Genomic DNA, 57,671 nt, shown 5'->3' on the forward strand with positions numbered 1-57,671 from the left:
TAGACTTAAAAAACTCGCGCGGTTCATGTACTTTGAACTTGTACGTGTTTACCTCGCTACGTTTGTAAATGACATCTCTTTAATGAACTTCTCGGTAGTACCTCACGGTTACCTTTATATGTTGCAATGATTTACTTTCTAATTCCTTAAGTCTTAATGTTCTTCAGGTCTCTTCCAGTATTTCAATGTTTCAATCTTGTTGTTATTGCTCCAGCAACATCCGTTGTAAAGCTTCCCGTTTTTGTTGGGACTGCAAAGGTAGAAATCTTTTTCGTTTTGTCAAGCTTTTTATTTTTTATTTTTAGAAGTTTTTTATCCCTTCCTAAAATGCTCAAACACAATCCTACTTTACAGCCTTTCAATCCTCAGCACTCATCTTTTTCACTGTTTCCCTTCCTCCGAAGCGGGATGCAAATGTAGGAAAATTTAACTATAAGCCAAACAATGTCCCACTATTAATTGTACGCTTCACCTAACTACATGATTTACAACAAGAAATAATCCCGGTTAATTCAGACAGCGAAAGAATAAGTAACAGCACACCTCCATTTAGCCAGGGAAAACCAGGAACTAAGCTATACAAATCGCAGCTTAAACACACCGCATACCCTGCAAATCATAACCCAAACGATTCAAAACACAAATTAATCCCTCCTAAATATATCCTGATATACTCAAAACACATCATAAACGATTCCCCTTCACTTTAAACTACCCGTCAAACCATCAATTTCCTCTCAGATACCTTCCTGCTACCCTATCCAGAAAACACAAACAATAACAAACAGGCCTTTCCTGTGTAAAACAGATTAAGGAATCTGAAGTAAAAAGGCAAAACGGCCCCAGGGATATCAAATAATGAGGTAAAACAAAATAGCTACAATACCTTAATCAACTATAATCAGCGAAAGACATCCAGGCAGGCAGACCCCGGATAACACACAATCAGCCCCAAACAGTGTCACAGACAATGTTCAACGAATGTACAACCAATGTTAAACCTATACACTCCCTATCCTTGATACGGATTTCAACCCCGTATCAACCCCGATTCAACCATAGCTTTAATATAGTATAAGGATTCCTGCAACATTGCCTGAAATAGCCGTTAACCACTAGTCAACACACTTTCTCCATTTCAACGCTATTCATACTTATATACTATATAGAAAAGTGACACCTCAACCCCTCAATTTCCTTCTCAAAACCCTTCCTTACCGCATTCTCTATTCAATCTTCACAATATTTAGATTTTATTCTTAAATTTGCAGCTGTTAAACGCCGTTTGCAGCGGTATCAATTTTTTATGGAAAAATTCAATACAATACTATACTATTGCTATAGCCCTATAGCAAATGCAGAACAATTTGCAGCTGATCACCTTAAATTTTGTAAATCATTAGGTCTTGTTGGACGGATCATCGTTGCAGATGAAGGTTTAAACGGAACAGTTTCAGGTACTGAAAGTGCTTGTAAAGCTTATATGACAGCAGTTCATGCAGATGAACGTTTCGCAAAAACAGAATTTAAGATCGATGAGGTTCCTGAACCATCCTTCATTAAAATGCATTGCCGCTATAAATCAGAGATTGTACATTCTGGTTTAAGAGATACAAGTATTATCGATCCTAATGAGCAAACAGGAAAACACCTTGAACCCGCAGCATTTAAAGAAATGCTGGATCAGGAAGACGTAATTATCCTGGATGTACGTTCCAATTATGAACACAGTCTTGGCAGATTCAAAAACGCTATTACCCTTGACATAGACAACTTCAGGGAATTCCCGGAAAAAATCAATGAACTGGCGCAATACAAAGACAAAAAAGTCCTTACTTATTGTACCGGGGGGATTAAATGTGAAAAAGCCTCTGCCCTATTGCTTCATCATGGCTTTAATGATGTTTACCAATTACATGGTGGTATTATTAAATATGGTAAAGAAGCTGGTGGTGAAGATTTCGAAGGTAAATGTTACGTATTTGATAACCGTATAGCTGTAGATGTAAACTCAGTAAACCCAACTATCGTATCTAAATGCTATAACTGTGGTACAACTACTGCAAAAATGATCAACTGCGCCAATCCGGAATGTAATGAACACATTACTCAATGTGATGAATGTGGTACAAAACTAGAAGGATGCTGCTCTGCTGCTTGTGTAACTAATCCACGCCGTCGTCCATATGATGGAACTGGTTACTATGTAAAAGTTCCACAGCAAGTAAATGTCTCTGTAAAATAACTATTACGGCTTCAGTGGCAATCATTGAAGCCTATCTATATTCGCTGTTTTTAATGCATTTGGTCAGGATTTTTAAATCTTAACCGACCGTATTAAAAACAGTTTATTTTTAACCCTAATTATTTTATTAGATTTGATTATAGGAGTCCGCTTAAAATTTAAGCAGGTCTATAAAAAACTAACCAAAATTTTTACAGGTATAAAATTGTCAAATCACGCAGAAAATAATCAGGATGAACTCCTTCAGCAACTTATTGCCGGAGATGAAAGTGGTTTTGCTGGTTTATACGACTTGTATAACCGCGCTATATATAATTTTATAATCAGGTTTGTACACTCTGTGCCCCTTGCAGAAGACCTTACGCAAGAAGTCTTTATTAAAATCTGGGAAAACAGACTCTACCTCAAAAGTGTAAAATCCTTTAAAGCTTATTTGTTTACCGTAGCACGTAATCACACCTTAAACAGTCTTAAAGTAGTTTTCCGTTCTGAAGCGGCAATTGGAGAAGTTATCAAAAGTTTTATTGATACCAGAAGCGAAACCGAAGAAGATATCTTACACAAAGAATATCTTGAATTCTTAAAGAAAACGATGGATGCCCTTCCCGAAAGGACAAGGCAGATTTTCAAACTTTGCCGCGAACAGGAGAAAACTTATGACGAAGTCGCTAAATCTCTGAACATTTCGCGCAATGCAGTAAAAAATCACATGGTCCAATCCATGAAATTACTAAGTTCTTCTATCAAAAAAGAATTTGGAATCTCTTTAACCCTGTTTATGATCATTTTAAATGGCATTCGATAGTAAAAGCATTTAGCAAACCATAAAAACCATATTTTTTTTTCAATATCAGCTACCCTGTCCTGTCTTTTTATTGTCTTACTATTAAGAAGCCGGCAATTATGAACGAAGACTACCTCAGGAAACTAGTTAAAAGATATCTTGATAAAAAATCTACAGACGAGGAGCTGGAGGTTTTCGTATACCTGATGAAACAGGGTAAACTGGATCAATATATTCAGGAAGTAATGGATACAGATATCAAGGCAGCTACCGACATCAATATTCCTCAGCCCGCTATCAATCACCCTAAAAAAGGACCTATCAGTTTATATCTGAAAATTGCCGCCAGTATATTACTAGTTTCAGGCTTAATCAGCTTCCTCTATTTTTATAAAAACGATAAACAGCAATTCACAGCGATTAACACGATCAGCATAAATAACCATACCGGCATTATTTATAAAGAAGTTTTACCAGACGGAACCCAGGTCTGGCTAAATCCAAATGCCAGTTTAAGCTACCCTTCAAAATTTGGGAAGTTCCGTGAAGTAACTATGCAGGGCGAAGCATTTTTCAACGTAACTAAAGATCACCAGCACCCATTTATCATTACAAGTGGCAACGTATTAACCAAAGTTTGGGGAACAAGTTTTCGTATCCGCTCTATTCCGGGCGAAAACAGCACTAAAGTATCTGTGTTAACTGGAAAGGTATCTGTAAGTATTCCTGTAAAGGCTTCAACTACCCTAAAGGAACCTGAAGAGGTTATTTTGCTCCCGCAGCAGGAAGCTACTTATCAAAAGACAGTCAATCATTTATTGAAGACACCAGTATCACCGTCTTCCGATTTAAAAATCTGGAACAATGTAAATCTGTCTTTCGAAAATGCAACGATTGAACAGGTTACAAAAATTTTAAGTCAGCATTATAACCTGCAAATACAAGCACAGGGTAAGCAGTTAAATGAATATCGGTTAACTGCAGACTTTACAGATAAAAACCTTGCAGATATACTCTTCCTCATCTGCAGGTCAGTACATACTACTTATGTGAGGAACGATCAGCAAATTATTTTAAAAAACTAAACTCAACCATAAACCTAACCAAAAACCAGAACCACATGCCAAAATAAAAGCCCCATAAATTTTCAGAAAAAGGAACAGAAGTGTTCTCACCACTCCTGTTCATAATAACAATTCCCACATTGATAGAGCGTCTAATCCGCTCTAAAGGGGAATTATTTGTCTCATTTGTTCAAAAGAAACATTCTAATTTATGAATTTAATTTTACAAGACCGTATTGGCTTATTTAAAATTATGAAAGTCACCTTGAGTCAACTAGCCATTGTACTTGCTCTTTCAGGCGCTTCTTATGCCGAAAACAGCAAAGCTCAGGATGTTGTATTAGACCGGTCAATCAATATTTCTGTAAAAAACAGAAGCCTGGAAACCGTGTTAAAAAAAGTAACTTCAATCACTTCAGTAAAGTTCATTTACAGTAAAGACTTCGTCAATACTGACGCTTTAGTCTCAGTTGATGCGAAAAATCAACCGCTAAGAAACTTACTCAATGATTTACTGAATAAATACAACATCCATTATGAGATTATTAACGGGGATATTTTACTGGAAGTACAACCAGCACAATCTCCGGCAAACGGAAAACAAAACGATTCGAATCAGCAGCAACTGATTTCCGGAACAGTAACCAGCAACAACGGAGAATCTTTACCGGGAGTAAGCGTATTTGTCAAAGGAACCAAATCAGGCACCTATACTGACGGTTCAGGGAAATACGTCATCAAAGCCCCTGATGCCAACAGCGTCCTGGTTTTTGAATATCTTGGTTATGTTCACAAAGAAGTACCTGTAGCCGGAAGAACTCTAGTGAATGTGATTTTAACAGAAGATTCACATCAGCTGGGTGAAGTTGTGGTAACCGCCTTAGGGATTAAACGTTCAGCTAAAGAACTTGGTTATGCTACACAGCAGGTCAATTCCAAAGATCTTACCCAAAGCAGGCCAACCAATCTTGCTGCCGGACTATCGGGAAAAGTAGCTGGTTTACAAATTGTACAGACCAATAACCAGATAGATGCCGGTGATCAGATCAGAGTTGTGCTTCGTGGAAACAGATCTTTCCAGGGTAGCAACCAGGCCTTATTGGTATTGGACGGAGTTGTAGTGCCCTTAAGTTACCTGAATTCTATCAACCCAAATGATGTTGATAATGTAAACATCCTTAAAGGAGCAAACGCAGCCGCTTTATATGGTTCTGAAGCTTCGAACGGGGTAATGATTGTAACGACTAAACATGGCGTGAAAGATCAGACACAGATTACTTATACCAATACTACACAATTGAATCAGCTGGCCTATTTCCCTAAAATGCAAACACAGTTTGGGGGTGGTTCAGGTCAGGATGTTTATGGTTTCCCTCAGTACACCCCTATTGAAAATCAAAACTTCGGTGATCGCTTTGACGGAAGCCTGCGTCCTTTGGGCCGTACGCTGCCTGATGGATCTATACAGATGACTCCTTATTCAAATTTATCAGATGAGAAGAAGAAATTCTTTCAAACTGGAATTGATGAGCAGAATGACCTTAGTTACAGTACAGGAAATGATAAAGGGTCTACCTATATCAATATTCAGCGTGTAAATAGCAAAGGTTATGTACCTGGAGACTTTGCTAACCGTACTGCTGCCAGATTTAATGGCACGCGTATTTACAATAAACTAAAAATAGACTATACGCTAAACTATACACAAAAGAATTATGATAAGTCTTATTCACAGATTTATAATAATATTATCAATACACCGGCAAATATTCCGCTTACTCAGTATAAAGATATCAACTCGCTATACGGAAGTTTAGACAATTACTTTAATGACTATGGGCTAAATCCTTATTTCTATTTACAGCAGCAACGTAATAATGAACGCAGGGATGATCTTTTAGGCAACCTGTCTTTATCTTATGATGTAGCTCCATGGCTGAATTTAACAGCCAGAGGTGGTATTACTACTTATACTAAAAATGGGAAGTATATAAAAAAGGCAGTGAGTTATTCTGATTTTGCACATGACAGCGGTAAGGCAATTGCTAACCCTCAGAATTCTCCGGCAACTGAATCTGATTATTCCAGCTTTAACAGCCGTATGGAAGGAAACTTCATGGCTACTTTTAAAAAGAAAGTCTCAGATTTCAACTTTACACTGATTGCCGGTGCGCAAACTATACAGAAATCAATTCGTGATATCAATGTCGGAACTGATTTCCTGGTTATTCCGGATTTCTATAATGTAGGTTACAGAGCTGGCGATGCCAATGTTTCAGAAACCAGCAGAAAAGACAGACAGCTTGCTGCTTTCGGAGATTTGACTGTAGGTTATAAAGACTATTTATTTCTGCATGCTTCGGGCCGTAATGACTGGGATTCAAGACTGGATGCAAAAAACCGTTCTTTCTTTTACCCTTCTGCAGATCTTTCCTTTGTATTTACAGATGCCTTCAAATCACTTAAAGAAAATAAAATACTTTCTTATGGTAAAATCAGAGGGGGGATAGCTAAGGTCTATGCCGTACAGTTTGACCCTTACTCTCTGGAAGCCACATTTGATGTCGGTTCAGGTTTTCCTTATGGAAGTACTGCAGGATACAGCGTTGGTGGTACAGTCTATGCACCTGATTTGAAACCTGAGCAAACAGTTTCTTCTGAGATAGGTTTGGAATTAGGCTTCTTCAATAACAGGATCACCATGGAAACTTCCGCTTACTGGGAAACCACAAAAGATCAGGAGATTTTAAAAGGGATCAATATTTCGGGTGCTACTGGTTTCACCAATGCAGTAATCAATACCGGATCAGGGAAAAACAAAGGTCTGGAATTATCGCTGAAAGGTTCACCATTTGTCAGTCAAAACGGACGTGGCGTGACCTGGAACATCGGTGTTAACTATTCATACAATACCAACAAAGCGGTTGAACTTTACCAGGGATTGCCAAACTTAAGTATTGGTAACAACAACTATATTGTTAAAGATCAGCCATACCCTGTTTTAATGGGTACTGGTTTTGCAAAAGATCCGCAGGGAAGAACGATTGTAAATGCAGGGACTGGTTTTCCGGTTTTAAGTCCGACGAATATCCTTTTCGGACAAACCACACCTAAAAACATTCTGGGTATCAGCTCTAGCTTAAGTTATCACAACTTCACTTTATCGGGCACAGCCGAATACCGCAGCGGAAGCGTAGTTTACAGTGGTGCAGGCAGTACAATGGATTTCTCCGGAATCAGCTATGGTTCTGCTACAAACGGCCGCGAACGTTTTGTTTATCCTAATTCGGTGATAGAAACTTCTCCGGGTGTATATGTTCCGAATACCAATATTACCACCAGAACCGGGGGGATTGATTATTGGGCGGGTTCGACAACACGCTACGATGTATTACAAAATTATGTAACCAGTGCAGCTTTCTGGAAAATCCGTGAGTTATCTATTGGTTATGAAATTCCTGCGAAAGTTCTGGAACATACCAAATTTATTAAAAGGGCAAATTTTGCTTTAGTAGGCAGAAACCTGTTTATGTTCAGACCAAAAAGCAATATGTACAGTGATCCGGAATATAATGCGACCACTGACAATGCACAAGGATCAAACAACCTGAATCAAACTCCGCCAACACGTATTTACGGCTTTACAGCTACCATAACTCTTTAAATTATGCAAAAGCTTAAAAATAAATCAACATTATTTTGTCTTGCAGCCTTATTACTTTTAGGGGCATGCAAAAAAGGTTACCTGGATATTAACACCAATGTGAACAAACCAACAGATGTAATTCCAGGTTTAGTTTTAACCAATGCGCTGAATTCAACAGCAAAAAGCACAACAGGATCAAGCAGTTTCTATCAGTTTGCATCTGCATGGATTGGTTACTGGAATTTTAGCGGTGCTGTAGCTGCATTTGCAGAAGAGCGCAGTTATCAGTTTACCACAAACTATAGTGGTGTTGTGAATATCTGGAATTCTTTATACCATAACCTGGAAGATTACGATTATGTAGAAAAAAAGGGAGTGGCTACTAAAAATCCGTTTTATGTGGCCGTGGCAAAAACCATGAAGGCCTATGACTTTCAGAATTTAGTGGATGTATATGGCAATATTCCTTATAGCCAGGCGCTGAAATCCACTGCAGTGATCAGACCGGGATATGATAAAGCACAGGATATTTATGAAGACCTGGCTAAACAATTAGATACAGCCGCTTCTTTGTTCAAAGCAAATGCAGGAAAAGTTTCTTCAGCTGATGCTGCTTTTGACATCATGTATAAAGGTGATGCCGGCAAATGGGGAAAATTCGCAAATACGCTTAAACTGCGTTTATTATTACGTCAGTCTGAAATTCCCGGAAGAGGTAATTATATCCTTGGGGAAATTGCTAAAATCAATGCCAATGGTTTAGGCTTTATCGGAGCCGGAGAAACTGGTGCTGTTAATCCGGGATATAATAATTCGGCAGGAAAGCAAAATCCATTCTGGGCTACTTTTGGTTATACGCCCCTTGGCAAAACAGCACCAACGGATAATCACCGCTATTTTATTGCCAGTGAATACGCGATTAACTTTTATCAGAATAACAATGATCCAAGACTCGGCAAATTATATACGACCATTAACGACGGGAAAGGTACTACCTATTCGGGCAGTCCATTTGGTCCTACCGCTAATTCTGGTGATAATCCAGAGTTTAGATCTGCTATCGGAACCGGCTTATTAAAAAGTGCAGATATGGCACAGCCTTTACTGACAGATGTTGAAGCATTGTTTCTTCAGGCAGAAGCTGCTCAGCGTAATTATATCAGCGGTGATACCCGTGCTTTATATGAGTCAGCTATCCGCCAATCGTTTACCTATCTGGGTGCCGATAATGTAGCGACCTATCTAAAAGCCGATGTCGCAAACTGGGATATAGCTGCTGATAAACTTAAACTGATCATGACCCAGAAATGGGCAGGTATGAATGGGCTCAACGATATGGAATCGTGGGCTGATTACCGCAGATTGAACATTCCTGCCGACATTCCCATTTCAAATAACCCGGCAGCATCTACCCGTCAGATTCCTGTACGTTTATTGTATCCGCAGAGCGAGTATAATTATAACCCGGATAATGTTCTGGGCCAGGGAACAATCAGCCAGTTTACTTCGAGAATTTTCTGGGATATCAATTAATAGGGTGTTTAATTTTAAGCTAAAGAATATGTACAAAAGATCATTATATAACTTTTTAATCGGGACACTGATCATCAGCAGCTTTTCTGCCTGTCTGAAAGATGATTCTCAGCCCGATTTCACACAAAACAAACCAATTATTGAATTGCCAATAGGTTCTTCGAATTCGAATGGTGCCGGCAATACGATTGATGCTGCATTTATACAGGATGAAGTTCCTTCAGACTATTTTATTTATGTGAATTATGCTGCGCCGGATGCTAATCCACAGGATGTAACGGTAACGCTAACTGTAGATGGTGCCGCTTTGGATAAATACAACCAGGCCAATAATAAAAATTACACGCTATTACCACCAGCAGGTTATACCCTGGCTTCTAATAAAGTTGTCATACCTGCAGGACAACGTAAAGTTCAGCTTCCTGTCAAGATCAATACGATAAATCTGGACCCGACTAAAACTTATGCTTTGCCTGTAACCATTACTGATGGGGGTGGCTTTACGGTTAGCGGTAACTTTGGAACATTGATTTCTGTGATTACGCTGCGAAACAGATGGGATGGGGTCTATACCCTTACCGGGACCATGAATGATACCATGGATGGTACTTTTACAGGTGCTTATCCAAGAACTGTTCAGCTGGTTACACGCGGCACGTATACAGTAGCATTGTATGATCCCGGATATAATTCATTTGCGCATGCGATTCTGAATAGTGGTGCAAACAGTACTTATGAAACTTTTAGCCCTGTATTTACCATTGACCCTGCGACAAATGCGGTTACCAGTACCGTAAATTATTATGGACAACCTTCGCCCAAAGGATATGCAGCCCGAATAGACCAGACAGGAGACAATAAATTCGTGATGTCCGCAACCGGAAAAGTCCCTGTAAGTTTAAAGACGAAATACATTTTGATAAAAGATGGTGCCGACAGAACATTCTTTGATGAAAGCTGGACCTACAAGTCTGCAAGATAATTGTAATAGAGACTGATTTATATTCATTTTTTTTTGAAAAGAGCCGGTTTAAATTTAAACCGGCTCTTTCGTTTATGGATAAATATGTTTTAATGTGGTTGCAAACGCGGGCCGGAAAGGAAAATCACACCCTATGTGTTTGACTTTATAAAGGGAAACTAATTTTTAATGTATAATTTGCAGCTTTTATTTTTATAAGAAGCTGTTTGCATTTAAATAGTTTCCAAATATTGAGCATCCATTTTATAAATGAAAATCCGTTATCTCCTGAATTACCTGTTGTTCCTGTGTTTTATTTTAACAGGTACGCTGCTTAAGGCCTCACAAATAAAGAGTATTGGTGTTCCTTATGTTCAGAATTTTCCAAAATCAGTTTACCTTTCCGGAAATCAAAACTGGGCCATCGCAAAAGATAGACAGGGAATCATGTATTTTGGGAATACACAAGGCCTGTTAACTTATGACGGCAAATACTGGCAGCAATATCAATTGCCTAACCGTCAAATTGTGCGTTCGGTTGCAGCTGGTAACAATGGAATGATTTATACAGGTGCCTTCGGCGAATTTGGGTACTGGTCTACACAAAATAAAAAACTAACCTATACTTCATTAGTTAAACTTATCCCCGGAAAAGGACAACTCACTGATGAGGTATGGAAAATCATTGTAGATGGCAAAAGAATTATCTTTCAGTCATTCACTACGATTTATAGCTACGAAAACAATAAAATCACCAAGATTAAAGGACCAGGCTCATTTCTTTTCCTGCACCATGTTGGCAGCAGATTTTTAGTTGAAGTACTCGATAAAGGGATCTTTGAACTGAAAGGGCACAATCTTATACCTCTGCCGCATACAGATCTGACTGTACCAAAAAATATCATGACGATTCTTCCTTATAAAAACGGAAGTATGTTAATTGGGACCAGCAAAGATGGTCTGTTTATTTATAATGGATCAACTTTTACCCCTTTTAATATCCCGGCAAATGATTTTCTCAAAACATTTCAGCTCAATAATGGCAGCAGGATCAACGATAAGTATTATGCCTTTGGTACGATCCTGAACGGACTGATATTAATTGATCAGGATGGAAATACGGTCCAGCAAATCAATAAGTCAAGGGGTTTGCAAAACAACACCGTTTTAAGTGTATTTACTGATGATGAACAGAACTTATGGGCAGGTCTGGACAATGGGATTGACAGGGTCGAACTGAATTCTCCGCTTTATTTTTATCTGGATAAGGCCGGACAGTTTGGAACAGTGTATTCCAGCCTGATTTATAATAACAATATTTACCTGGGTACAAATCAGGGCCTTTTTTATAGCCCATGGAGTCCGGGAAACAGTAAAAACTTTAATACTTTCGATTTCAGGCTGGTCCCAAATTCACAGGGACAGGTATGGGACCTGAGTGTATTGGATGGTCAGCTGATTATGGGTCATAATGTTGGCAGTTTTAGAGTAACAGGTAATCAGCTTGAAAAGATTTCCAGTTCAAGCGGTGGCTGGACCATTAAAAAATTAAACAGCAATCCCGACTATCTGATTCAGGGAACTTATAACGGCCTGGTTTTATACCGCAAAGATGCGAACGGACAATGGAGATATTTTACAAAAATAGAGAACTTTGATATCCCATCCCGCTATGTAGAACAGGATTCCAGGGGAGATATCTGGGTAAGTCATGCTTATAAAGGTTTATACAAGCTTACTTTAAGCCCCGACTTTAAAAGGGTCATCAAAAAGAATTATTATGATGAGAAGAATGGTCTTCCTGGTAATTATAACATCAACCTGTTTACCCTGGAGAATAAACTAATCTTCTCTTCTGATGCTGGTTTTATGCTTTATGATGATATCAGTAATCGTTTTACACCCTATAAGGAATTAAACAAAGGTTTGGGAAGTTTCGCCAATTCGAATAAGATTATCAGCGCAGGTGTCAAGAAATACTGGTTTATTAATCATGGAAAAACTGCCATGGTCGATTTCAGCGAGCCAGGCAGACTGATTGTAGATTCTAACAGGCTCAGTTTACTGGATGGCAGAATGGTTCAGTATTATGAAAATATCAGTCCGATCAGTAATTCTATGCATTTAGTGAGTGTAGATGACGGTTTTGTGATCTACGATGCCATAGCAGGTAACCATCCCGGAAAGAAAAACGTCTTACCTGCCGTTCTGATCAGAAGAGTAGAGGACGTGACCGATGTTTATAAAACAATCAGCGAAAACGGAAACAGTGGTGGAGAGATTGAAATACCTTTTAACAGAAATAATATCAGGATCTCTTTTGCACTGCCTTATTACAGACAGGCAAAGATCAAGTTCCAGTATTACCTGGAAGGATATGCGAACCAATGGTCTGAATGGAGCCCTTCTTCACAAAAGGATTTCACCAATCTGGCCAAAGGGCATTACAGGTTCCTGGTGCGTGCCAAAATTAATGATGAACTGGTGAGTAAGGTCAGTGTATTTGAATTTACAGTCCTCCCTCCTTTTTATGCGAGCAACTGGGCCTTCGCTTTATATGTCATCCTGATTATTCTGCTGTTTATACTGGCGAAGAAACAATATCAGTTAAGACTTCAGAAAGATCATGAGGAGATTGTGGCAAAAGTACAATTGGAAAAAGAGATTTTCCTGAAGAAAGAAGCGGAAGAAAGAGAAAGACAATTGAACATCATTCAAACAGAGAGACTCCAGGCAGAGCTGAAAAGTAAAAATCGGGAACTGGCAAATTCGGCCATGAGCCTGGTTTATAAAAATGAGCTGCTGCAGAAGTTAAGTCAGGAAATGATCAAGCTGAAAGATGAAAAAGGTAAGGCACTTGCCGATGATCAGTTCAGAAAAATACAGAAGGTTATCGACGAAGGAATGAATGATGAGCGGGACTGGAATTTATTCGAGACTAGCTTCAATGAAGCACATGGAAGCTTCTTCAAAAAGCTTAAAGCAAGCCATCCTGACCTGGTACCAAACGACCTTAAACTCTGTGCTTATCTGCACATGAATATGAGCAGTAAAGAAATGGCCTCACTGTTGAATATCTCCCTGAGAGGTGTCGAAATCAGAAGATACAGGCTGCGCAAGAAACTGAACATACCCCACGATAAGAACCTTGCAGAGTTCTTTATGGAACTTTAGGACTACATCATTACTACACAAAGCCACGAAAACGTTTTAAATACATCAATTCTTCTTTCACAAGCATTCTATCACCTATCCTACCTTAAAGGTTGCTTCAGCAGCCTTTTTACAGCAATAAAGCTTATTGTAATTTTTACACAAAGCTATACTGATGTAATAATGTAGAGGCGTTTTCTTTGTTTATGCCCCAAATCCGACAGAGATTTAACGAACTATTAACACAAAACCAATAATCAGTATGAAACGAATCTTTACAAAATTTTCTGTTTTAACTTTTCTATGTTTGCTTTTTATAAACGCAGCATCTGCCCAAAACATTACTGTTAAGGGTACCATTTCAGATGGTCAGGACAAGACAACAATTCCTGCAGTGAGCGTCGTTGTAAAAGGGACAACCGTAGGAACCCAAACAGATGCTAATGGCAGATATGCCATCAGCGTTCCGGCTAACGGAACTTTAGTTTTCACCTATATAGGATACAATACACAGGAGGTTCCTGTAAACAATCAAACAACACTTAACGTGACTTTAGCTTCCAGCTCTCAGCAATTAGAGCAGGTCGTAGTAGTTGGTTATGGTACACAACGTAAAGTTGATGTAACGGGTTCTGTAGCGAGCCTTAAAGGAACTGAGATTTCTAAGCAAGCTTCGACTAACCCGGTAAGTGCATTACAGGGTAAAGTAGCCGGTGTTTCTATTACCAACTCTGGTACACCAGGTGCATCTCCACAAATTAACATCAGGGGTTTAGGTACGATATTCGGTAACCAGGCTCCTTTATATGTAGTGGATGGTGTATGGTACAGCGATATCAACTTCCTGAATCCAGGTGATATCGAAAACATGAGTATTTTAAAAGATGCGTCAGCGCAGTCTATTTATGGTATCCGTGCAGCGAATGGTGTAGTTTTAATTACTACTAAAAAAGGGAAATTAGGTTCTGCGACCACAATTAACTACGATGCCTATGCTGGATTCCAGACGGTAACGAATAAAGTTAAAATGGCTAATGCTACTGAATATGCGACTTTGACCAATGAGTTATATACTTATAACGGTCAGGCCCCATTATTTAAGGATACAAATTTAGGAACCGGTACAGACTGGTACAAACAGATCTTACAGAATGCTTTCGTGATGAACCACAATATATCTATTGCTGGTGGTACTGAAAAATCTACTTACAATGTTTCCCTGGGTTATTTGAACCAGGACGGTATTGTAAAAACAAATAACTTTAAAAGATATACTGCAAGAGTATCCAATGATATTCAGATCTTCAAAGCCCTGAAAGTAGGATATAACATTACTGGCGTAGGTAGTGAGTCAAGAGATGTTCCTCAAACTATTTTCCACCAGATGTACTCTGCTTCTCCAACGATATCAGTATTTAATCCTGATGGAACTTACGGTGATCCAAAATTACAGAACTTAGGGGATGGAGCTAATTTCAATCCACAGGCTACACTTGATTTCTTTAATCAGAGAACAAAGGATTACAGAGCTACGGGTAATGTGTATGCTGAATTAAAATTTGCAGATCATTTCACTTTCAAAACCAGTATTGGCGGAGAATTTGGTCAGACCGAGAACAAGAAATATACTCCGGTTTATTTTGCAACCACAGCGCAAAAAAATGATATCAGTATTTTAGATCTTAAACGTGTTGAAACCAGAAACTGGATTGTAGAGAACACGTTGACTTATCAGAATACCTTTAATACTGATCATAGTCTGACTGTATTGTTAGGCCAGTCTGCACAAAGCAATAAATCTTATACTTTGAATGCTTCTGCACAAAATGTTCCTTTTAACAGTGATGCAGATTTATATTTAAGCTTAGGTGCTCCTGGTACACAAAGTTTAGCCGATGCAGGAACACTGATTAAATTCGCGTCATATTTTGGAAGGGTAAATTATGCTTTCAAAAATAAATACCTGCTGAATGCGTCTATGCGTGCAGATGGTGCTTCTCAGTTCTATGGTAATGAAACATGGGGTTACTTTCCTTCAATCGGTGCCGGATGGGTAGTTACGAATGAAGATTTCATGAAAGATCAAACTGTATTCAGTAACTTAAAAATCAGAGGAAGCTGGGGTAAAGTAGGTAACGCAAGCGTACCGATTAACCCAAGTCAGTCATTAATCTCACAAACAGGTGATATGGTTGCTTTTTTCAACAACCTTCCATATCCTGGTGCGAGTAAAGATATGCTGGTTCCACCAAGTATTGTCTGGGAAAAAGGAATTGGTAGTAATATAGGTTTTGAAGCAGGTTTTCTGAAAAACAGATTAACTATTGAAGGTGATTATTACACCAGAAAAACTTCGAGAGCAATTTTCGCCATACCAGTTCTTGCTTCTTTAGGAACTAAAAATGATATGATCATAGGTAACCAGGCTGATATACAAAACAGAGGTGCTGAACTTTCAGTAAACTGGAGTGATGTAACAGGTGGCGGCTTAACTTATTCGATTGGCGGTAACATCAGTTATAACCAGAATAAAGTATTATCAGTACTTTCTGGTAAAACTCCTATTTATGCAGGTAGCACAGGTCTGACCAATGGTTTTGTAGCTAACAGAACAATGGAAGGCAGTCCTATCGGAGAATTCTTCGGTTATAAAACTGTAGGTATTTTCCAGAATGCAGCAGATATCGCAAATTCACCAACACAATCAGGTGCTTTACCTGGCGGATTTAAATACGCTGATACGAATGGTGACGGAAAAATCAATTCTCAGGACAGAGTTCCATTAGGAAATCCTAACCCTAAATACACTTATGGTGTAAATACAAGCTTCTCTTACAAAAACTTTGATCTTGCTTTAGATTTTCAGGGTGTAGCTGGTGTTCAGATTTATAACTCTAACCTTGCTTACCGTTTTGGAAATGAGAATTTCACTAAAGATTTCGTAGATAACCGCTGGCATGGGGAAGGTACTTCAAATACCTATCCATCTGTAAACATTGGTTCATCAGCTAACTCTGCACCAAGTTCATTCTATGTGAGCAGCGGTTCTTATTTCAGGGTAAGAAATGCACAATTAGGTTATACTTTACCTAAAAGCATTCTGGCGAAATGGAAAATCCAGAAAATCAGAATCTACGCTAATGCTCAAAACGCGATCAACCTGTTTGGTTACAAAGGATTCAGTCCTGAGGTTGGACCTGTACCAGTTGACAATTCGGAAAAGATTGCTGACAGACGTACAAACTCTTTAAATGCTGGTCTTGATGCTAACGTTTATCCGTTATATGCGACTTACAACTTTGGTGTTAACCTTACTTTTTAATCTGAAACATCATGAAACAAAATAAAAACATATATACAAAGACGGTTTTAGGTCTTGGCCTAATCGTTTCTATTGCCATTATTCCTGCTTGTAAAAAGAGCTTTTTAGATGTCCCTCAACAAGGACAACAAAGCAGTGACGTATTCTGGAAAACAGCAGAAGATGCTGGAAAAGGTGTAAATGCAATCTATGGTAACCTGCGTTCATGGGAGAATACAGCTTTCCCTGCTATTGCAATTGAAAGTATGGGTTCTGATGACGCCGAAAAAGGAAGTACACCTAGTGATGCAAGTTTTTTCAATGACTTCGATCAGTTTAGTGTAGATCCTGCACAGGGAAATATTGGTGGTTTCTGGAGCGGACAATACAGAAATATCAATTATGCAAACCAGGTTCTTGATAATGTCCCTGCAATTGTAATGGATGAGGCTTTAAAAGCGAGATACCTGGCTGAAGCTAAATTTGTAAGAGCTTTCTCTTATTTCAGGTTAGTTCGTGCTTTTGGTAATATCCCTTTACGTCTGCATGTTCCAACTGATCCTAACAAGGATTATAATTTGCCACAGACGCCTGCTGCTCAGGTTTATGCACAAATTGAAAAAGATCTGGCTGAAGCTGAGGCTATTTTGCCACAAACCTATCCAGCTGCAGATTTAGGAAGAGCAACCAAAGGCGCTGCTTTAACTTTACATGCTAAGGTAGCGATGTACCAAAAGAAATGGGGAGATGTATTAAATTATACCAACCAGGTAATGGGCATGGGTTATTCATTGTTACCTAATTTTGAACAGGTATTCAGACTGGCTAATGAAAACGGACCAGAATCTATATTTGAAGTTCAGTGTGTTTTATTATCTGGAAATGCAAGCGCATCGAATTCACAGTATTCACAGGTACAGGGTGTACGTGGTACAAGCGGTGTAGATGGTGGCGGATGGGGGTTCAATGTTCCTACTGCTGATTTAGCTGCTGCTTTCGAGCCTGGTGACCCAAGAAGATCAGGTACTATCCTTTTCAGAGGCACAACTACTCCTGAAGGAGATGTGATCCCTGCAGTTGGTGATAACCCAATGTACAACATGAAATCTTACGTTCCTTTCAAATTATATGTAAGTGGTTTCAATGAAGGTGCGCAACAAAATGTACGTATGCTTCGCTATTCTGATGTTTTATTAATGAATGCAGAAGCAGCGAACGAACTGGGTAATTCTGGTCAGGCTTTATCTTCACTTGAACAAGTGAGAAAAAGAGCACGTCAGGGAAATCCTGATATCCTGCCTGCAGTAACAACTACAGATCAGACCGCTTTACGTGCAGCTATCTACAGAGAAAGACGTGTAGAATTTGCTATGGAATTTGACCGCTACTTTGATGTTATCCGTCAGGGAAGAGCTGCCGCAGTTTTCGGTCCTAAAGGATGGAAAGCAAATAGAAATGAAGTTTGGCCTATCCCACAAACAGAAGTCGATCTGAGTGGTGGGGTACTCACTCAAAACCCAGGTTATTAATTCAAACCACACACAATTCTGAGAGGTTGCCGGGCTTAGCCTGGTAACCTCTTTTAACATCATTCAGACCCTGCAAACTAAATACACCGTTACGAAATGAAATTTAACTCTATACTTAGCCTGCTTATTTTAACTGCTGTTAACTTTTCAGCCCTGGCTCAAAAGAAAGAAGTAGCTTTTCAAGGTATTAAACCAGAATTGAAAATACAGAAAAAACTGACTGACGATCAGCTTCTTGATTTGGTACAGAAACAGACTTTCAGATATTTCTGGGACTTTGGTCACCCGGTAAGCGGAATGGCCCGTGAGCGCAGTAATGTTGCTTTCGAATATGGCAATGAAGTAGTTACAATTGGTGGAACAGGTTTTGGGGTGATGGCAACTATTGTAGCTGCTGAGCGTAAATTTATTACCCGCGAACAGGCTGCTGCAAGAACTAAAAAAATTGTAGACTTTTTATATAAAGCCGATCAGTTTCATGGTGCTTTCCCGCATTGGTTAAATGGGGAAACAGGAAAAGTAATCCGTTTCAGTCCTAAAGATGATGGAGCTGACATTGTAGAGACTTCTTTGCTTTTTCAGGGATTACTAACCGCAAGACAATATTATACAGCTGACAATGCTGTAGAAACCGATATCCGCAATAAAATACTATGGATGTGGGAAGGAGTAGAATGGAACTGGTTCACTCAACAACAAAATGTACTTTACTGGCATTGGAGCCCTAATAATGGCTGGAGCATGAACCACCAGATTAAAGGATGGAATGAATGTTTTATCACTTATGTACTGGCCGCATCCTCGCCTAAATCTGCTATTGATAAAAAAGTTTACGAAGAAGGCTGGGCGAACAGCAATACCTTTTTCAATGGAAAGAAATTTGAAGGGATTACCCTTCCGCTTGGTTTTGATTTTGGCGGCCCATTATTCTTTTCACAATATTCCTTTTTAGGACTGGATCCGCGCGGATTGAAAGATCGTTACGCAGATTATTTTGAACAGAATAAAAACCATACTTTAATTAATCATGCCTATTGCGTTGAAAATCCGAAAAAATTTAAAGGCTACGGTGAAAATAGCTGGGGATTAACTGCCAGTGATAGCTGGCAGGGATATGCTGCACACTCTCCTGCTGAGGATTTAAGTGTGATCAGCCCTACTGCTGCATTATCAGCTTTCCCCTATACCCCTGAATATTCAATGAAAGCCTTAAAACACTTCTACTTTGATTTAGGTGATAAAATATGGAGTGAATATGGCTTTGTTGATGGCTTTAGCGAGGAACATAACTGGTATGCGAAATCGCACCTCGCTATTGATCAGGGGCCTATTATCTGTATGATAGAAAACTACCGCAGCGGGTTACTCTGGAAATTGTTTATGAGCAATCCGGATGTTAAAAACGGTTTAAACAAACTGGGTATTGAAAGCCCTGCGTTAACTAAATAAAATGCCGATGAAAAGGAATATTCTGTTATTATGCTTCTTGATTTCAGGCTGTGCCTTATTTGCGCAGAAAAAACAGTTGACCTATTGTAATCCGCTAAACCTGGATTATGGCTATACCCCTATTCCTGATTTTACTAAGCAGGGAAAACATCGCGCAACAGCAGACCCTGTCATTGTAAACTATAAAGGAGATTATTTTTTGTTCTCTACAAACCAGATGGGTTACTGGTGGAGTGCTGATTTATACAACTGGAATTTTGTATCCCGTTCATTCCTCCGTCCGGAGCATAAGGTCTATGATGATTTATGTGCCCCATCGGTATGGATACAGGGTGATACGATGCTGGTTTTTGGTTCTACCTATTCAAAGAATTTCCCGGTATGGATGAGTACAGATCCCAAAAAGGATTCGTGGAAAGAAGTAGTACATGAATTTGAAATTGGTGGATGGGACCCTGCTCATTTTGTAGATGAGGATGGAAAATTATATATGTACAACGGCAGCAGTAATCAATACCCCTTATATGGTGTGGAGCTGAACCGAAAAACTTTTGCCCCTATCGGAACAAGAAAAGAACTGTTACTGCTTAATGACCAGAGATACGGATGGCAGCGTTTCGGTGAAAACCTGGACAATACTTTTCTTGATCCTTTTATTGAAGGCGCATGGATGACTAAATATCATGGTAAATATTATTTACAGTATGGTGGGCCGGCAACAGAATTTAGTGGTTATGCCGATGGTGTAGCTATTTCAAAGAGTCCGCTTGGCCCGTTTGAGCATCAGTCCTTACCGCTTTCTTATAAACCCGGAGGTTTTGCAAGAGGTGCTGGTCATGGAGCTACTTTTCAGGACAGGTGGAAAAATTACTGGCATGTTTCGACAATGGTCGTTTCTGTGAAGAATAATTTTGAACGCCGGCTGGGTATCTGGCCTGCTGGATTTGATAAAGACGACGTGATGTATATGGACGCCGCCTTTGGTGATTATCCGCATTACCTGCCAACAAAAGCTACTGATCATTTAAAGTCCGGTTTTACAGGCTGGATGCTGCTGAATTATAATAAACCGGTTACTGTTTCTTCTACACTGGGTGGCTATACTGCAAATAATGCAGTAGACGAAAATATCAAAACCTACTGGAGTGCGCAAAGTGCTAAAAAAGGGGAATGGATACAGTCTGATTTAGGGAACTTATCTGAGGTAAATGCAGTACAGATTAATTATGCAGACCAGGATGCTGAATTTTCAGGAAAACAAAAAGGTGTTTATCACCAATATAAACTCTCCTATTCTGCAGATGGTAAAAACTGGAAGATACTGGCCGATAAAAGTGCCAGCCAAACAGATGTCCCTCATGATTATATAGAACTGGATAAACCTGTTTCTGCCCGCTTTATCAGATTGGAAAATATCCATATGCCAACCGGAAAATTTGCCATTAGCGGGTTAAGGGTATTTGGTCATGGTAACGGTCAGCAGCCAGCAGCAGTGAAAGATTTCACTGTGCTGAGAACAGAAAAAGACAAAAGAAATTCCTGGATCAGGTGGGATACTGTAGATGGTGCCTATGGGTATAATATTTATTTAGGCACTGCGCCTGATAAATTATACAATAGCATCATGGTTTACCAGGCCAATGAATATTGGTATAAGGGAATGGATAAAGAAAAGCCTTATTATTTCTGCATAGAAGCCATCAATGAAAATGGAGTCTCTGAAAGATCAAAAGTAATCAGGGTTAATTAAAAGAAAACGCAATACACAAATGAAAACCTGGCAATGCCAGCTCGAATACCATTAAACAAAAATATACACTCATGAAAAAAACGACTTCCTTATTTTTCCTGGCGGCTATTTTCAGTGCAAACACTCTAGTTGCACAACAGAAAAAAGCTGCAAGCGCGACTGACCAGAAGATGAACACCTTCATCAACAATCTAATGTCTAAAATGACAGTGGATGAGAAAATCGGACAATTGAACCTTCCGGCGGTAGGTTTTGATGTAACGGGTCCTATTTTAAGTCAGGGAGTAGATGAAAAGATTGAAAAGGGCCTGGTAGGAGGTGTTTTCAATACATTCACTCCGCAGGCTGTACTTAAATTACAAAAGCTTGCAATGACCAAATCACGTTTAAAGATCCCTTTGTTATTCGGATATGACGTTGTTCATGGTCACAAAACTATATTCCCTATTCCTTTAGGCTTAAGTGCAAGCTGGGATATGGATTTAATTGAAAAAAGTGCACGTATTGCTGCAAGAGAGGCAAGTGCTGACGGTTTAAACTGGACCTTCTCTCCTATGGTGGATATTGCAAGAGATCCAAGATGGGGAAGAATATCTGAAGGTTCTGGTGAAGATCCTTATTTGGGTTCATTAATCGGTGCTGCTATGGTTAGAGGATACCAGACCAACAGCCTTTCTAATAAAGATGCGATTATGGCTTCTGTAAAACATTTTGCTTTATATGGCGCTGCCGAAGGTGGAAGAGATTACAATACCACAGATATGAGTCTGATCAGAATGTATAATGAATATTTACCTCCTTATAAAGCAGCTATTGATGCAGGTGCTGAAACTGTAATGGTATCTTTCAATGATATTAACGGAACACCGGCTACTGCTAATAAATGGTTATTAACAGATTTATTGCGTAAAGACTGGGGTTTCAAAGGTTTTGTAGTTAGTGATTATACTGGTGTAAGTGAACTTATTGCTCATGGTCTGGGTGATCTGCAAACGGTGAGTGCAAAAGCACTGGATGCCGGAACTGACATGGATATGGTAAGTGAAGGTTTCCTTTCTACTTTAAAACAATCATTGAAAGAGAAAAAAATCACTCAGGAAGTGATTGATATCGCTTGCCGCAGAATTCTTGAGTCAAAATACAAACTTGGTTTATTTGAAGACCCATATAAGTATGTGAATGAAGAACGTGCAAAAACAGAAATCCTGTCGGCACAAAACAGACTGGATGCAAAAAACATTGCAGCTGCTTCGATGGTGCTATTGAAAAACAACAATCAATTACTTCCATTAAAGAAAAATGCGAAGATCGCTTTAATTGGTCCGCTGGCGGATAATAAACGTGATATGATTGGTAACTGGAGTGCAGCAGGTGACTGGAAAAAAGCGATCAGCGTAATTGAAGGATTAAAAAATGTCGCTCCTGATATGAACATCACTTATGCTAAAGGTGCTAATTTAGTTGATGATGCAGCTATATTAAAACAAATTAACGCGAATGGTGCTGATATTACAGCTGATGCAAAATCACCAAAACAATTAATTGATGAAGCAGTAGCTGCAGCAAAGAAATCTGATATTGCTGTTGTCGTACTCGGTGAAAGTGCAATTATGGGTGGTGAGGCAACAAGCCGTACCAACCTTGATTTATTGCCTAATCAGAAAGATTTATTAAAAGCTTTGTCAGCTACTGGTAAACCGATTGTCTTAGTGTTAATGAACAGCCGTCCATTAACACTGGAATGGGAAGATGCCAATGTTCCTGCTATTTTAGAAACATGGTTCAGTGGTACTGAAGCAGGAAATGCAATTGCTGATGTATTGGTAGGTAATTATAACCCTTCAGGTAAACTGACTGCTACTTTCCCAAGAAATGTAGGTCAGATCCCTCTTTATTACAATCATAAAAGCACTGGTCGTCCATATGATGGTGTTTCAAACGAGAAATTTAAATCACGTTATATCGATAGCTCGAATGATCCTTTATACCCATTTGGTTTCGGTCTGAGCTATACAAATTTCACTTTCTCACCGGTTAAATTAGATAAATCAACTCTAAAAAGCGGTCAGACTATCAAAGCAACTGTAGAGGTTAAAAATACCGGAAACTTTGACGGACATGAAATAGTTCAATTATACATCCAGGATATTTATGGTTCTGTGACACGCCCGGTTAAAGAGCTAAAAGGTTTTCAAAAAATCTTCCTGAAAAAAGGTGAATCTAAAGAAGTTACATTTACTATCGATGCAGAAATGCTTAAGTTTTATAACACAGATTTAAAATTTGCAGCTGAATCTGGTGACTTTAATGTATTTATTGGTTCAAATTCAAGAGATGTTTCGACAGCTAAATTCGGTTTTACGCTTTAATCAAATCATTTTAAAAAGCCCCTCAGTAATTAACTGATGGGCTTTTTCTGTTTAATCAGGAAAATATTTAAAAAATATTCAGCCCCGTTTTGACCAATTTCAGAAGCTTAATGTCGACCTGTGAAAAATAAATTTCTTTAACTGTTGCATTTAAACTTTCCTTTCTTTAGTTTAGATATAGTGTACGAACTACACATATACCATTGTGTATCAGTTACACCCGCTTATTTTATTCACCTTTAAAATTAAATATATAGAAAAACAGCTTTATAACTAATCATCCCTTCACCTAAACCAAATATAACTTATGCAACGAATTTTACCACTTTTCAAGAGGGTCCTCCTTCTCTTGTGCCTGGGCTTGTCATTTGCTTTCACAGCAATGGCTCAAAGCAAAATTACCGGAAAGGTCATCGCCAGCGATGATAAACTACCCGTTATAGGCGCTTCAATCAAAATCAAAAATGCCCCCGGTGGCACAACCACAGATGCCAATGGTGCATTTGCACTAAATGTAAAACCATCAGATGTATTAATTGTATCCTTTGTTGGCTATGGAACAAAAGAAGTTCCGGTTGGCAGACAAAGCAATGTGACGATTGTCTTGCTCGCTGACAACAACAATCTGACAGAAGTCATTGTAACAGGTTACTCTTCACAGCGTAAAAAGGATTTAACTGGTTCTGTAGCAGTAGTTAATATGGGCCTGTTAAAAGCTCAGCCTGCTGCAAGTGCTGTTGAAGCTTTACAAGGTAAAGCGACCGGTGTACAGATCATCAATGACGGGGCACCAGGTTCAACACCACAGATCAGAATCCGTGGTATCAGTACAATTAACAATAATGAACCACTTTATGTGATTGACGGAGTACCATTTGAAGGTAAGTTATCATGGCTTAACCAGAATGATATCGAAAGTCTTCAGGTACTGAAAGATGCATCTTCTGCTTCCATTTATGGATCAAGAGCGAATAATGGGGTTGTGATCATCACGACTAAAAAAGGGGTAGCCGGAACGCCAAAAATTACGCTTGATTCTTATTATGGTACTCAGGTCCCAAGAAAAAGCACTTTTCCAAAAATGATGAATCCGCAGCAATATGCGCAATATGTATTTGATGGCTATACCAATGCCGGAAAAACTATTGCAGCAGGAACAAACTATGGATCAGGTTCAGTACCTACATTACCAGACTATCTTGTTGCAGGTTCAAAAACAGGTCAGGAAATTACTCCTGCTGATGCAGATCCGTCTAAATACAATTACAGCCGTGACCCTGCTACATTTTATCAGATTACCAGAGCGAATAAACAGGGAACTAACTGGTTTGACGAAATTACAGATGTTGCTCCGGTTCAAAACTATCAGTTAAGTGCCACTGGTGGTGGAGAAAATGCCACTTATACTTTTTCGGGTGGTTATCTGGATCAAAAAGGAACAATCAAATACACAGGCTTTAAACGCTATAACTTCAGATCAAACACTAATATTTCTGCCTTTAATAAAAAGGTACGTTTTGGTGAAAATGCGCAGTATAGTTATTCTGAAGGCTATGGTCTGGGTGTAAATCCAAATACGTCAGGAGATTATCAGGATCAGGGAAGTGCAATCAGCTGGGCATATCGTATACCAACAATTATTCCGGTTTATGATATTAACGGAAATTTTGCAGGAAGCCGCGGCAGCCAGTTAGGTAATGCTGAAAATCCATTAGCTTTCCTTTACCGTGCAAAAGACAACAAAAACAAAAGTAACTTCTTCTTCGGAAATGTATATGCTGAAGGTGATATCTTACCGGGACTTGTTTTGAAGACTAATTTCGGTCTGCGCTATGAGAACTTTAACGGTTTAACGATGCGTTATCCAAACCTTGAATTCTCGGAGGGCAACAACTCTAATAATCTAAATGAGTACATGGGTTATACGACAGAGTGGACCTGGTCAAATACATTGAACTATAGTAAAGTATTCAATGAGAAGCACAGACTAAATGTATTAGTAGGTACAGAGGCTATCAGATCTAAATCGCGCCAGTTAAATGCAGGTAGAAATGATTTCTTCCTTTTAGGAAATCAGGATTATTATTATCTGAACACTGGTTCTTCAAATTTCAGTAACTCTAGTTACGGTGCAATCGGATCACTTTTCTCTTTATTTGGTAAAGTTGATTATTCTTATAATGACCGTTACTTATTGAGTGCTACCCTTCGTCGTGATGGTTCTTCTAACTTTGGACCGGCCAACAAGTATGGTTATTTCCCGGCAGCGAGTGCAGCATGGAGAATTTCTGAAGAGGACTTCCTGAAAAGTGTTAAATGGATCTCTGACTTCAAATTCCGTGTAGGTTATGGAGAAACAGGTAATCAAAGAATACCTTCTAACCAGTATCTTAACAGATTCCAGAGTTCTATTTCTAATGCAGGCTATGCAACAGGCGGAGGAAATAGCTTAACTACTGGTGTTTGGCAAAATGCTTATCAAAACCCGGACATCAAATGGGAATCTGTAAAATCTCTTAACGTAGGTATTGACTTTACCTTATTTGATGGTGCATTTGATGGATCGGCAGACTGGTATAATAAAAAAACCACCGATATGCTTTATAACTTACCACAGCCTTCGAGTGTAGTAGGAATGGGAAGTTCACCTTATGTAAATATTGGTGATATGAGCAATAAGGGTATTGAGTTTAACGTGGCTTATCACTATGGAAAAAAATCAGACAGTCCTTTTAAATTTGATATCGGACTGAATTTCTCTAAAAACGTCAATAAAATTGTGAAGCTTGCTCCAGGTATTTTCAACCAGGTTTATGGCAATTACAGAAGTTTACAAACCAGTGTATTGCAGGAAGGTGCTCCTTTTGGTTCATTCTATGGTTACCAGACAGCTGGAATTTATCAAAGTGCGGCAGATATTGCTAACAATCCATCTTATGTTGGAGCGAGGGTTGGTGGTTTACGTTATGCTGATATCAACGGCGATGGTGTAATTGATGCTAAAGATCGTACGATTATTGGAAATCCGAATCCTGACTTCTCTTACGGTATCAATTTAAATGCTTCTTATAAAAACTGGGATATTGCAACCTTCTTTTATGGGGTTCAGGGCAATGATCTTTTTGAAGCCACTCGTTACTTCACAGATTTCCCATCATTTGACGGTGCAAAAAGTACAAGATTGTTAAATGCATGGAGCCCAACGAACACTTCAAGTCAGATTCCTTCTTCTTATGTAGGTGCATCAGATCTGGAATATGCTTCTTCAAGCTATTATGTACAAAAAGGCAGCTTCTTCAGGATGAAGAATATCCAGATCGGTTATTCAATTCCAACAGCTAAAGCATTCGGACCAAAATCAGGCATCAGCAGATTAAGAGTTTATGTCAGTGCAACCAACCTTTTCACAATTACAAAGTATACTGGTCTTGATCCGGAAGTTAGTCAGACAAGAGATGCTTCTGCTGCTGTTGGAAATGCGGGGGCACCAGCTGATACTTTCTCAGCACTTGGCGTTGACAAGGGAATTTACCCTTCACCGCGTCAGTTCCTTATTGGTATAAATGTTGGATTTTAATTAAAAGATACAAAGATGAAACACTTAAAATATATTTTCTTATCCTTCATGATTTGCAGTACGTTATCCTGCAAGAAGAATTTTCTGACGGTTCAGCCGCAAGGGGAACTTTCGGAATCGCAATTGACTACACAGGATGGTGTTGAAGGTTTACTGGTAGGTGCCTATGGATTACTCAATGGTAATGTAAGCGGCACATGGGGCAATTACGGTGCTGCTCCCAGCCAGTGGTTGTTTGGTGAGGTTGCTTCTGACAATGCCCATAAAGGTAGTAGCAATGGTGATCAGCCAAACATGAACGCTATAGAAAGACATGCTCCAACGAGTACAAATGATAATTTATCAAATTTATGGGACAGATGTTTTGAAGGTATTCAGCGCTGTAACAACACCCTTAAAATTTTAGCTTCACTGCAATCTGGTGGTGGTGGTACTAAATTTGATGATGCACGTGCGAAAGAAATTCAGGGCGAAGCTAAAGTACTTCGTGCCCATTATTATTTCTTTTTAGTTAGGGTGTTTAAAGTTGTTCCTTATGTTACTGAGGCTACCAATGGAGCTATCGTACCAAACGATAAGGATATTTATCCTAACATTATCGAAGATTTGCAGGCAGCAGTAGCAAACCTGAATACTACCAAACCAAAAGGTCAGAAGGCGCGTATGGATAAATATGCTGCACAGGCTTATCTTGGAAAAGTATTATTATATCAGAAAAAATATGCTGAGGCCTATGCACAGTTTAACGCTATTATTACTGCAAAACCAAGTCTTGTAAATTTACCTTATACGGATAACTTCGATATCACTAAAGAAGATGGTCCGGAAGCGATTGTTGCTGTTCAGAATTCTGTAGGAACAGATGGTACAGGTGGCGATAACGGAAACGTGGGAGATATGTTAAACTTCCCTTCTGGAACTGCGCCAATCAACTGCTGTGGTTTCTTCCAGCCAACAATTGACCTGGCTAACTCGTTCAAAGTTGATGCTGCTGGTTTACCATTATTAGATGGAAGTTACCGGAACAATCCATATACTTCTGATTTAGGATTAACGGTAGATCAAAAGAATGCCTATAAAGTGAATACCGCTTTAGCTTTAGATCCAAGGATTGAATCTACTCTAGGCCGAAGAGGTGTTCCTTATCGTGACTGGGGAATCATGCCTGGTGATGCCTGGATTCGTGATGCGAGTAATGGCGGACCATTCCTTCCGATTAAAAACACAATTGAAGTTGCTCAGTTTACCAGCGGATTAGCTCCTGGAAGTCCGAATGTAACCGGATTAAATATTAACCTGATCCGTCTGGCAGATATCTATCTGATGGCTGCTGAATGTGCTGTAGAAACAGGTGATCTTGGAACAGCAATGACACTGGTAAATGCGGTGAGACAACGTGCAGCGAAAATCACTCCACAAACGATCAATGGAGCACCTGCAGCAGCTTATAAAGTAGGTCTTTATACTTCTTTCCCAAGTACTGATTACGCCAGAACTGCTGTTCGTTTTGAGCGTAGGTTAGAGCTGGCACTGGAAGGTCACAGGTTCTTTGACCTTGTACGCTGGGGTATTGCGAAAACAACTCTGGAAAGCTACTTTACCTTTGAGGGGGGGTACTTCGATTACCTTAAGGGTATCAGTCTGAAACCACGTGATGAGTATTGGCCATTGCCACAGGATCAGATTGACAGAAGTCAGGGTAAATTAGTACAAAGCCCTGGTTACTAACATTCAAATGAAATAAATCATCTAAATAAACATTAATTCTCTCTAAAACCCGCTTAATTTCGAGCGGGTTTTTTAATTTAGTCGCATGAAGCATCTCCAATTAATCCTCTGGTTCTCCCTCCTGCTGACCTTACAAACAAAGGCTCAGGACTTCAAAAAATACGACAAGGGAAGTTTTATCGATGGTAAAGACAGCATCTCCTATCGTATTCTGTTTCCTGAAAATTTCGATCCTAAGCAAAAATACCCTGTACTGTTCTTTCTTCACGGTAGTGGGGAAAGAGGAAATGATAACACTAAACAATTAACACATGGCGGAAAGTTATTTCTCAGAAATGACATCCGTAAGCAGTACCCTGCAATTGTAATTTTCCCTCAGTGTCCTGAAGACAGTTTCTGGGCTAATGTAGAGATGTCTTCTGATTCCACTGGAAAAAGAGTCTTTAATTACCAAAAAAGTGGAAAGCCAACAAAAGCCATGAAGGCCCTTTTAGGCATGATAGATAACATTCTTGATAAACCTTACATTAATCATCAGCAGGTTTATATCGGTGGATTATCTATGGGTGGTATGGGGACATTTGAGCTTTTGAGGCGTAAACCAAAAACCTTCGCTGCTGCATTTTCAATCTGCGGCGGTGATAACATTGCAAATGCAGATAAGTACAAAAAGATTCCCCTTTGGATTTTCCACGGTGGAAAAGACGATGTGGTACCACCAGCGGGATCTACGGCAATCGCAAATCAGTTAAAAATTATTGGAAAGGAAGTAAAATTCACGCTTTACCCTGACGCAAACCATAACAGCTGGGATTCGGCTTTCGCTGAGCCGCAGCTTTTGCCATGGTTGTTTAGTCACAAGAAGTAATTTTTAGAAGCAATCCTGAAAGTGATTCCTGAAAGCAATCCAAAAGGCAGTTCTTAAAAATGTATCCATAATATAAAAAAAAGTCGCTGGCAGTTTTCTTCTGACGTTCATAAAGAATAAACAATGTCAGAAAACTGCCAGCGACTTTTTTATTCTCACCGGACTTATTTTCGCGATAAACCCAGGGGTTTCTTTCTTTCTTTCTTTCTTTCTTTCTTTCTTTCTTTCTTTCTTTCCCAACTCCCCTAGTTAGGATGTGAATAAAAAAACCAGAAGTAATTTTCTGACATCGTTCATTTTTCATGAACGCCCGTCAGAAAATTACTTCTGGTTTTTTTATTCTCAGAGAATCCCCCCCGTTATTCTGCCATATTATGATATACTGCCTGTACATCATCATCTTCTTCTAACTTATCGATCAGTTTAAAAACGTCAACTGCTTGTTCTTCAGAAATAGGGGTTGTGGACATTGCAATTCTTTCCAGTTTCGCGCTTTTCATTTCAAAGCCTAAATCTTCCAGTGCTTTCTGCATTTTACCAAAATCTTCAAATGCGGTCTGAACAACTGCGATATCGTTACCTTCTTCATCAGATTCCAGGTACAATTCTTCCAGGCCGGCATCAATCAGTTCAAACTCCAGTTCTTCCATATCTTTCTCACCTGGTACAAATCTGAAAATAGATTTACGGTTAAAAATGAAATCAAGAGAGCCGGTTTTACCTAAAGAGCCACCAGTTTTACTGAAATAGCTACGTACGTTCGCTACAGTTCTGTTCGTATTATCAGTAGCTGTTTCAATTAATATAGCTACACCATGAAGTGCATATCCTTCATAAACATGCTCTTCGTAACCATTTTCATCCTTATTAGATGCCCGTTTAATCGCTGCATCCACTCTGTCTTTCGGCATATTTACCGCTTTAGAGTTTTGGATTGCTGTACGTAAACGTGAATTCGTTTCAGGATTCGGACCACCGTCCTTTACAGCCATTACAATCTCTTTACCTATACGGGTAAACTGTACGGCCATTTTAGCCCAACGCTTAAATTTTCTTTCTTTTCTGAACTCAAATGCTCTTCCCATGGTATAAATTATAGAGGTTTACCCTACTTTTTTTAAATTGTTTAACATATCGATCGTCATTTTTGACAAATCAAATTCAGGCTTCCAGCCCCAGTCATTTCTTGCAACCTGATCCTCAATCGAACGCGGCCAGCTTGAAGCTATTTGCTGACGTGGATCATTAGCAGTATAAGTTAATGTAAAATCCGGAATATGTTTCCTGATTTCTGCAGCCAGAATTTCAGGAGTGAAACTTACACCCGCAAAATTATAGCTTGAACGGATAGAAATACGATCTGCCGGGGCATCCATCAATTCTATTGTTCCACGGATAGCATCATCCATATACATCATTGGCAATTCCGTTTCTGCAGAAAGGAAAGAAGCATAGCTTCCTTTTTTCAATGCATCATGGAAAATATGGATCGCATAATCCGTTGTACCCCCACCAGGTGCAGCCTTCCAGCTGATCAAACCAGGGTAACGGATACTTCTTACGTCAAGACCAAATTTCTGATGATAATACTCACACCATCTTTCACCAGCTAATTTACTGATTCCATAAACAGTATTTGGATCCATCACACAGAATTGTGAAGTCTGATCCTTCGGAGAATTAGGTCCGAATACAGCGATAGAACTAGGCCAGTAAACTTTTGCAGTTTTATATACAATCGCCAGATCAAGAATATTCAGCAGGCCATTCATATTCAGGTCCCAGGCAAGCTTTGGATTCTGCTCCCCTGTAGCTGATAATAATGCTGCCAGTAAATAAACCTGACTTGGTTTATATTTATTAAAAATTGTATTTAAAGTATCCTTCTCTAAAACATTCACGAATTCAAAAGGTCCTGAATTCTTAATGTCATAATCAGGACGTCGGATATCACAGGCAACTACATTGTCTTCACCATAAGTCTTACGCAGTGCAGTCACCAGTTCAGTTCCTATCTGCCCATTAGAGCCTAATACTAGTATTTTTTCAGTCATTGGTCATTTGATTTTGGCAAAGGTAAAAAATTGTGTGAAACCTGTTGAAAAATGTTTTTACACTAGTCATGATTAAAGTAAAGATCAGTGCCTGAACAGTCTCTGGATATATGTTAAAGCGCGCTATTGCTAAATCCTTATTTAGAATGAATATAGGGTGTAACAAAAGGATGATAACTGAGAATTAAATACCAATATTTTGTTCATTCCGCATATTTTTTTTCTATTTTTAGTAGTTGATAGTGTAAAAACAACACCTTAAATAACCAAATATTAAAGTATGGAAAGAAGAGAAGCAGTCAGAAACATTGCCTTTTTAATGGGAGGCGCATTATCTGCTACTACAATTGGAGTATTTCTTGACAGCTGTAACACCCCTTCTGCCAAGAACGGAGCGGGAATATTTTCAGCTGATCAGGACCAGATGATCACAGAAATAGCGGACGTCATCATCCCTTCAACAAAAACACCTGGCGCGAAAGCTGCCGGAGTTGGCCCATGGATTTCCATGATGGTGAAAGAGTGCTATCCTAAAGAAGCACAGGATGTGTTCATCAAGGGCCTGGAAGATCTGGAAGCCAGATCTAAGAAAGAATTCAACAATTCATTCCTTAAAATTTCTGTAAAAGAACGTGAGCAATTACTGGGTAAAGTAAGAGACGAGACTGTTGCTGCACAGAAAGCTGATGGTGAAAAAGCCGCAGCCGCCGAAAAAGCTAAACCAAAAGCACTGACAAATACTGTTAAAGCTGCTAAATATGGTCCGCAAGGTCCCTCATACTTTTTTGCAATAGCGAGAGATTTAACCCTGCTAGGTTATTTCACCTCCGAAATCGGTGCTACACAAGCATTAGAATACATTGATATTCCCGGCCGTTACGATGGCTGTGTCGATTTAAAACCTGGACAAAGAGTTTACGCTTAATCTATTTACAACACACATGAATTTAAACACAAAAGCAACCGCACAAAATACATACGATGCTATAGTAGTCGGATCAGGAATCAGTGGAGGATGGGCAGCAAAAGAACTGACTGAAAAAGGGCTTAAAGTTCTGCTTCTTGAACGTGGCAGAAATATTGAACATATTAAAGACTATACTACTGCAATGAAAAAACCATGGGAGTTTGAACACCGTGGTAAATTAACTGAAGTACAAAAAGAAGCACATCCGGTACAAAAACGTGATTACCCTTATCAGGAGTTTAATGAAAGCTTTTGGGTAAATGATCACGAATGTCCGTATACAGAGGTAAAACGTTTTGACTGGTACCGTGGCTTCCATGTAGGTGGAAAATCACTGATGTGGGGCAGACAAAGTTACCGTTTCAGTGACCTGAACTTTGAAGACAACAAAAAAGACGGCCATGGTACTGACTGGCCTATCAGATATAAAGACTTAAGCCCATGGTATGACCATGTGGAAAAATTTGCAGGAATTAGTGGTCAGGTAGAAAACTGGCCGGCTTTACCTGATGGACATTTCCTGCCACCAATGGAAATGAACTGTGTAGAGAAAGACGTTAAAAAACGTATTGAAGAGAAATGGAATAAATCACGTATCATGACTATTGGCCGTACAGCCAATCTGACTGTTCCCCATGGAGGAAGAGGCAGTTGTCAATATCGTGACAGATGTAGCAGAGGATGTCCTTTTGGTGCATATTTCAGCACACAATCTTCTACCCTTCCAGCTGCTGTAGCTACGGGAAATCTTACTTTACGCCCTTTCTCACTGGTGGATCATATCGTCTATGACAAAGAAACACAAAAAGCAACAGGTGTAGTTATCATTGATTCGGAAACCAAAGAAAATATAGAATACTTTGCAAAAATTGTTTTTGTAAACGGCTCTACTTTAGGTAGTACATTCTTATTATTGAATTCTACTTCTGCTGAACATCCTAATGGTTTAGGTAATGGAAGCGGTGAGCTGGGACACAATTTAATGGATCACCATTTCCGTTGCGGTGCTTCGGGAGATGCAGAAGGTTTTGACGATAAATATACTTACGGCCGCAGAGCTAATGGTATTTATGTTCCGAGATACCAGAACATGAATGGTGACAAACGTAATTACTTACGCGGATTTGGTTATCAGGGTGGTGCAAGCCGTACAGGATGGCATAAAGATGTAGCTGAACTTGCTTTTGGCGGCGACTTTAAAGATCTGATGACTCAGCCAGGCGCATGGAAAATGGGATTAGGCGGTTTCGGTGAAGCTCTTCCTTACCATGAAAACAGAGTTTATATTGATAAAACTAAAAAAGATAAATGGGGAATGCCGGTATTGGCAATCGACTGTGAATTTAAAGGTAACGAAGAGAAAATGCGTATTGACATGATGAATGATGCAGCAGAAATGCTTGAAGCAGCAGGAATCAAAAATGTACAGACTTATGATGCCGGCTCAACACCAGGTATGGCTATCCATGAGCAGGGAACGGCCCGTATGGGAAATGATCCTAAAACTTCGGTATTGAATAAATGGAACCAAATGCACGAAGTGAAAAACGTATTTGTAACGGATGGTTCTTGCATGCCTTCTATCGCATGTCAAAATCCTTCGCTGACTTTTATGGCTTTGACAGCAAGAGCAGCTGACTTTGCAGTAAGTGAATTAAAAAAAGGTAATCTTTAATGAATAGTAAAATAAGAATGGGTATGATCGGTGGCGGTAAAAATGCTTTTATAGGCGCCGTCCACCGTATCGCAGCCAATATAGATGGTCAGATAGAACTGGTTTGCGGAGCCCTGAGCTCCAATCCTGAAACCGCTAAAGAATCAGGTGAATTATTGTTCCTGGCAGAAGACAGAAATTACGGGACTTATCAGGAGATGATCGAAAAAGAGAGTCTCCTGCCTGCAGAAATAAGAATGCATTTTGTGACTATTGTTACGCCTAATTTTGCACATTTCGCACCTGCGATGATGGCGCTCGAAAATGGCTTTCATGTAGTGATTGACAAACCAATCAGCCTGACGCTGGATGAAGCTAAACAACTCAGGGATAAAGTATTGGAAACAGGGTTGACTTTATGTCTTACCTATACCTATTCCGGTTATCCACTAGTTAAACAGGCACGTCAAATGGTGAAAGATGGTGCTTTTGGAAAGATCAGAAAAGTCCTGGTGGAATATCCACAGGGCTGGTTAAGTTTACCTTCGGAGCGTGATGGAAACAAACAGTCTGCCTGGAGAACCGATCCTTCAAAAAGTGGTATCAGCGGTTGTATGGGTGACATTGGAACACATGCTGCACAGCTTGCCGAATATATATCAGGTCTGGAGATTACAAAAATCTGTGCAGACCTGAATATAGTGGTAGATGGCCGTCCACTGGATGATGATGGTAATGTATTGCTTAAGTTCAATAATGGGGCAAATGGTGTTTTAGTTGCTTCGCAAATTGCTGCAGGAGAAGAAAATGCATTAAAAATTAAGGTATATGGTGAAAAAGGCAGCCTTGAATGGCACCAGGAAGAACCAAATACGCTGAAAGTAAAATGGCTGGAAGCACCAACTCAGCTTTATCGTGCAGGACAAGGTTATTTAACACCGTCTGCACAATTTAATGCCAGAACACCAGCCGGACATCCGGAAGGTTATCTGGAAGCTTTTGCTAACATTTATAGAAATTTCGCATTAACTTTAAGATCGAAGCTGGACGGTAAAACCCCTACCCCGGAGATGTTAGATTTCCCTGGTGTAGAAGAAGGTGTACGTGGAATGGCTTTTATAGAAAATGTAGTAGCCTCAGGGCTGTCAGATCAGAAATGGTTTGATTTTAAAATATAAAAACAATGACAACAATTAAAGGACCAGCAGTTTTTTTAGCCCAGTTTATTGGAGATGAAGCCCCGTTTAATTCTTTGGACGGAATTTGTAAATGGGCAGCAGATTTAGGGTTTAAAGGTATACAAATGCCAACCCTGGATAACAGGTTTATTGACTTGCAGAAAGCAGCAGAAAGCAAAACTTATGCTGACGAGCTGAAAGGAAAGATAAACTCTTATGGACTGGAAATCACAGAACTTTCTACACATATTCAGGGACAGTTAGTAGCTGTCAACCCTGCCTATGATAAGGTGTTTGACGGTTTTGCTCCGGCTGCTTATCAGAATAATCCGGCAGCCAGAACAGAATGGGCAGTACAACAGCTGAAATATGCTGCTAAAGCTTCTCAAAATCTTGGACTGAATGCACATGCTACTTTTAGTGGTTCACTATTATGGCATATGTTCCATCCATGGCCGCAAAGACCAGAAGGATTGGTAGAGGAAGGTTTTAAAGAACTTGCCCGCCGCTGGTTACCTATATTAAATGAGTTTGATACCTGTGGTGTAGATGTTTGCTATGAGATACACCCCGGTGAAGATTTATTTGACGGGATCACTTATGAGATGTTTTTGGAACAGGTGAATTTCCATCCAAGAGCATGTCTATTATATGATCCGTCACACTTTGTATTACAGCAACTGGACTATATCCATTATATTGATCTTTATCATGAAAGAATTAAAGCTTTCCATGTGAAGGATGCAGAATTCAATCCAACAGGCAGACAAGGTACTTTTGGCGGCTATCAGAGCTGGGCAAACCGTGCCGGCCGTTACCGTTCTCCTGGAGACGGACAGGTTGATTTCAAAACTATATTCAGCAAACTTGCACAGTATGATTTTAAAGGCTGGGCGGTAATGGAATGGGAATGCTGTATCAAAGATTCTGAAACTGGTGCCAGAGAAGGTGTTGAATTTATTAAAAATCACATTATTCCGGTTACCACAAGAGCATTTGATGATTTTGCTGCTACAGGTGCAGATCAGGAATTCAACAAACAAATTTTAGGTATAAAGTAAATAGTAAAACACACACAATGAAAAAAACACTGTTAATTTTAGGATGCGTTAGTTTAGCAATTGCTTCTTGCGGAAATCCAGGATCATCGAGCGAATCATCAACGACATCTGCATCTACATCTGCGTCTTCAGATACTGAAGCTTCGGCAAAAGCAGCTCCAACAGAAATGCTGCCTGGTGAAAAACTGGTAGCTAAAGCTGATTGTGTCGGTTGCCACAATAAGACTCAAAAGGTAATCGGCCCGGCATATGTAGATATTGCTGCTAAATACCCTTCAAGTGAAGAAAATATCGACAAACTGTCGGATGTAGTTATTAAAGGAAGTAAAGGAACATGGGGCGACCTGCCAATGACCCCTCACCCTAATTTAAGTAAAGACGATGCAAAACAAATGGTGACCTGGATCTTGTCACTTAAAAAATAAGTTCCTGAACACCAAACATCCCTATCTAACCAAATATTAATAAGCATGGATAAAACGAATAAGGAAATAGATGCGTCCAACAGACGCTCATTTCTTAAGACAACTGCAATTGCTGCAGCTTCATTTATGATTGTACCCCGTCATGTATTAGGCGGAAATGGCTTTTTAGCACCTAGTGATAGATTGATTGTGGCGGGTATTGGTGCCGGTGGAAAAGGATCTTCTGATATTGCTAATTTCGCCAAAAGCGGGAAAGCAAATATTGGTTTTCTTTGTGATGTAGATACAAACAGAGCTGCAGGGTCGGTTAAAAACTTTCCTAAAGCTAAATTTTATAAAGACTGGCGTGAATTGCTCGATAAAGAGCATAAAAACTTTGATGCAGTTAGTGTTTCCACACCAGATCATAGTCATGCGATGATTGCCCTTGCTGCGATGCAATTGGGTAAACATGTTTATGTTCAGAAACCACTGACGCATGACATTTATGAAGCCAGAAAGTTAACTGAGGCTGCAAAAAAATATAAAGTTGTTACTCAAATGGGTAATCAGGGAGCATCAAATGATGGGCCCCGCCAAATGAAAGAATGGTACGATGCTGGTCTGATTGGAGATGTGCATACTGTTTATGCATGGACAGACCGTCCGGTATGGCCGCAAGGTATTCCATGGTCTGCAAATAAAGCAGAAGTACCTAAAAATCTGGATTGGGATTTATGGCTGAACAGTGCCCCTTTTAAAGACTATGTTGAAAAACTTGTTCCTTTTAACTGGAGAGGCTGGTGGGATTATGGAACCGGTGCTTTAGGAGATATGGGCTGCCATTTACTGGAAGCCCCTTTTAGTGTACTTGGTTTAAAATATGCATCAGAGGTAGAGGCTAGTGTTGGTTCTGTTTATGTGGACGAATTTAAACGTTGTTATTTCCCGGACAGCTGCCCTCCTTCAAGTCATGTGACTTTAAAATTCCCTAAAACTGCTAAAACACAGGGAGATGTTACGGTACACTGGATGGATGGTGGTATCCAGCCTACCCGTCCCGAAGAACTGGAAGCCAATGAAGTATTTGGTGATGGTGGCAACGGAACGTTATTTATCGGAACAAAAGGAAAAATGATGAGCGAAACTTATAGTGCAAACCCTCGTCTTTTACCATTAAGCCGCAATAAAGACATTAAAGTTCCAGAAAGATTTGCACGTGTACCGAATGGTGCTGACGGTCATTATGCGCAATGGGTTGAGGCTTGTATCGCCGGTCATGGCAAAAAAGAACTCAGTTCTCCTTTTGAAATTGCCGGTCCGCTTACTGAAGCTTTACTCATGGCTAATCTTGCAATCAGGGCAAATGACGTACAACGTAAAAATGACAATGGAAAAATAACTTATCCTGGCAGAAACATTAAACTGTTATGGGATAATGACAATATGAAAGTGACCAATTTTGACGATGTGAACCAGTATGTGAAACGGGAATACCGCAAAGGCTGGACACTGGGTGCTTAATTTTATTAAAAAAACAACTATGAAGACTTACGCTATTTCTGCGATACTGATATTTACAATGATTGGCTTTAACTCAAAAGCTCAAACTTCAAAAAAGGGATTCACTTCTTTATTTGATGGAAAAACAACTAAAGGATGGCATAGCTATGGAAAGACTTCTGTAGGAAAAGGCTGGAAAGTTGAAAACGGTGCAATCCATCTTGACCCTAAAGCTAAACAAAATGATGAAGGTGATTTAGTGACAGACAAGGAATATGCAAATTTCCATTTGATCATCGAATGGAAAGTAGCTCCTAAGTCTAATAGCGGAATTTTATTCCATATCAATGAGAACCCTGAGAAATATCATCAGACTTATAGTACTGGTCCGGAAATGCAGGTGATTGATAATGATGGACATCCTGATGGAAAAATTATCAAACACCGTGCAGGTGATTTATATGATTTAGTGAAAAGCAGTTCAGAACCTGTAAAACCGGTTGGACAATGGAATACCGCCGAAATCATTAGTAATAAAGGTAAATTGGAATTTATATTGAATGGTATAAAAACAGTTTCAACTACACAATTTGATGATAACTGGAAAGCTTTGATTGCAGGCAGCAAATTTGCCAAATGGGATGGTTTTGGAACTTTTACAAAAGGGAAAATAGCATTACAGGATCATGGGGATGAAGTTTGGTTCCGTAATATTATGATCAAAGAACTTTAAAATTGTTTAGTTTTAACTAATTAAACACACCCTTATCATTCATAAAAAAATCTTTAAACTATATGATGAATATCAATACCCGTATTAAATTATCAGCAATGATGTTCCTGGAGTTCTTTATCTGGGGCTCATGGTTTGTTACTCTGGGTACTTTCTTAGAGAAAAACCTGCATGCTACAGGTGCTGACTCAGCTGCAGTATTTTCTACGCAGTCATGGGGAGCGATTATCGCCCCTTTTATTATCGGACTAATTGCCGACAGGTTTTTTAATGCGGAGAAGATTCTCGGCGTGCTGCATATTATCGGAGCTGTATTAATGTATCAGATGTACACGGCTACAGATGTCAATGTATTTTATCCCTATGTTTTAGGATATATGATCCTGTTTATGCCAACGCTGGCCTTAGTGAACTCTGTGTCTTTTAATCAGATGAAAGATGCGGAAAAAGAGTTTTCAAATATCAGGTTCTGGGGTACTATAGGATGGATCGTTGCCGGACTATGTATCAGTTACCTGTTCCTTTGGGATTCAAAAGCTAATATGGATTCGGGAATGTTAAAAAACACTTTCGCAATGGCTGGAATAGCTTCTCTTATTTTAGGCCTTTTCAGTTTTGCACTGCCTAAAACACCACCAAAAGTGGCTAAAGGAGAAAAAATTGCGATTTCAGATATTCTGGGTTTAGATGCTTTGAAGTTATTAAAGGATAAAAACTTTGCTATCTTTTTTGTATCTGCTATCTTAATCTGTATCCCGCTTGCCTTCTATTATCAGAATGCAAATCTTTTCTTATCCAATATTGGTGTAGAGGAGCCTACCGGGAAAATGGCAATCGGACAAGTTTCTGAAGCCTTATTCTTATTGATGATCCCGGTATTCTTTAAAAGATTCGGATTTAAAGCTACAATCCTTGTGGGTATGATTGCATGGGCAGTTCGTTATGCCTTGTTCGCTTATGGTAATGCTGGTGAATTAAGCTTTATGCTGATTATTGGTATCGCATTACACGGGGTATGTTATGACTTTTTCTTTGTATCAGGACAGATTTATACCAATTCAAGAGCTGGAGAAAAATATAAAAGTGCAGCTCAGGGCCTGATCACCCTGGCTACTTATGGCGTAGGTATGCTGATCGGTTTTAAAGTTGCTGGTATGATTACTGATAGCTATAAATTAGCTGATGGCGGCGTAGACTGGAAAATGGTCTGGATTATCCCTGCCGGAATTGCCCTGGTTGTATTCTTGCTTTTCACTCTTTTCTTTAATGAAAAGCGCAAGAGAGTTATTGACACTCAATTTAATGAGGTTTAATTATGGGAACTGAGCAGAGCCGCAGAAATGCATTGAAAACAATGATTACGGGTACAGCAATTCTGGGCCTTTCTTCTGCTATTCCTTCGTATGCTACAGAAATGGAAACACAAAATGCTCCGTTAAAAGGTAATGTGAACCATTCGGTTTGCCGCTGGTGTTTTAGCGATGTCCCTTTAGATGAACTTTGTATTGCAGTAAAAGGAATGGGTTTGAAAGCGATGGACCTTGCAGGCCCTGCTGACTGGCCTGTGTTGAAAAAACATGGTCTGTATTCATCGATGTGTAATGGTGCAGAGATTAATCTGACAGATGGCTGGAACGATCCTGCTTTTCATCCGCAGCTGATAGAGAATTATAAAAAGATGATTCCCCTGGTGGCTGAAGCCGGGTATAAAAACCTGATTTGCTTTAGCGGAAGCCGCAGAGGAAAAACGGATGAGGAAGGATGGAATAATTGTGTAGCAGGATTAAAACAGGTTATAGGCCTTGCCGAGCAACACAATGTCGTACTGGTTATGGAACTGCTGAATAGTAAGGTTGACCATAAAGATTACCAGTGTGACCATACAGCCTGGGGCGCAGAATTAGCTAAAAGATTAGGTTCCGAAAACTTTAAGCTGTTATATGATATTTATCATATGCAGATTGATGAAGGAGACGTTATTCATAATATCAGGACTTATCATCCGTATATTGCACATTACCATACTGCTGGTGTACCCGGCAGGAATGAAATAGATGACACGCAGGAGCTTTTTTATCCTGCAATCATCAAAGCTATCCTGGCAACAGGTTTTAAAGGATACATCGCACAGGAATTTATTCCTAAACAGAAGGATAAACTTCAGTCCTTAAGAAACGCGATTAAAATTTGTGACTTATAAAGATTTAATTATGAACTCAAGAAGAGATTTCCTCAAACAAGCGGGTTTAGCTGCAGCAGGTGCCGTAGTATTGCCTTCACTTACTTTTGCTGCTGCCCCGGCTAAAGTGGTCGGCTTACAACTATATTCATTAAGGGCACAGTTGCCAACTGATGTAAAAGGTACGATTGCTAAAGTTGCAAAAGCTGGCTATAAAGAAGTAGAAACTTATGGTTATTCATTAAAAGATAAGTACTGGGGCTTAGACCCTAAGGCTTTTAAAACTTTACTCTCTGATAATGGCCTGACTGCACCAAGCGGACACTATGGAATGGATCATTTCATTGGAACGGGTAATCCGGATGAACTTAAAAGTTATATTGAGGCAGCAAATACAATTGGCAGCAGCTATATTGTAGTTCCTTATTTAGGAGATAATTTACGCAGGACAGAAGATGACTGGAAAAAAGTTGCAGCAAGATTAAACGAAGCTTCTGCAATCTGTAAAGCGAGTGGTTTAGGCCTTGGCTACCATAACCATAATTTTGAATTTGTAAAATATGGCGAACATACGGGTTATGATATCTTACTTAAAGAAACAGATCCGGAATCAGTTAAGTTTGAAATGGATTTATACTGGGTAGTGAGATCGGGTAATGATCCGATTAAATTATTTACAGACCATCCCGGACGTTTCCCAATGTGGCATGTGAAGGATATGGATAAAGTTGACAATACAATTAACACAGAAGTGGGAACTGGAAAAATTGACTTCAAAGCTATTTGTAAAGACGCTAAACTAGCTGGATTGAAACACCTGATTGTAGAGCAGGAAAATTTCAGCATTGATCCTTATGTGAGTATCAAGCAAAGTGCAAACTATGTTAAAAAAGCGCTCTTGTAAAAATCATATTTGAAAAGCGGGCTTAAATAAGCCCGCTTTTTTTTTGACCGGATTTTTTAAAACACAGTGAAATACTTAGAAAAGAGAGATTTCTAAGAACTATTTAAACGGATTCTAAGGAAAAAGCATTTTTTTTCCCATATTTGGAATATGATGTATTATCATTAAAGAAATAATTTAAAAACAAAATCAAATCATGAAAATTGCAGTTGTAGGTGCTACTGGTTTAGTTGGCACTGTTATGTTAAAAGTACTAGAAGAGCGTAATTTCCCGTTAACCGAATTAATTCCGGTTGCATCTGAGAAGAGTGTTGGTAAAGAAATCACTTTTAAGGGTAAGAAGTTCAAGGTCGTTAGCATGGAAACAGCAATTGCAATGAAACCTGATGTGGCTTTATTCTCTGCGGGTGGCAGTACTTCATTGAAATACGCTCCTTTATTTGCAGAAGCAGGAACAACAGTAATTGACAATTCATCTGCATGGCGCATGGACCCGTCTAAAAAACTGATTGTACCGGAAGTTAATGCGTATGAATTATCAATTGATGATAAAATCATTGCTAACCCTAACTGTTCAACGATACAAATGGTAGTGGCTTTAAAACCATTGCATGATAAATACAAAATCAAACGTGTAGTCGTTTCTACTTATCAGTCGGTGACTGGTACTGGTGTTAAAGCGGTAGAACAGATGATGAACGAACGTAAAGGTATTATGGATGGCCCAATGGCTTATCCTCACCAGATCGATTTAAACGTTATTCCTCAGATTGATGTATTCGAAGAGAACGGATACACTAAAGAAGAAATGAAAATGATCAAAGAAACCCGTAAAATTATGGGCGATGAGAACATTCGTGTGACGGCAACAACAGTAAGGATTCCGGTAATGGGTGGTCACTCAGAGTCTGTAAATATCGAGTTTGAGAATGATTTTGATCTGGCTGATGTAACGTCTGTACTGGAAAAAACAGAAGGTATTATTGTAGTGGATGACATTGCTAATCTTAAATACCCGATGCCAAAAGATGCACATGAAAAAGATGAGGTTTTTGTTGGCCGTATCAGAAGAGACGAGTCATTGCCTAATACTTTAAATCTTTGGATTGTTGCTGATAACCTGCGTAAAGGTGCAGCGACAAATGCTGTTCAGATCGCTGAATTCTTATTAAGAAAAGAGCTGATTTAAACTGATTCTTTAAAAAGACCTGTACTTCTCGGAACAGGTCCTAAAATATATAATGTGGTGTTGATCCGGCAAAATGCCAGAATAACACCACATTTTTTTGTTATTAATCTTTTGCTTTCCCGTTATTTGTACTTGAATTATCCGACATAGATGTTAAAAAAATCAATTGTATTCCTGTTTGTGCTTTCGCACAGTTTTTCTTTTGCACAGAGCCCTGTACAGAAACTCACCCAGTCCTTTAATAACTTTTTAGAAGACAGGCAGACAAAATATGCGGTTACTTCCATTTGTGTTTTAGATGCGAAAACAGGAAAACAACTCTATGCCAGGAATGAGAATATCGGCCTTGCTACTGCTTCTACCTTAAAAACAATTACTGCTGCTTCGGCATTTTATATATTAGGAAAAGATTTCCAGTATCAGACCAGTATTGGTTATAGCGGAAGTATCAGCGCTGATGGAACATTAAAGGGAGATCTGGTAATTATCGGTGGCGGTGACCCTACTTTAGGATCGTGGCGTTATGCCCATAGCAAGGAAAGTTTTGTCCTGAGTCAATGGGTTGCAGCAATCAAAGTTGCAGGAATTAAAAAAATTGAAGGTAAAGTAGTTGGTGATGATCGCCTTTGGGGTACGCAAACTACGCCTGACGGATGGTTATGGCAGGATCTGGGAAATTATTATGGTGCAGGTTCCTCTGCACTGAGCTGGCGTGAAAATCAGTTTGATATTAAATTACGTCCTGGAAATACAGTTTCAGTAATTAAAACCGTACCGGAGATGCCTTACCTGACTATTATGAATGAATTAAAACCAGGTAATGCAGGCAGCGGGGATCATGCTTATGTTTATCTTCCCCCTTTTTCTACTACGGCTTATATAAGGGGTACATGGGCTACAGATATACAAAAGCAAGGTATTGCAGCAGCTTTACCAGATCCGGCTTATGAAGCTGCATTCCGTTTGCAGGATACTTTGGCTAAAGCAGGCATTCAAATTAGTGAGCCACCGGTAACTACCCGTCAGCTGGCAGCAGCTCAATTGCCTTTACCTCAGGTACAGCAAAAATTAAGCACAGTTACCTCTCCTGCTTTACCTGAAATTGTTTACTGGCTGAATAAAAAGAGTATTAACCTGTATGCAGAACATCTGTTGAGAACTATAGCCTGGAAATCGGGCGTAGCCCCAACTGCAAGTAACGGAGCCGCAGCAGAGGTTAAATACTGGACAGCTAAAGGTTTTGACAAAAATGCTTTGAATATTATCGACGGAAGCGGACTTTCTCCGGCGACAAGAGTGACCACTTCGGCCATGGCCAATATCCTTTTCCAGGTACAGCAGGAAGACTGGTTCCCTGATTTTTATAAATCCCTGCCAGAAAATAATGGAATGAAACTAAAAAGTGGTACGATTAACGATGTATCTGCTTTTGCTGGTTATTATACCGCAGAAAATGGCAGTAAATACGTAATTGTGATCAATATTAACAATTATTCGGGCTCTGGAATTAATAGTAAACTGTTTAGGGTGCTGGATGCACTCAAATAGGAATAAATTCTCCACAGAAAGCCCGTATTTATCCACAAATTGCTAAATTGCAACCTTTTACCAATTTCACAAGCACAAGCCCCTCTTCATTGTATGAATAAATTCTTACCTTTTATATGCTGCCTTCTTTTTTACACAAGCACATATAGTCAACAAATGGGATCCGCAACTTTTAATTCTTCTGTAACCGATAGTGATGCAAATTTCACCAGCAGAGCGCCTGAATTTTCAATTATTCCTGAGCCCGTTTCCTTGTTAAAAACCAATGGATCTTTTACTTTACCAGAGAAAGTTGTTGTGCTGGCCACACCAGAAATGAAACTGGTTGTGGATTATCTGAAAGAAAAATTGTCTGTACCAACAGGGAAGTTTATTGCTGAATTTACGCATACACAAGCGGCAGGTACGATCAGACTGGTACTTAATCCTAAACCGGATGCAGTACTGGGTAATGAAGGCTATCAGCTTTTGGTGACACCAGCTTTAATTGTCATTAAAGCGAACCAGACTGCCGGTTTGTTTTATGGTGTTCAAAGTCTTTTACAGCTTTTTCCAAAGGAAATAGAATCGAAAGAACTGGTTGAAGGCGTAAAATGGAAAATACCATGCGTTGAAGTGACCGATTATCCACGTGTGGCCTGGAGAGGGTTAATGTTCGATGTTGCCCGCCACTTTTTCACCAGGCAGGAAGTAAAGCAATATATTGATGCCATGGTCCGCTATAAATTTAACCTGCTTCATCTTCACCTGACAGATGATGAGGGATGGAGACTGGAGATTAAAGGTTTACCAAGACTGACTGAGGTAGGCGCATGGAATGTTAAGAAAGTTGGTGATTTCGGTACTTTCAGTACGCCCGGCGCTGATGAACCCCGTACTTATGGTGGTTTCTATACGCAGGACGATGTCAGAGAGCTGATTAAATATGCTAAAGATAGATTTGTAGATATTTTACCGGAAATTGATGTTCCGGGACACAGCCTTGCAGCGATTGTTTCTTATCCGGAACTTTCTTGTACACCGGGTGCAGAGACTTACCGCGTACGTTCTGGAGAGCGTATTATGGACTGGTCTAAAGGCGCTCCGCCAATTGCATTGGTAGATAATACATTATGCCCTGCCAATGAAAAAGTTTATTCTTTCTTAGATACTATAATTACACAGGTAGCTGCTTTATTCCCTTTCGAATATATCCATATGGGTGGCGATGAAGCTCCGATAAATTACTGGCAGAAAAGTGACGCGATTAAAGCTTTAATGTTGAAAGAAGGCTTAAAAGATATGCACCAGGTACAAGGATATTTTGAAAAGAGAGTGCAGAAAATAGTAGAATCAAAAGGTAAGAAATTTATGGGCTGGGATGAAATCCTTAACGGTGATATGCCTGTAACTGCAGCGGTAATGAGCTGGAGAAATGCAAACTATGGTATAGAAGCTTCCCGTGCTAAACGTGAGGTGGTGATGAGCCCTCAGGGTACTAATTATCTGGATTTAATGCAGGGTGATCCTGTTTCTGAATCCAGAGTATACAATTCTATCCGTTTAGGTAAAGCTTATGAGTTTGACCCTATTCCGGCCGGAGCAGATCCTAAATATATCAAAGGGGGACAAGGTAATTTATGGGCAGAACAGATCTATAATATCCGTCAGGCCGAATATATGACCTGGCCGAGAGGTTATGCCATTGCAGAAGCTGTATGGTCTCCGAAAGAGAAGAAAAACTGGACTAATTTTACAGGTAAGGTGGAGCAGCATTTCCACAGAATGGATATTGCTGAAACCAAATATTCACCAGCAGTTTTTGATCCTATTGTCAAAGCAAGCAGAGCAGCTGACAGACAGGTGATGGTTGAACTGACTACAGAAATTGACGGACTGGACATTTACTATAGTTTTGACAATTCCACACCAGATAGGTTTTACCCAAAATATACAGAGAAATTGGTGATCCCTAAGGACGCCAGTCAAATGCGTGTGATTACCTATAGAGGTAAACAGCCTATTGGCAGATTGTTAACTATATCTGTTGATGATTTAAATAAACGAGCAGGAAAAAGATAAGCGGTTGAGATATTTCGTACACATCGGTTACAATGGTTTACAATATAACGGCTGGCAAAAGCAAGCGAATGTATTGAACATCCAGGGCGTCATAGAGAATGCCCTGAGCCAGATTTTTAAAACACAGGTATTTATTAATGGCTGCGGCAGAACAGATGCACAGGTTCATGCCAGCCAGTTCTTTTTCCATATGGATATAGAACAGGAATGGGATTTTGATTTGATTTTCAGACTCAATAAGCTATTACCTTTGAATATTGCTGTTTATGACATCATCCCGATGGAGGGATTACCTCATGCCCGCTTTGATGCGGTACAGCGTGCTTATGACTATTTTCTGCATACTTATAAAGATCCATTTTTAAATGGCTTAAGTTCTTATTACCTGTTGCAGGACCTGCAATGGGATAAAATGAAGGCAGCAGTCGCTTTACTGCCTCAGTATAAAGATTACCGGGCTTTCTGTACCAGTCCGGATAAATACGAACATACTTTATGTTATGTACGTTCTGCCAGTTTAATGGTGGATGATAAGGAAGAAAAAATGAGATTTCAGATTTCCTCTAACCGGTTTTTAGGGAAGATGATCCGTATTATTATGGGGCAGCTGCTTAAAATAGGTAAGGGCGTATTGAGTGTGGATGAATTTGAAAGTCATCTGATCAGTAAGGAAACCCCTGCACTAATTACTCCTGCTCATCCACAGGGATTATATCTTTCTAAAGTAACTTATCCTTATCTGAACCTCCCGCCAAGAGTCGATTTCTCCGCTGTTCTTCAAAAACATGCAGATACGAACTGGCATACGCTCTGATATTATTTACGCTAAGGTGAGATTCGGGCGTTGAGAAAGCCTTATTTTTGTGGAAAATCAATTATTATGAATTTCCACACCAGAAAATGGATCAAACCCGAAGACTTAAATCCTAACGGAAGCTTATTTGGAGGTAGTTTATTAAGATGGATAGATGAAGAAGCAGCAATTTATGCAATTGTGCAACTAAGCAATCCAAGGGTAGTTACAAAGTATATATCAGAGATTAATTTCGTGAGTTCAGCAAAACAGGGTGATATCATTGAAATGGGTATTACTGCGATTGCATTTGGCAATACCTCTCTGACCATGCGTTGTGAAGTGCGCAACAAGATCACCCGTAAAAGTATTTTAACAATCGATAAAATGGTCTTTGTGAATGTAGATGAGTACGGTAACCCTGTTGCTCACGGCAAGAAAGAGATCAAGTTTATAGAAGAACAGTTTGCTGCTGAGGATAACTAGTTCCTGGCCAGAATTTCGACACGGATATCATCGGCAGTAAGGCTTATCCCACTCATAACAAGCGCAGCTTTATGATAGAATACTTCCCGTTCTGCTAATTTATTTTCAATAAATTCAATTACGCCCTCTGCTGTAAGATTACGCAGCAGCGGACGTTTAGCCATTCCGCTTTCCAGACGTTTAGCTAAAGCCTGAGCCGGCATTTCTATGTAAATGGTTGTCCCATTTTGGTTCATCCACTCTATATTATCAAAGAAACAGGGCGTGCCACCACCTGTTGCAATGACACAGTTTTTAGGGTAGTCAAAACTTTTAAGTGTGTCACTTTCCAGTTTCCGGAAGGCATCTTCTCCATGAGCTGCAAAATAATCTCCTACTGTAACACCTGTATTCTTTTCAATCTGGTGATCAAGATCAATCAGGTCATACCCAAGTTTAGTAGCTAACTTTCTTCCCAGCGTACTTTTGCCGCATCCCATAAAACCAATCAGAAATATCTTCATTAATTATTTAATTTTACCCTCGGATCAACAAGGGCATATAATACGTCCACAAAAATATTAATTACAACGAATATCAGTGCAATAAAAAGAATCGATCCCATCACTACAGGAAAATCTGACATTTCTAAGGCTCTTACCGTTGCTCTTCCTAAACCATTATAACCAAAAATATATTCTACAAAAAAAGAACCTGCCAGCAGAGATGCAAACCATCCGGAGATAGCTGTTATCACTGGATTTAAAGCATTTTTGAGTGCATGTTTATAAATGATCGCCCTGCGGCCTAATCCTTTTGCACGGGCCGTACGAATATAATCCTGCGCCAGTATATCAAGCATTGCTGTTCTGGTGAGCTGCACAATAATTGCCAGCGGCCGCAGTCCAAGGGTTAGCACAGGTAATATCAGATTTTTCGGTGTCATTACTTCTCCTTTGAAAGGATCGTAAGTATACAAACTCCCGGACATATTTAAACCGGTATAGGGCCCCAGTACGAAACCGAAAAACCAGGCTATAATAATACCTGCAAAAAAAGAAGGTGCGGAGAGCCCCATGATCGCAAAGGCGTTTATAGCCTGATCTATCCAGGTATTTTTATGTATTGCAGATAATACCCCCAGGAAAATACCCGACAGGGTAGCAAATAACATAGCAGTAGCGGCTAGTATAAAGGTATTTGGAACAGTTTCGGATAAGATAACTGATACCTCACGCTTCGTTTGATAAGAGCGCCTCAGATATGGCCATTTTAAGGCAACTATATCAGATCCAAAACTGACTAAACGGATATAATGATATTTTTCCTGAGCCAGTTTACTGTTTTCATGAAAGCCTATTGGAGACAGGTCATTGATAAATAGTACAAACTGCATGGGTTTGGAACGGTCTAATCCAAATTCTTTACGCACTGCCTCTAAAGACTGTATGTCTGCGCGCTGTCCCAGGGTCATCCTTGCCGGATCTCCCGGAAGGATATTGAACAGGACAAATACAACGACTACCACACCCGCCATTACAACGAGCCCATAGAAGAATTTCCTGAGCGCATAAAACCACATCTTATTTATTGAAATAAGCGGCTTTTAATTTTTCTAACGAAGGCAGGGACTGATAACTCCATTTATTGATCACTACACCATTTTTTAATAAAATAATACCAGGATTAGCTCTGACCATACTTTTTAAAGGTACGGCATCAGCATAAAATATCTCAGCCATCAATTTATGGCTTTTACTGAATACTGCGGCGTCCTGAGCAGAGTTAGAAGTAAGCAGAACAGTACGGATATTGAATTGTTCTGTCAGGTCTACGGTCATTGCATTGAGTTTTCCTATTGCATCTTCATCTGTATGTTTCAGGTTATAAGCAACAATCAGAATATTATAATATGGATTTTCAATCAGTTCTTTGGTATAGTCAGTACCTGAGGCATCACTAATTACCAGATCTTTGATTTTAGCTTCATAACCTTTTTTAATCAGTTTCTGTTCCGGCTGACCAACAATCTCCCAGTTATTATCTTTCCAGATTTCTGTTTTCAGATAATCTTTATCACTCATTTCTTTGGTTTCACCAGTTGACTTATTTTTCAGCTTGTACATAATCAGAAACAAATCTGGTTCTGCGCCTGCAGGGATTTTCATCGCCTCTGGTAAACTCGCCCCTTTTTTATAAGGTAAAAAGTCCAGTATAGGCAGGTAGGTATAAGTATAAATACTGAATATCACAGAAATTGCAATTACAGCAACTAATCCAATCTTTTGTTTACCAGGATTTACAGTAAGCGGTAAAATCTTATTGCGGTTGATAAATAAATAGACGATCAGTACCAGCAAAATTAAATCTTTGGAGAAAGATTGCCATGGGGTTAAAGGAATCGCATCACCAAAACAACCGCAGGAAGTAACAACTTTAAAAGCAGCAGATATAAAGGTGAGGAAAGTGAAAAATATAATTGTTCCGAGTAAACCGGCCGTTACTTTTTTACTCCAGAACCCCAGCAATAATAATGCACCTAATACGATTTCAATTACACAAAGAACAATAGCTATTCCGGTTACATAAGGGCTAAAAACATGAAACAGGCCTAAAGCTTCATCAAGTTTATGCCCTGACCCAAACAGATGAACGACCTTAGTCAGGGTGGAGTAAGTAAAATTATGGAACACATCAAAGTATTCTTCTAGTTTATAGCCAAATCCTAATGGGTCATTGGCCTTAATCAGACCTGAGAAAATAAAAAGTATACCTACAAATATTCTTGAAAAATTCAGCGCGGCTTTGTTCATCTTTTTACAGCTATTTTTATAATTGATATTATTTTACATCCATTCTGATCAGTGCAAAAACTGCATAGTTCAGCATATCCTGATAATTAGCGACCACACCTTCTGATGCTACTGTTTCGCCCAGATTATCTTCAATCTGTTTTACTCTGAATACTTTCATCAGGATAAGATCGGTTAGTGAACTCACCCTCATATCTCTCCATGCTTCACCATAATCGTGATTTTTGGCAAGCATCAGGTCTTTTGTTTCTTTCACTTTTTGATCAAAAAGTGTTTCCACAGTTGTAAGCTCCAGTTCATTTGGATCATTCTCTGTCATTTCACTTTGCATCATTGCAATTACACAGTAATTAATGATACCGATATATTCAGGAATGATGCCCTCTCCTACTTTGGAAACTTTCTTTTCTTCCAGGGTACGGATACGCTGAGCTTTGATAAATAACTGATCGGTTATAGAGGATAAACGCAGAATGCGCCAGGCAGTTCCGTAGTCTTTGGTTTTCTTTAAAAAAAGCGATTTGCAAACCGCAATTACTGAATCGAATTCTTGTGAGGTATTTGTTGCCAAAACAATTAAAATATTTAGAGTCTGATAAATTTTAAACGGCTAGTAGAAATCGTTTAAATTTATCAGATAAATTTAAACAGCTTCTTAGTTTAAAGCTATTTTAATACTGTATTTTTGTACAGAATGATGGCTAAAGATACGTTTTTAAACCGAAAAATAACACTTAACCTAAAAGGTGAACTCCTGGATTTAAGCCGCCCATGTGTGATGGGTATCCTTAATTTAACCCCTGATTCTTTTTACAGTAACAGCCGGATGAGCTCTATAGATGCCGCATTGGAGAGAACAGAAATTTGCTTAAATGAAGGGGCTGCTTTTATAGATATAGGAGCTTATTCTTCCCGTCCGGGAGCAGATGAAGTCACTACAGATGAAGAGCTGAAAAGAATGATACCCGCAATTGAAGCGATCAGCAAAAGATTTCCAGAGGCTAAATTATCTATTGATACTTTCAGGGCCAAAGTAGCAAAGGAAAGTATTGAAGCCGGGGCACACCTGATCAATGATATTTCTGGGGGAAACCTGGATGAGCAAATGTTTGAAACTGTTGCAGCTTTAGCTGTTCCTTACATTCTGATGCATATGCTGGGTACACCTCAAACTATGCAGCAAAAACCTGTGTACAAAAACATAGGTCTTGAAGTGGTTAATTATCTGGCAGAAAAATTAAGTATTCTGAAGACCCTGGGGGTTAAAGATATTATTCTTGATCCTGGATTCGGGTTTGCAAAAAACACGACACATAATTACCAGTTGTTTAATCAGCTGGAAAATCTGGATGTATTTGGCTTGCCTGTTTTGGTTGGAATTTCAAGAAAATCTATGATTTATAAATTATTAGGTACTACAGCAGAAGAGGCGCTGAACGGCACTACGGTCTTGAATACAATCGCTTTGCAAAAAGGTGCGTCTATATTAAGAGTACATGATGTACGTGCAGCAGTTGAATGTATAACAATTGTCGAAAAAATGCAGCAGTCCCGAAACTGATAGTCTGTTTTAAATTCAAACAGATTCTTAATATTTTCCTAACTTGGCAACAATGAAAGGCTTTGACTTTGATTTTCTAACGATAACAGTTACGGATGTAGTGGACATTTTGTTCGTTGCCTTCCTGATTTACTATACTTATAACCTGATTAAAAATACGCTGGCAGTAAATTTACTGCTGGGTATGTTTATCATATTGATTCTATGGTTTGTAGTTGATGCGCTTAATATGCGTCTTTTATCTACGATCATTAATAAATTTATGAGTGTCGGGATCATTGCATTGATTGTGATTTTTCAGCCCGAGATCAGACGTTTCCTGCTGCTTATTGGAAAGAATACTTTTTTGCAGAAGAATAAGGCCTGGTGGGGTTATTTATTTGGCAGCAGAGATATTGAACGCGATAACCTGGTCAGGATCAAACCTATTATTGATGCCTGTAAAAGTATGAAAAAGTCAAGAACAGGCGCCTTGATTGTTTTTGTTAAATTCTATGATGATCAATTGTTTGCCAATAGCTGTGAACTTATTGACTCTAAAATCTCCAAACGTTTACTGGAAAGTATATTTCAAAAATACAGCCCACTGCATGACGGAGCGGTTGTTATTGCTGAAAATAAGATTAAAAGCGCAAGCTGTATATTACCGCTTACGGATAACGACAAATTACCCCCTCAGTTCGGTTTACGTCACCGTGCAGGAATCGGTGTATCTGAAACTACTGATGCAGTTGCAGTAATCGTATCCGAAGAGACAGGAGAAATTGCTTACGCTAAACAAGGCAGGGTAAGAATGAACGTGTCTTTTGGAGAACTGGAGAAATTACTGAATAAGGATTTTTAATTTTCAGGCCCTGTATTTTAAAAACAGGACTTGAAAAATAAAGGGCAATAAAAAATCCGGTACAAAGACCGGATCCTTTACCGGTATTCACCGGATATATCATTTAAGATATCAATTAGCAATATTCATTGAAAGCACCTACCAGGTTATCAGCAATCATTTGAGCTGCACGACCTTCAATTTGGTGACGTTCAATCATATGAACCAGTTTACCATCTTTAAATAAAGCCATTGCTGGTGAAGATGGAGGGAAAGGCATCATATAACTTCTTGCTCTGTCTACTGCCTCTTTTTCCATTCCTGCAAAAACAGTAATCATTTTATCAGGATGTTTTTCATTAGCAGCAGCTAATCTTGCTGCTGGTCTTGCGTTTGAAGCTGCACAACCGCAAACAGAATTCACGACTACAAAAACAGTTCCTTCCGAAGAAATAGCGTTGTCCACATCTTCTGCAGTTTTCATTTCTTCAAAACCTACTTTAGTAAGTTCTGCACGCATTGGTTCAACTAAATATTCTGGATACATATATAAAAAGCTTTAATATTATTCAACTTGATTATACAAAGGTACAGTGCTGTTACATAGCATCAAAGGAATACTGTTTGAGTGAATAGTTTTTTACCTTGAAATTACTTTGAACCTATAGTACGCTGCATTACCTTAATGCCAGATGCAGCGTACTATCCTTAATAACGTTATAATCATTTAAAGTCCTTCCGTCTTCCAGTAGCTTGCCTCCAAAAATTAAACGCTGCTGATCGGGTGGTATGCCTTCTTTATCCTGTATTTTAATTTTCACATTCTCAATGGTGTCTGAGGGACGTACTTCCAATGGGATCGTTTTACCCGTTAAAGTTTTCACAAAGATTTGCATGGCATAAGCTGAGCTCACCAATGAGCAAAGCATGAAAACCACAAATAAGGATAGGGAGATTTTTTTTAACATATTTTTAAATTCAAAAGATTATAAGAATAGTATTTTAAACTTATAATCTGATTCCGGGAACCAGGTTCTTTTTCATTACTATCTTAATACCAAATGCAACGTACTTTCTTTTTTAATATTATAATCACTTAAGGTTCTTCCGTCTTCTAATTGTTTACCTCCAAAGATTAAACGCTGCTGATCCGGAGGTATACCCTCTTTATCTTGTATTTTAGCTTTCACATTTTCAATCGTATCACTAGACTGTACTTCAAGTGTAATTGTTTTGCCAGTTAAGGTCTTCACATAGATTTGCATGGCAGCTACTGTGCTTACGAAAGAGCAAAGTATAAAAACCACAAATAGGGCTGTTGAGAGTTTCTTTATCATATTTTCTGTTTTAAACTAAAAATTACAGTTGTAAAAAAACCCCTTCTTACCGAAGGGGGCTTTTTTATTGGGCAAATACATAATTTTCTTACCTTAATACTAAATGCAAAGTAGCTTCTTTCTGAATATTGTAATCACTCAAAGTTCTTCCATCTTCTAATTGTCTGCCTGCAAAAATTAAGCGCTGCCAATCAGTAGGTATACCTTCTTTGTCACGGATTTTTTGTTTTACATTATCAATCGTATCTGAAGATTCTACTTCAAGCGTGATTGTTCTGTTTTCTAACGTCTTTACAAAAATTTGAAAAGCACTGGCCGTACTAACAAATGAGCAAAGCATAAAAACTACAAGAAAGGATAACGAGATTTTTTTTAACATAGTTTTAGGGTTTTAAGGTTTATTAAATTATGAATTCAGGTTATTAAATTTGAGACATAAGTTTTAGCTATTACGGCCTTATCATCAGATGTAGTGTACTTTCTTTCAGAAGATTATAATCACTCAAAGTTCTTCCTTCTTCCAGGAGTTTCCCTCCATAAACCAAAATCTGTTTATCGACAGGTATACCTTCTTTGTCCTGGATTTTAGATTTTATATTGTCAATCGTATCGGAAGATTCAACTTCAAGTGTGATGGTCTTACCAGTTAAAGTCCTTACAAAGATTTGCATGGCAGAAGCTGTGCTGACAAATGCGCACAGCATGAAAACAACAAATAGGGATAACGAGATTTTTTTTATCATATTTCAATTTAATTATTTGACCAGCACAATATATATGATTATATTAATTAAAACAATATAAATAATAATTTTATTAATAAATAAATATTAAAATTACACCATTTATTATTTAATAGTGACATCTATTTTAAATATTAAAAACATTATTAATAGCACCAAAGCATGCTACAGCTCATTTATCAGCTTATATGTTGATTTTCAACAAAAAACAGGAATTCACAAAAACGTCTTTGCTGACATTCACAACAAAACATAATTTGTCTATTACAGATAATAAATAATTAAATTCTATATCCAATTATTGATCTCCGGCAATGCGAACTAATTCAAGGATAAGCGGTAACCAGGAGTATCATTTGAAAATCAGAAATGTGGAGATCTTTGTATAAATACCTCAGCCAGCTGAGACCCTTTTGAATTTGGCCAAACTATTGTGTAATTTTGTGGAAGGAAAACAGCCGTATTTTAAAAAGATAATCAGTCTGTTTTACAAAACTTAACAATTAACTATAAATCAGTCACTTAATAAAATAAATATGTCATCAGTAGAGACTACTTATGTTCCTTTTAAAGTAAAGGACATTTCACTGGCAGAATGGGGCCGTAAAGAAATTGGATTAGCAGAAGCAGAAATGCCAGGCTTAATGTCTTTACGCGAAGAATTTGGTCCATCTAAACCATTAAAAGGTGCACGTATCGCAGGATGTTTGCACATGACTATCCAAACTGCAGTTTTAATTGAAACTTTAGTTGAACTTGGAGCAGAAGTGACCTGGTCATCATGTAATATCTTTTCTACACAAGACCACGCTGCTGCTGCTATTGCTGCTGCAGGAATCCAGGTTTATGCATGGAAAGGCTTGAATGAAGCTGATTTCGACTGGTGTATTGAGCAAACTTTACACTTCGGCCCGGAGCAACAACCTTTGAATATGATCTTAGATGATGGTGGTGATTTAACTAACATGGTTTTTGATAAATTCCCTGAGCTGATTGCTGCAATCAAAGGATTATCAGAAGAAACTACTACAGGTGTTCACCGTTTATACGAACGTATGAAAAACGGAACTTTGCATTTACCAGCTATTAACGTAAATGACTCAGTAACTAAATCTAAATTTGACAACAAATACGGTTGCCGTGAATCATTGGTAGATGCGATCCGTCGTGCTACTGATGTTATGCTTGCTGGTAAAGTAGCTGTAGTTGCTGGTTACGGTGATGTAGGTAAAGGTTCTGCTGAATCATTAAGCTCACAGGGTGTACGTGTTATCGTTTCTGAAATTGACCCTATCTGTGCATTACAAGCTGCAATGGAAGGTTATGAAGTGAAGAAATTCGCTACAGCAGTTAAAGAAGCTGATATCGTGGTAACTACTACTGGTAACTGTAATATCGTTCGTCCTGAGCATTTCAGAGTGATGAAAGATAAAGTTATCGTTTGTAACATTGGCCACTTTGACAATGAAATCGATGTTGCCTGGTTAAATTCTAACTATGGTCATACTAAAATCGAAATCAAACCTCAGGTTGATAAATATACTATCGACGGTAAAGATGTTATTTTATTAGCCGAAGGCCGTTTGGTAAACTTAGGATGTGCTACCGGCCACCCAAGTTTTGTAATGTCTGCTTCATTCACTAACCAGACTTTAGCACAGTTAGAGCTTTGGACTAACCCAGGTAAATACGAGAACAAAGTTTATGTTCTTCCTAAATCACTGGATGAAAAAGTAGCACGTTT

The 57,671-nt window shown here is 39.0% G+C and carries 45 protein-coding genes (1 of these 45 running past the window's edge); 33 read left to right on the plus strand and 12 right to left on the minus strand.

Going from position 1 to position 57,671, the window contains the following annotated elements; all coding sequences use genetic code 11:
* Positions 1–1,306: 1,306 nt before the first annotated feature.
* The 15 genes from HDE68_RS10885 (at position 1,307) to HDE68_RS10955 (ending at position 29,957) form a co-directional block, all read left to right on the plus strand.
* On the plus strand, positions 1,307–2,245 hold the full coding sequence (locus HDE68_RS10885; RefSeq protein ID WP_183881782.1) for a rhodanese-related sulfurtransferase: 939 nt from the start codon (positions 1,307–1,309) through the stop codon (positions 2,243–2,245).
* Between the two features lie 205 nt (positions 2,246–2,450).
* Positions 2,451–3,050: an RNA polymerase sigma factor gene (locus HDE68_RS10890; RefSeq protein ID WP_183881784.1), complete on the plus strand. Its 600-nt coding sequence runs from the start codon at positions 2,451–2,453 to the stop codon at positions 3,048–3,050.
* Positions 3,051–3,148: 98 nt separating this feature from the next.
* A complete protein-coding gene (locus tag HDE68_RS10895; RefSeq protein ID WP_183881786.1) occupies positions 3,149–4,114 on the plus strand; it encodes a FecR family protein in 966 nt (321 codons plus the stop codon).
* Positions 4,115–4,346: 232 nt separating this feature from the next.
* The gene (locus tag HDE68_RS10900; RefSeq protein ID WP_183881787.1) at positions 4,347–7,757 is read left to right on the plus strand and encodes a SusC/RagA family TonB-linked outer membrane protein; all 3,411 of its coding nucleotides are present in this window, start codon (positions 4,347–4,349) and stop codon (positions 7,755–7,757) included.
* A gap of 3 nt (positions 7,758–7,760) precedes the next feature.
* Complete coding sequence (locus HDE68_RS10905; protein ID WP_183881789.1) at positions 7,761–9,272, plus strand: SusD/RagB family nutrient-binding outer membrane lipoprotein; 1,512 nt, start codon at positions 7,761–7,763, stop codon at positions 9,270–9,272.
* A 28-nt stretch (positions 9,273–9,300) separates the two neighbouring features.
* Complete coding sequence (locus HDE68_RS10910; protein WP_183881791.1) at positions 9,301–10,254, plus strand: DUF1735 domain-containing protein; 954 nt, start codon at positions 9,301–9,303, stop codon at positions 10,252–10,254.
* 249 nt (positions 10,255–10,503) lie between these two features.
* The gene (locus tag HDE68_RS10915; RefSeq protein ID WP_183881793.1) at positions 10,504–13,407 is read left to right on the plus strand and encodes a triple tyrosine motif-containing protein; all 2,904 of its coding nucleotides are present in this window, start codon (positions 10,504–10,506) and stop codon (positions 13,405–13,407) included.
* A gap of 241 nt (positions 13,408–13,648) precedes the next feature.
* Entirely contained in the window at positions 13,649–16,708 is a 3,060-nt protein-coding gene (locus HDE68_RS10920) for a SusC/RagA family TonB-linked outer membrane protein (RefSeq protein WP_183881795.1), read from the plus strand.
* Positions 16,709–16,719: 11 nt separating this feature from the next.
* Positions 16,720–18,216 carry a RagB/SusD family nutrient uptake outer membrane protein gene (locus tag HDE68_RS10925; protein ID WP_183881797.1) on the plus strand — a complete coding sequence of 499 codons (1,497 nt, stop codon included), beginning with the start codon at positions 16,720–16,722 and terminating at the stop codon, positions 18,214–18,216.
* 96 nt (positions 18,217–18,312) lie between these two features.
* A complete protein-coding gene (locus HDE68_RS10930; protein ID WP_183881799.1) occupies positions 18,313–19,665 on the plus strand; it encodes a glucoamylase family protein in 1,353 nt (450 codons plus the stop codon).
* 7 nt (positions 19,666–19,672) lie between these two features.
* Complete coding sequence (locus tag HDE68_RS10935) at positions 19,673–21,415, plus strand: discoidin domain-containing protein (protein WP_183881801.1); 1,743 nt, start codon at positions 19,673–19,675, stop codon at positions 21,413–21,415.
* A 71-nt stretch (positions 21,416–21,486) separates the two neighbouring features.
* Positions 21,487–23,784: a beta-glucosidase BglX gene (bglX, locus tag HDE68_RS10940; protein WP_183881803.1), complete on the plus strand. Its 2,298-nt coding sequence runs from the start codon at positions 21,487–21,489 to the stop codon at positions 23,782–23,784.
* Between the two features lie 307 nt (positions 23,785–24,091).
* Entirely contained in the window at positions 24,092–27,361 is a 3,270-nt protein-coding gene (locus tag HDE68_RS10945) for a SusC/RagA family TonB-linked outer membrane protein (RefSeq protein ID WP_183881805.1), read from the plus strand.
* Positions 27,362–27,376: 15 nt separating this feature from the next.
* The gene (locus HDE68_RS10950) at positions 27,377–29,089 is read left to right on the plus strand and encodes a RagB/SusD family nutrient uptake outer membrane protein (protein ID WP_183881807.1); all 1,713 of its coding nucleotides are present in this window, start codon (positions 27,377–27,379) and stop codon (positions 29,087–29,089) included.
* Between the two features lie 85 nt (positions 29,090–29,174).
* Entirely contained in the window at positions 29,175–29,957 is a 783-nt protein-coding gene (locus tag HDE68_RS10955; RefSeq protein ID WP_183881809.1) for a prolyl oligopeptidase family serine peptidase, read from the plus strand.
* On the opposite strand, the gene HDE68_RS10960 is transcribed toward HDE68_RS10955, so the two are convergent.
* From HDE68_RS10960 to HDE68_RS10970, 3 genes are read right to left on the minus strand one after another with little or no spacing between them, the layout of a single operon-like run.
* Positions 29,941–30,261: a hypothetical protein gene (locus tag HDE68_RS10960; RefSeq protein WP_183881811.1), complete on the minus strand. Its 321-nt coding sequence runs from the start codon at positions 30,259–30,261 to the stop codon at positions 29,941–29,943. The genes HDE68_RS10955 and HDE68_RS10960 overlap by 17 nt on opposite strands.
* A 55-nt stretch (positions 30,262–30,316) precedes the next feature.
* Positions 30,317–31,042, minus strand: a complete 726-nt coding sequence (locus tag HDE68_RS10965) for a YebC/PmpR family DNA-binding transcriptional regulator (protein WP_183881813.1) — start codon at positions 31,040–31,042, stop codon at positions 30,317–30,319.
* An 18-nt stretch (positions 31,043–31,060) separates the two neighbouring features.
* Entirely contained in the window at positions 31,061–32,011 is a 951-nt protein-coding gene (locus HDE68_RS10970; protein ID WP_183881815.1) for an NAD-dependent epimerase/dehydratase family protein, read from the minus strand.
* Between the two features lie 280 nt (positions 32,012–32,291).
* Between HDE68_RS10970 and HDE68_RS10975 the strand changes: the two genes are divergently transcribed.
* From HDE68_RS10975 to HDE68_RS11045, 15 genes are all read left to right on the plus strand, one after another.
* Positions 32,292–32,936 carry a gluconate 2-dehydrogenase subunit 3 family protein gene (locus HDE68_RS10975; protein WP_183881817.1) on the plus strand — a complete coding sequence of 215 codons (645 nt, stop codon included), beginning with the start codon at positions 32,292–32,294 and terminating at the stop codon, positions 32,934–32,936.
* A gap of 16 nt (positions 32,937–32,952) precedes the next feature.
* A complete protein-coding gene (locus HDE68_RS10980) occupies positions 32,953–34,653 on the plus strand; it encodes a GMC oxidoreductase (protein ID WP_183881819.1) in 1,701 nt (566 codons plus the stop codon).
* Positions 34,653–35,810 carry a Gfo/Idh/MocA family protein gene (locus tag HDE68_RS10985; RefSeq protein WP_183881821.1) on the plus strand — a complete coding sequence of 386 codons (1,158 nt, stop codon included), beginning with the start codon at positions 34,653–34,655 and terminating at the stop codon, positions 35,808–35,810. Before HDE68_RS10980 ends, HDE68_RS10985 begins: the two co-directional genes overlap by 1 nt.
* 5 nt (positions 35,811–35,815) lie before the next feature.
* Positions 35,816–36,871 carry a sugar phosphate isomerase/epimerase family protein gene (locus HDE68_RS10990; protein ID WP_183881823.1) on the plus strand — a complete coding sequence of 352 codons (1,056 nt, stop codon included), beginning with the start codon at positions 35,816–35,818 and terminating at the stop codon, positions 36,869–36,871.
* A 17-nt stretch (positions 36,872–36,888) separates the two neighbouring features.
* The gene (locus HDE68_RS10995) at positions 36,889–37,296 is read left to right on the plus strand and encodes a c-type cytochrome (protein ID WP_183881825.1); all 408 of its coding nucleotides are present in this window, start codon (positions 36,889–36,891) and stop codon (positions 37,294–37,296) included.
* 45 nt (positions 37,297–37,341) lie between these two features.
* Complete coding sequence (locus tag HDE68_RS11000) at positions 37,342–38,799, plus strand: Gfo/Idh/MocA family protein (RefSeq protein ID WP_183881827.1); 1,458 nt, start codon at positions 37,342–37,344, stop codon at positions 38,797–38,799.
* A gap of 19 nt (positions 38,800–38,818) precedes the next feature.
* Positions 38,819–39,511, plus strand: coding sequence for a DUF1080 domain-containing protein (locus tag HDE68_RS11005; protein ID WP_183881829.1), 693 nt, complete (start codon positions 38,819–38,821; stop codon positions 39,509–39,511).
* A gap of 65 nt (positions 39,512–39,576) precedes the next feature.
* The gene (locus tag HDE68_RS11010; protein ID WP_183882674.1) at positions 39,577–40,824 is read left to right on the plus strand and encodes a nucleoside permease; all 1,248 of its coding nucleotides are present in this window, start codon (positions 39,577–39,579) and stop codon (positions 40,822–40,824) included.
* A 2-nt stretch (positions 40,825–40,826) separates the two neighbouring features.
* On the plus strand, positions 40,827–41,711 hold the full coding sequence (locus HDE68_RS11015) for a hydroxypyruvate isomerase family protein (protein WP_183881831.1): 885 nt from the start codon (positions 40,827–40,829) through the stop codon (positions 41,709–41,711).
* Between the two features lie 10 nt (positions 41,712–41,721).
* Complete coding sequence (locus HDE68_RS11020) at positions 41,722–42,594, plus strand: sugar phosphate isomerase/epimerase family protein (protein ID WP_183881833.1); 873 nt, start codon at positions 41,722–41,724, stop codon at positions 42,592–42,594.
* Positions 42,595–42,790: 196 nt separating this feature from the next.
* Complete coding sequence (locus tag HDE68_RS11025) at positions 42,791–43,783, plus strand: aspartate-semialdehyde dehydrogenase (protein ID WP_183881835.1); 993 nt, start codon at positions 42,791–42,793, stop codon at positions 43,781–43,783.
* A 150-nt stretch (positions 43,784–43,933) separates the two neighbouring features.
* Positions 43,934–45,331 (plus strand): D-alanyl-D-alanine carboxypeptidase/D-alanyl-D-alanine-endopeptidase, encoded by a 1,398-nt coding sequence (gene dacB, locus HDE68_RS11030; protein WP_183881837.1) that lies wholly within the window; start codon positions 43,934–43,936, stop codon positions 45,329–45,331.
* Positions 45,332–45,487: 156 nt separating this feature from the next.
* Positions 45,488–47,392, plus strand: a complete 1,905-nt coding sequence (locus tag HDE68_RS11035; RefSeq protein WP_183881839.1) for a beta-N-acetylhexosaminidase — start codon at positions 45,488–45,490, stop codon at positions 47,390–47,392.
* 4 nt (positions 47,393–47,396) lie between these two features.
* Positions 47,397–48,206: a tRNA pseudouridine synthase A gene (locus HDE68_RS11040; protein ID WP_183881841.1), complete on the plus strand. Its 810-nt coding sequence runs from the start codon at positions 47,397–47,399 to the stop codon at positions 48,204–48,206.
* Between the two features lie 66 nt (positions 48,207–48,272).
* Complete coding sequence (locus HDE68_RS11045) at positions 48,273–48,671, plus strand: acyl-CoA thioesterase (RefSeq protein ID WP_183881843.1); 399 nt, start codon at positions 48,273–48,275, stop codon at positions 48,669–48,671.
* Here HDE68_RS11045 and HDE68_RS11050 read toward each other — a convergent pair.
* Genes HDE68_RS11050 through HDE68_RS11065 form a run of 4 tightly spaced genes read right to left on the minus strand, consistent with a single transcriptional unit; the run spans position 48,668 to position 52,034 of the window.
* Positions 48,668–49,174, minus strand: coding sequence for a shikimate kinase (locus tag HDE68_RS11050; RefSeq protein WP_183881846.1), 507 nt, complete (start codon positions 49,172–49,174; stop codon positions 48,668–48,670). The two genes, HDE68_RS11045 and HDE68_RS11050, sit on opposite strands and share 4 nt — an antisense overlap.
* Entirely contained in the window at positions 49,174–50,232 is a 1,059-nt protein-coding gene (locus tag HDE68_RS11055; protein WP_183881848.1) for an ABC transporter permease, read from the minus strand. The genes HDE68_RS11050 and HDE68_RS11055 overlap by 1 nt, the downstream gene beginning before the upstream one ends.
* Before the next feature lies 1 nt (position 50,233).
* Complete coding sequence (locus tag HDE68_RS11060) at positions 50,234–51,463, minus strand: BT_3928 family protein (protein ID WP_183881850.1); 1,230 nt, start codon at positions 51,461–51,463, stop codon at positions 50,234–50,236.
* A gap of 28 nt (positions 51,464–51,491) precedes the next feature.
* Positions 51,492–52,034 carry a DUF1599 domain-containing protein gene (locus HDE68_RS11065; RefSeq protein ID WP_183881852.1) on the minus strand — a complete coding sequence of 181 codons (543 nt, stop codon included), beginning with the start codon at positions 52,032–52,034 and terminating at the stop codon, positions 51,492–51,494.
* Positions 52,035–52,160: 126 nt separating this feature from the next.
* Here HDE68_RS11065 and folP point away from each other — a divergent pair, with 126 nt between their 5' ends.
* On the plus strand, positions 52,161–53,024 hold the full coding sequence (gene folP, locus HDE68_RS11070; protein ID WP_221300722.1) for a dihydropteroate synthase: 864 nt from the start codon (positions 52,161–52,163) through the stop codon (positions 53,022–53,024).
* Positions 53,025–53,076: 52 nt separating this feature from the next.
* A complete protein-coding gene (gene cdaA, locus HDE68_RS11075; RefSeq protein ID WP_183881856.1) occupies positions 53,077–53,868 on the plus strand; it encodes a diadenylate cyclase CdaA in 792 nt (263 codons plus the stop codon).
* A gap of 115 nt (positions 53,869–53,983) precedes the next feature.
* On the opposite strand, the gene HDE68_RS11080 is transcribed toward cdaA, so the two are convergent.
* The 5 genes from HDE68_RS11080 to HDE68_RS11100 all read right to left on the minus strand — a co-directional run bounded on the left by HDE68_RS11080 (position 53,984) and on the right by HDE68_RS11100 (position 55,927).
* Positions 53,984–54,394: a BrxA/BrxB family bacilliredoxin gene (locus tag HDE68_RS11080; RefSeq protein WP_183881858.1), complete on the minus strand. Its 411-nt coding sequence runs from the start codon at positions 54,392–54,394 to the stop codon at positions 53,984–53,986.
* 130 nt (positions 54,395–54,524) lie between these two features.
* Positions 54,525–54,815 carry a ubiquitin-like protein gene (locus HDE68_RS11085; protein ID WP_183881860.1) on the minus strand — a complete coding sequence of 97 codons (291 nt, stop codon included), beginning with the start codon at positions 54,813–54,815 and terminating at the stop codon, positions 54,525–54,527.
* Between the two features lie 78 nt (positions 54,816–54,893).
* A complete protein-coding gene (locus tag HDE68_RS11090) occupies positions 54,894–55,184 on the minus strand; it encodes a ubiquitin family protein (protein ID WP_183881862.1) in 291 nt (96 codons plus the stop codon).
* An 88-nt stretch (positions 55,185–55,272) separates the two neighbouring features.
* Complete coding sequence (locus HDE68_RS11095; RefSeq protein WP_183881863.1) at positions 55,273–55,563, minus strand: ubiquitin-like protein; 291 nt, start codon at positions 55,561–55,563, stop codon at positions 55,273–55,275.
* A gap of 70 nt (positions 55,564–55,633) precedes the next feature.
* Positions 55,634–55,927 (minus strand): ubiquitin-like protein, encoded by a 294-nt coding sequence (locus HDE68_RS11100; protein ID WP_183881865.1) that lies wholly within the window; start codon positions 55,925–55,927, stop codon positions 55,634–55,636.
* Between the two features lie 536 nt (positions 55,928–56,463).
* On the opposite strand from HDE68_RS11100, the gene ahcY reads away from it, so the two are divergent.
* A protein-coding gene (gene ahcY, locus HDE68_RS11105) for an adenosylhomocysteinase (RefSeq protein WP_183881867.1) crosses the window boundary here: on the plus strand, positions 56,464–57,671 show its 5' portion. The gene runs 109 nt beyond the window's last position; 1,208 of the gene's 1,317 nt are visible here — the first part of the coding sequence; it begins with the start codon at positions 56,464–56,466; its stop codon lies off the right edge, out of view.

Source organism: Pedobacter cryoconitis, from assembly GCF_014200605.1.
Lineage (GTDB): Bacteria > Bacteroidota > Bacteroidia > Sphingobacteriales > Sphingobacteriaceae > Pedobacter > Pedobacter cryoconitis_B.

Bases quoted from the DNA above. Each gene is read 5' to 3' on its own strand.
- HDE68_RS10980 (WP_183881819.1), top strand. From the start codon at position 32,953: ATGAATTTAAACACAAAAGCAACCGCACAAAATACATACGATGCTATA.
- HDE68_RS10910 (WP_183881791.1), top strand. From the start codon at position 9,301: ATGTACAAAAGATCATTATATAACTTTTTAATCGGGACACTGATCATC.
- HDE68_RS11085 (WP_183881860.1), bottom strand. From the start codon at position 54,815: ATGTTAAAAAAAATCTCCCTATCCTTATTTGTGGTTTTCATGCTTTGC.
- HDE68_RS10960 (WP_183881811.1), bottom strand. From the start codon at position 30,261: ATGAAAAATGAACGATGTCAGAAAATTACTTCTGGTTTTTTTATTCAC.
- HDE68_RS10955 (WP_183881809.1), top strand. From the start codon at position 29,175: ATGAAGCATCTCCAATTAATCCTCTGGTTCTCCCTCCTGCTGACCTTA.
- HDE68_RS11015 (WP_183881831.1), top strand. From the start codon at position 40,827: ATGGGAACTGAGCAGAGCCGCAGAAATGCATTGAAAACAATGATTACG.
- bglX (WP_183881803.1), top strand. From the start codon at position 21,487: ATGAAAAAAACGACTTCCTTATTTTTCCTGGCGGCTATTTTCAGTGCA.
- HDE68_RS11020 (WP_183881833.1), top strand. From the start codon at position 41,722: ATGAACTCAAGAAGAGATTTCCTCAAACAAGCGGGTTTAGCTGCAGCA.
- HDE68_RS10935 (WP_183881801.1), top strand. From the start codon at position 19,673: ATGAAAAGGAATATTCTGTTATTATGCTTCTTGATTTCAGGCTGTGCC.
- HDE68_RS10990 (WP_183881823.1), top strand. From the start codon at position 35,816: ATGACAACAATTAAAGGACCAGCAGTTTTTTTAGCCCAGTTTATTGGA.
- HDE68_RS10905 (WP_183881789.1), top strand. From the start codon at position 7,761: ATGCAAAAGCTTAAAAATAAATCAACATTATTTTGTCTTGCAGCCTTA.
- dacB (WP_183881837.1), top strand. From the start codon at position 43,934: ATGTTAAAAAAATCAATTGTATTCCTGTTTGTGCTTTCGCACAGTTTT.
- cdaA (WP_183881856.1), top strand. From the start codon at position 53,077: ATGAAAGGCTTTGACTTTGATTTTCTAACGATAACAGTTACGGATGTA.
- HDE68_RS11060 (WP_183881850.1), bottom strand. From the start codon at position 51,463: ATGAACAAAGCCGCGCTGAATTTTTCAAGAATATTTGTAGGTATACTT.
- HDE68_RS10970 (WP_183881815.1), bottom strand. From the start codon at position 32,011: ATGACTGAAAAAATACTAGTATTAGGCTCTAATGGGCAGATAGGAACT.
- HDE68_RS10895 (WP_183881786.1), top strand. From the start codon at position 3,149: ATGAACGAAGACTACCTCAGGAAACTAGTTAAAAGATATCTTGATAAA.
- HDE68_RS10945 (WP_183881805.1), top strand. From the start codon at position 24,092: ATGCAACGAATTTTACCACTTTTCAAGAGGGTCCTCCTTCTCTTGTGC.
- HDE68_RS11095 (WP_183881863.1), bottom strand. From the start codon at position 55,563: ATGTTAAAAAAAATCTCGTTATCCTTTCTTGTAGTTTTTATGCTTTGC.
- HDE68_RS10985 (WP_183881821.1), top strand. From the start codon at position 34,653: ATGAATAGTAAAATAAGAATGGGTATGATCGGTGGCGGTAAAAATGCT.
- folP (WP_221300722.1), top strand. From the start codon at position 52,161: ATGGCTAAAGATACGTTTTTAAACCGAAAAATAACACTTAACCTAAAA.
- HDE68_RS10950 (WP_183881807.1), top strand. From the start codon at position 27,377: ATGAAACACTTAAAATATATTTTCTTATCCTTCATGATTTGCAGTACG.
- HDE68_RS11035 (WP_183881839.1), top strand. From the start codon at position 45,488: ATGGGATCCGCAACTTTTAATTCTTCTGTAACCGATAGTGATGCAAAT.
- HDE68_RS10975 (WP_183881817.1), top strand. From the start codon at position 32,292: ATGGAAAGAAGAGAAGCAGTCAGAAACATTGCCTTTTTAATGGGAGGC.
- HDE68_RS11000 (WP_183881827.1), top strand. From the start codon at position 37,342: ATGGATAAAACGAATAAGGAAATAGATGCGTCCAACAGACGCTCATTT.
- HDE68_RS11010 (WP_183882674.1), top strand. From the start codon at position 39,577: ATGAATATCAATACCCGTATTAAATTATCAGCAATGATGTTCCTGGAG.
- HDE68_RS11025 (WP_183881835.1), top strand. From the start codon at position 42,791: ATGAAAATTGCAGTTGTAGGTGCTACTGGTTTAGTTGGCACTGTTATG.
- HDE68_RS11045 (WP_183881843.1), top strand. From the start codon at position 48,273: ATGAATTTCCACACCAGAAAATGGATCAAACCCGAAGACTTAAATCCT.
- HDE68_RS10900 (WP_183881787.1), top strand. From the start codon at position 4,347: ATGAAAGTCACCTTGAGTCAACTAGCCATTGTACTTGCTCTTTCAGGC.
- HDE68_RS10995 (WP_183881825.1), top strand. From the start codon at position 36,889: ATGAAAAAAACACTGTTAATTTTAGGATGCGTTAGTTTAGCAATTGCT.
- HDE68_RS10915 (WP_183881793.1), top strand. From the start codon at position 10,504: ATGAAAATCCGTTATCTCCTGAATTACCTGTTGTTCCTGTGTTTTATT.
- HDE68_RS10925 (WP_183881797.1), top strand. From the start codon at position 16,720: ATGAAACAAAATAAAAACATATATACAAAGACGGTTTTAGGTCTTGGC.
- HDE68_RS11090 (WP_183881862.1), bottom strand. From the start codon at position 55,184: ATGATAAAGAAACTCTCAACAGCCCTATTTGTGGTTTTTATACTTTGC.
- HDE68_RS11050 (WP_183881846.1), bottom strand. From the start codon at position 49,174: ATGAAGATATTTCTGATTGGTTTTATGGGATGCGGCAAAAGTACGCTG.
- HDE68_RS11080 (WP_183881858.1), bottom strand. From the start codon at position 54,394: ATGTATCCAGAATATTTAGTTGAACCAATGCGTGCAGAACTTACTAAA.
- HDE68_RS10885 (WP_183881782.1), top strand. From the start codon at position 1,307: ATGGAAAAATTCAATACAATACTATACTATTGCTATAGCCCTATAGCA.
- HDE68_RS11100 (WP_183881865.1), bottom strand. From the start codon at position 55,927: ATGATAAAAAAAATCTCGTTATCCCTATTTGTTGTTTTCATGCTGTGC.
- HDE68_RS11055 (WP_183881848.1), bottom strand. From the start codon at position 50,232: ATGTGGTTTTATGCGCTCAGGAAATTCTTCTATGGGCTCGTTGTAATG.
- HDE68_RS10930 (WP_183881799.1), top strand. From the start codon at position 18,313: ATGAAATTTAACTCTATACTTAGCCTGCTTATTTTAACTGCTGTTAAC.
- HDE68_RS11005 (WP_183881829.1), top strand. From the start codon at position 38,819: ATGAAGACTTACGCTATTTCTGCGATACTGATATTTACAATGATTGGC.
- HDE68_RS10920 (WP_183881795.1), top strand. From the start codon at position 13,649: ATGAAACGAATCTTTACAAAATTTTCTGTTTTAACTTTTCTATGTTTG.
- HDE68_RS10965 (WP_183881813.1), bottom strand. From the start codon at position 31,042: ATGGGAAGAGCATTTGAGTTCAGAAAAGAAAGAAAATTTAAGCGTTGG.